Below are 57,671 nucleotides of genomic sequence, written 5' to 3' on the forward strand. Positions count from 1 at the left end.
GAAGCGCCGGGGGTTGAGGTTGGGTGGGAACGCAAAAAAGCCCCGGTTTCCCGGAGCTTGTTCACTGTCTGAGCTTTTCTTGGCTGGGGTACCAGGACTCGAACCTAGACTAAATGAACCAGAATCACTCGTGCTGCCAATTACACCATACCCCAAAAGTACCCCCGACCGGATTCGAACCGGCGCTACCGCCTTGAGAGGGCGGCGTGCTAGGCCGCTACACAACGGGGGCCCTAGCTCGAATGAGAGTACCCCCGACCGGATTCGAACCGGCGCTACCGCCTTGAGAGGGCGGCGTGCTAGGCCGCTACACAACGGGGGCTTGTCTCATTCATCTATGCAATTGTCAAGAATTGCGTACCCCCGACCGGATTCGAACCGGCGCTACCGCCTTGAGAGGGCGGCGTGCTAGGCCGCTACACAACGGGGGCTTTGCTGCACTTGCGTACTGCGCTGGGGTACCAGGACTCGAACCTAGACTAACTGAACCAGAATCAGTCGTGCTGCCAATTACACCATACCCCACCAGAGTTCAACCCCCTTGCGGGGATCTTCCTCGGTGTCTTGCGCCTCCCTGCCCGGGCGGCGCAGAAAGAACATTACCCGACGCCCCGCCCGGCTCCAAAATCGATAACCGCAGGCCGTCCGCCGGACACCTGTGGGCCAGGTCGGGGACCTGGCCCACAGGGGGGTCGGACGGGGCCTCAGGGGGCCGCTGGGGCCGTCAGGAGGCCGGGAGCAGGTCGAGGGCGGCGGTGAGGCGGCGGAGCGTCTCCTCGCGGCCCAGCAGCTCCATCGACTCGAACAGCGGCGGCGAGACCCGACGGCCGGTCACCGCCACCCGCAGCGGGGTGAAGGCGAACTTGGGCTTGATGCCCAGGCCGTCGACCAGGGCCTCGCGCAGCGCGGCCTGGATCGGGTCGGGGGTGAAGTCCGCCAGCTCGGTGAGCGCCTTGATCGAGGCGTCGAGGACCGGCCGGGCGTCGGCGGTGAGCACCTTCGCGGCGTCCTCGGGGTCGACCGCGAAGTCGGCGGGCGCGACGAACAGGAAGCCGGCCATGGTGACGATCTCGGAGAGGACGACCATCCGCTCCTGGGTGAGCGGCGCGACCTTGCCGAGCAGGTCGAGCTGCTCCGCGGTGGGCTCGGCGGGGAGCAGGTCGGCGGCCTGGAGGTAGGGCACCAGGCGCTTGACGAACTCCTCGGGGGCGAGCCGGCGGACGTGCTCGGCGTTGAGGTGCTCGGCCTTCTTGAGGTCGAAGCGGGCCGGGTTGCCGTTGACGTCGTCGATGTCGAACGCGGCGACCATCTCGTCGATGTCGAAGATGTCGCGGTCGTCGGAGAGCGACCAGCCCAGCAGCGCCAGGTAGTTGAGCAGGCCCTCGGGCAGGAAGCCGCGCTCGCGGTACAGGTTGAGGGAGGCCTGCGGGTCGCGCTTGGAGAGCTTCTTGTTGCCCTCGCCCATCACGTACGGCAGGTGGCCGAAGCGCGGGGTGGTGCCGTTGCCGACGCCGATGTCGGCGAGCGCGGCGTAGAGGGCGATCTGGCGGGGCGTCGAGGAGAGCAGGTCCTCGCCGCGCAGGACGTGGGTGATCTCCATCAGGGCGTCGTCGACCGGGTTGACCAGGGTGTACAGCGGGGCGCCGTTGGCCCGGACGATGCCGTAGTCGGGGACGTCCTTCGGGTCGAAGGAGATCGGGCCGCGCACCAGGTCGTCGAAGGTGAGGGTGGTGTCGGGCATCCGGAAGCGGAGGATCGACGCGCGGCCCTCCTGCTCGTAGACGGCGACCTGGTCGGCCGTCAGGTCGCGGCAGTGGCCGTCGTAGCCGGAGGGCTTGCCGGCGGCGCGGGCGGCCTCGCGGCGGGCGTCCAGCTCCTCGGTGGTGCAGTAGCAGCGGTAGGCGTGGCCGGCCTCGTGGAGGCGGTTGGCGACGTCCGCGTAGACGTCCATCCGCTGCGACTGGCGGTAGGGGGCGTGCGGGCCGCCGATCTCGGGGCCCTCGTCCCAGTCGAAGCCGAGCCAGCGCATCGCGTCGAGCAGCTGGTTGTAGGACTCCTCGGAGTCGCGGGCGGCGTCGGTGTCCTCGATGCGGAACACCAGGGTGCCGCCGTTGTGGCGGGCGTAGGCCCAGTTGAAGAGCGCCGTGCGGACCAGGCCGACGTGCGGGTTCCCGGTCGGGGACGGGCAGAAGCGGACCCGGACGTCGGGGTTCTTCACAGACACGGTTGCTGCATCCTTCATCGCTTGACGACCTTGTTGGCGAGGGTGCCGATGCCTTCGACGGAGACGGCGACCTCGTCGCCGATGTTCAGGGGGCCGACGCCCGCGGGGGTGCCGGTGAGGATGACGTCGCCCGGGAGCAGGGTCATCGCCTCGGAGATGTGCACGATCAGCTCGGCGACCGAGCGGGCCATCTGGGAGGTGCGGCCGGCTTGGCGGAGCTCGCCGTTGACGGTGCAGGTGACGGCGAGGTCGGCGGGGTCGAGGTCGGTCTCGATCCACGGGCCGAGCGGGCAGGAGGTGTCGAAGCCCTTGGCGCGGGCCCACTGGCCCTCGCGCTGCTGCACGTCGCGGGCGGTGACGTCGTTGGCGCAGGTGTAGCCGAAGATCACTTCGGGGACCCGGTCGAGCGGCACCTCGCGGCACATCCGGCCGATCACCACGGCGAGTTCGGCCTCGTACTGCACGTCCGAGGAGAACGGCGGGTAGGCGATGGACTCGGTGGGGCCGATGACGGCGGTGGAGGGCTTGAAGAAGGTCAGCGGGACCGGCGGGACCTCGTTGCCCAGTTCGGCGGCGTGGTCGGCGTAGTTGCGGCCGACCGCCACGATCTTGCTGGGCAGCATCGGGGCCAGCAGCCGGACGTCCTGCAGCCGGTGGGTCTCCCCGGTCGGCTGGGGGGTGCCGAAGGGGTGGCCGGCGAGGGTGTGCACCACCAGCGAGTCGGGTTGTGCGGCGTCCCCCTCGATGATTCCGAAGGAGACCGAGCCCGCCGCGGGGCTCCCTTCACGGACGGAGAACCTGGCGATACGCACAGCCCTGCAACCTCTCGGTTCGTCGGCCGCCCGGACGCTCCCGGGCGGTTGCCGAGCCCGCAGTACCGGGCCCGGCTGTGACACCAGGTTATCGGCGTGCCGGTCAGTCCTGCGGCAGGCGGGGGGCCGGGGCGGTCATCAGCACGGTGCGGCGCGGGTTGGCGGTCGCGGCGGGCAGCTCGGCGGCGTAGGCGCGGGCGGTGCGCTCGCCGAAGCCGGGCAGCTGGGAGAAGTCCGCGACGGAGGCCAGGGTGGTGCGGCGCGGGTTGGCCGTGGAACGGGTGGCCGTCGTGGTCGGCTCGGACATTTGCGTCAACACCTTGTTTCGCTCGAACGGACTTTTGCGCGGGTCTGCGGCTGGGCAGGCTCCGGTCAACCCTGCCAGGTTAGGGAGCCCATTCCACAGCGGCCGTGACCAAAGCTATACATCGGGCTGTGAGTTTGCTCACAATTACTGTCCCAAACTGCATGGAAGTGACGATTCCGGACCAATGGAAGAAAGCACCATTGGGGATATCCCGGACATTTGCCGCACAAACTGATCTTCCTCGTGCTTGACATGGCTGCGGCGAGTGTCCGAAAAGGACCGTATTCCGGGCGGGAAGCACCACGGAACGTGAGTCGCCGCACGCGGTGGGTAGCCCTGGACACCGTGTCGTAACGGCCCTTGTTGGACTTCCCACGCTGTGCTGGAATGCCACGGAAAAACTCGACACCGCCCTACTCTCCGCCCGGCGGGGAAGGGCGCCCGGTCCAGAGGTTGCGACGCCAGTGCAGGGACGTTTCAAGAGGGGCAACGGCGCCGCGGGTGAGCCGGAGGCGCGGGAGCCCGTGGCCGGCCCGCACCAGGCGGCACCGACGCCAGGCCAGGGCGAGCGACCGTTCGGCGCCCCCGCCGTGGCCGCGGCCGACAGCAGTGCCCCGGGCGCCGCGAGCGCGCCCAAGCAGGAGGACGGCAGCGCGCCGGCCGACAAGCAGAGCCGCCGCGCCAGACTGCGCGGCACGCTCAACCGCCGTCGCGCCACCGGCATGAGCCGCTTCGCCATGCGCAACTGGCGGATCCGGACCCGTCTGATCGCCCTGCTGTTCCTGCCCGTGGCAGTCTCGCTGGTGCTGGGCGGTCTGCGCGTGCAGACCTCCATGGAGAACTCCCGCCAGCTGTCCCAGATGAGCGACCTGGCCGAACTGGCCCGCAACGCCACCGCGTTGGCCAACGCCCTGCAGTACGAGCGGGACGTCTCGGCCGGCCCGCTGGCCGCCGGCGGCACCGCCGACAACGACCCCGAGATCGCCGACGCGTACAAGCAGACCAACACGCTGTCGAAGACCTTCAACGCCAGCGCGGACAAGTTCGACAACCTCGACCTGGCCGGTTCCAAGACCCTGCTGCTGCAGGTCCGCAAGGACCTCAACACGCTCCCCCGGGCCCGTACCGGCGCGTTCAAGAGCCCCGACAACATCCAGGCCACGATCACCAACTACGACGTGATCATCAAGGACCTGATCGGCGCCACCCAGGACATCGCGATCACCTCGAACTCCACCGAGCTGATCAAGACCACCCGTGCGCTGTTCCAGTTCTCGACGGCCAAGGAGTACACCTCGATGCAGCGCGCGCTGATCAGCGCCGCGCTCGCGAACCCGGGCGGCCCGTCGATGTCGGCCTCCGACGAGACCTTCGGCGTCCGCCTGATGAGCTCCGAGGACAACGCGCTCGCCAACTTCACCGCCATCTACGGCGAGGGCGAGGCCCGCTCGCTGCGGGCCGCGATGAGCTACAACCAGGTCGTCGCCGAGGCCGACCGGTTCTCCAAGGCGGCGCTGAACACCAACGGCATCAAGCAGACCGAGAACTCGTCCTACAAGGACTGGTTCGACAAGTCGACCGCCAAGGTCAACGCCGAGAAGACCATCGAGAACAACCTGCTCAACGTCCTCGACGGCAAGGCCCAGGCGCTGCAGTCCGACATCGACACCGAGTCGGTCATCAACGCCTCGCTGGTCGCCCTGGTGCTCGTCGTCGCCATCGCCGGCGCCGCCCTGGTGGCCCGCTCGATGGTGCGCTCGCTGACCCGACTGCAGTCCGCGGCCGAGGACGTCGCCGAGCGCCGCCTGCCCGAGCTGGTCAAGACGCTCTCCGAGAGCGACCCGCACGACGTCGACGTCACCGTCGAGCCGGTCGGCATCGACTCCGCCGACGAGATCGGCCACGTGGCGCACGCCTTCGACATGGTGCACCGCGAGGCGGTCCGACTGGCCGCCGAGCAGGCGCTGCTGCGAGGCAACATCAACGCGATGTTCACCAACCTGTCGCGCCGCAGCCAGGGCCTGATCCAGCGCCAGCTGTCGCTGATCTCCGAGCTGGAGAGCCGCGAGGCCGACCCGGACCAGCTGGCCTCGCTGTTCAAGCTCGACCACCTCGCGACCCGCATGCGCCGCAACGGCGAGAACCTCCTCGTCCTCGCGGGCGAGGACCCCGGCCGCCGCTGGACCCGCCCCGTCCCGCTGGTCGACGTGCTCCGTGCCGCCGCCTCCGAGGTGGAGCAGTACGAGCGCATCGAACTCGCCTCGGTGCCCACCGCCGAGGTCGCCGGACGCGTCGTCAACGACCTCGTCCACCTGCTCGCCGAGCTGCTGGAGAACGCCACCTCGTTCTCCTCCCCGCAGACCCGGGTCCGGGTCACCGGCCACGCCCTGCCGGACGGCCGGGTGCTGATCGAGATCCACGACACCGGCATCGGCCTGTCCCCCGACGACCTCGCCGACATCAACGAGCGCCTGGCCAACCCGCCGGTGGTGGACGTCTCGGTCTCCCGCCGCATGGGCCTGTTCGTGGTCGGCCGCCTGTCCCTGCGACACGGCATCCGGATCCAGCTCCGCCCGTCCGACTCGGGCGGCACCACCGCGCTCGTCATGCTGCCGGTGGACGTCACCAACTCCGCCGAGCGGCGCGGCAACCGGCCCGGCCAGGGCCCCGGGGCCGGCCAGGGCGGACGGCAGCAGCGCGGCGTCGCGCCGACGCCGCGTCAGCAGGGCCGCCCGGCGGGCGACCTGCCCGGTCAGCGCACCGCGCTCGGCCAGGCCCCCGCGGCCGGCGGCCAGGGCGGCGGCCGTCCGCAGCTCGGCCAGGGCCCGATGGGCGGCAGCCCCGACCTGTTCACCCCGGGCGGCGCGCCGTCCGGCCCGGCGGGCACCGGCAGCCGGCGCGGCCCCGCCGAGGCGCCCGCGCAGGGCGGCGGCTTCGGCCCCGGCGGCGCGTTCGGCACCGGCCCGGCCCAGGGCGGCCGTACCGGCGGCGGGCTGCCGACCCGTTCGGTCGGCCAGTCGCTGCGCGACAACCCGGCGCCGGGTGCGTCCGGTCCGGCGGCCCCGCCGGCCGGTCCGGGTGCGGGCGCCGGTGCGCCGGCCGGTGGCGGGCTGCCGCCGCGGCGGGTGCCGGGTGCGTCCGGTGCGCCGGGTCTGCAGGGCGGGCCGGGCGGGCTTCCGCCGCGCCGTCCGCAGGGCCCGCAGGGTGGTCCGCAGGGCCCGCAGGGTGGTCCGCAGGGCCCGCAGGGTGGTCCGCAGGGGCCGCAGGGCGGTCCGCGTCGTCCGCAGGGCGGTCCCCAGGGGCCGCAGGGCGGCCCCGAGCGCACCCGTCCGACGGAGGGCCAGGGCCGTCCGGCCCCGGAGATCCGTCCGGTGCCCGAGAACCGTCCGGGCGGGGAGCCGACCCAGCACGGCCGCGCCGAGCAGCAGCCGCAGCCGCCGGCCCGCCGTCCGCTGCCCCCGCAGCAGCCGGTCGCGCCGCTGGAGGCCGCGCCGGCCGACCAGCCGGGCGGCTTCGCCCGGCCGCGCTTCGAGGCGTCCGACATCGACCCGCGCGACCCGCTGGGCCTCGGCCTGGTGGAGCCGGTGCTGCCGGACCCGGTGGGCCAGGGCGGCATGCCGTCCGTGGCGCCGCAGGAGCGTCCGGCCCCGCAGCAGTTCGCGGAGCGGCCGCAGCCGATGGCGCTGCCGACCGCCGGCGAGTCGAGCGGCGCCCAGGCGCCGGCCCGTGAGCAGGTCCGTTCCCGGGGGTACCAGCCGCAGCGGCCCGGTACCAGTGCGCCCGGGTTCGCCCCGCAGCAGTCCCGGCCGGCCCCGCAGGCGCAGGCCCCGCAGGCTCCGCAGGCGGCGCGTCCGCAGCAGCAGCCGCAGGGCGAGCCGTTCCAGCAGGGCGACCCGTTCCAGCCGCAGCGGCCGCAGGGCATGCCGCAGCGGCCGGTGCCGGGCGGCCCGCAGGGTGCGCCGCAGCGCCCGGCCGCGGAGCGGCCCGCCGCGCCGCAGCAGCCGCAGCCCCAGCAGCAGCCCGTTCAGCAGTCCCCGGCCCAGCAGCCGCAGCAGCAGCCCGCCGGTCCCGGTCCGGACGCCCCGTGGCGCCCGTCCGCGAACGACGAGCGCTGGCGGCGGGCCGAGCAGATGCGCGAGCCGCAGACCGACGGCCTGACCACCTCGGGGCTGCCGCGCCGCACCCCGCAGGCCAACCTGGTCTCCGGCAGCGCCGAGGCCAGCCCGCTGACCGGCCCGCAGGTCTCGCGCAGCCCGGAGGAGGTGCGCGGCCGGCTGACCAACCTGCGCCGCGGCATCCAGCAGGGCCGCCAGGCCGGCGCGCAGCAGCCGGGCTCCGGCCGTCCCGCGTCGCAGCAGCGACCGGGCTTCGACTTCGGCGGCACGTCCGAGGGCCACCGGGGAGCCCAGTTCGACGCCGATGGCAACAACGGCTTCGGCCCCGAGCACCAGGAGCGTTGAGTTGAGTCAGATGATGAGCCAGGCCGCCCAGAACCTGAACTGGCTGATCACCAACTTCGTGGACAACACCCCCGGGGTGTCCCACACGGTGGTGGTCTCGGCCGACGGTCTGCTGCTGTGCATGTCCGAGGGCTTCCCCCGGGACCGCGCCGATCAACTGGCCGCGGTCGCCTCCGGGTTGACCTCGCTGACCTCCGGCGCCAGCCGCATCTTCGAGGGCGGCGAGGTCAACCAGACCGTCGTGGAGATGGAGCGCGGGTTCCTGTTCCTGATGGCGATCAGCGACGGCTCCGCGCTCGCGGTGCTCGCCTCGCCGGACTCCGACATCGGCCTGGTCGGCTACGAGATGGCGCTGCTGGTCGACCGGGCCGGCGCGGTGCTCACGCCGGCCCTGCGGGCGGAGCTCCAGGGCAGCCTGCTGCACTGACGGCCGGCCCCGTTCCTTCGGCTCCTCTGCACCACCCTCACCGTGCCGGATCCGCTGACCCCGGGTCCGGCACACCCACCCCCAAGTCTTCGCCGTTCGGTGGCTGACATCCGGTCAGCCGGCTGGCCCTCCGGGGCTCCGGCGGCGAACGACTGCAGCACAAGGAGGACGCATGCCCCCGACACCCGCCGGCAATTACGGCACCGGGTACGGAAACGGCTACGGCGGCCAGCAGTCGGACGGCTACGAGCAGCAGCCGCTGGTCCGCCCGTACGCCATGACCGGCGGACGTACCCGGCCGCGCTACCAGCTGGCCATAGAAGCGCTGATCTCGACCACGGGCACCAACCCGCCGGGCGCCCTGCTGCCCGAGCACGCCCGGATCGTGGCGCTGTGCCGTGAGGTCAAGTCGGTGGCGGAGATCTCCGCGCTGGCGGGAGTCCCGCTCGGGGTGGCCCGCATCCTCGTCGCAGACCTGGCGGAAGCCGGTCTGGTCGCCATCCACCAGCCCGCCGCGGCGGGCGAGTCGGGCGGTACGCCTGACGTCACGCTGCTCGAAAGGGTCCTCAGTGGACTTCGCAAGCTCTAACGCGGCCGCCCCCAGCCGCGCCACCACCTCCGCCAAGATCGTCGTCGCGGGCGGATTCGGCGTGGGCAAGACGACGCTCGTCGGCGCGGTCTCCGAGATCAACCCCCTGCGCACCGAAGCCGTCATGACCTCGGCCTCCGCCGGCATCGACGACCTCAGCCACGTCTCCGGCAAGACGACCACCACCGTCGCCATGGACTTCGGCCGCATCACCCTCGACGAAGACCTCATCCTCTACCTCTTCGGCACCCCCGGACAGGACCGCTTCTGGTTCATGTGGGACGACCTCGTCCGCGGCGCCATCGGCGCCGTCGTCCTCGTCGACACCCGCCGCCTCGCCGACTGCTTCCCCGCCCTCGACTACTTCGAGAACAGCGGACTCCCCTTCGTCGTCGCCCTCAACGGCTTCGACGGACACCAACCCCACACCGCCGACGAAGTCCGCGAAGCCCTGCAGTTGAACGCCGACATCCCCATCATCACCCTCGACGCCCGACGCCGGGACAGCGCCAAGAGCGCCCTCATCACCCTCGTCGAACACGCCCTCCTCGCCCGCCTGCGGTGAGGGGCGCGAGGCCCGACCGGGGGCGCGCGCCAAGGATGGTTCGCGTCCCCCGGTAACAGTTCGACAGACATTTGCCGGACCCTGCTGACAGCGTGTAGCCGATCGGCTCCGGTCCGCGCCAATGACTCCGGGCTTTGCGCGAGTTCAGCCGTAAATGTCCGCTTTCCGCCCCGGGCCTGCGGGGCGGAGGAGCCGTTTGTCCGCTTCTCCGGCTCGTGTTGGAATTCCAGCTACCCCGTAGTACCCGCAGCGGGCCGCGGCCCGTCGGGGGGTAGCCGCCGGATAGATCCATGGCCGCCAGTCGGTCGAGAGGTTGTTGTCGAGTGAGGCGTAAGCAGCCAGTCACCCCGCAGCGGCGCTCCGAGCCCCGCCAGCAGGAACCGGTAAGCGGCCAGACCACCGGTCAGTTCGCCGCGTTCACCGCGGCCGAGGACCGCGGCGAGCCGCAGCGCACCGCCCCCGCCGCAGCCGGCGACGGCGCCGACCGCCCCGGCGGCAGGCCCGAGGCCCCGCGCAAGGCCGGCCGGGCCGACTTCCTGTCGCCGCTGAACTGGCGGGTGCCGACCCGTCTGGTCGCCATCCTGGTCATCCCCGTGGTGATCGCGCTGGTCTTCGGCGGCCTGCGCGTCAACACCTCGCTGGACGAGTACAACAGCGCCGACCGCGCGGTGCGCGTCGCCAAGGTGGCGAGCGCCGCGACCAAGCTGGCCGACGCCCTCGAACAGGAGCGCGACGAGAGCCTGGTGCCGCTGCTCACCGGCCAGGGCGACCAGGGCGAGGTGAAGAAGCTCCGGGACCGGACGGACCAGGCGCTGACCGAGTACCGCGCCGCCTTCGCCAAGATCAAGGACGACCCGACGGTCGCCCGCCGCAACAGCCAGTTCGAGTCGATGGCGGTCTTCCTGCCGCACCTGCGGCAGAACGCCTACAAGCCGGAACTGTTCGCGACCGCGACCGTCAACGCGTACTCGCTGCTGTTCGCGCCGCTGCTGTCGATGGACAACTCGGTCGGCTTCGGCTCCTCCAACGTCACCTCCAAGGGCCGCGCCATCTACGCGATGTCGCTGGCCAAGGCGTCCGCCTCGACCCAGCGCGCGCTGATGCTGCACCTGCTGGTCGGCCTCGGCGTCGGCGGCGTGGACGGCCACGAGGGCCAGGACCTGATCCAGGGCCTGCTGGTCGCCAACAAGCTGGAGCAGACCGCGCGCGACGAGTTCAACACCGCCTCCAGCGAGGAGGAGGTGAAGGTCTACTCGGACGCCGAGGTCGCCCAGGCCACCGCCGACCAGCGCCTGCCGCTGCGCATGCCGGACGGCCACACCATGCCCAGCATGGGCGCGCTGCTGATGGTCGGCATGAGCTACGGCAACCAGCTGGCCACCTCCGCCTCCGACCGCGACGCCGCCGCCCGGATCATCAACGCGGCCGGCGCCGACGGCCTGACCCGCCCGCTGTGGGACCAGGCCACCAAGAGCCACATGAGCGCGCTGCGCGCGGCCGAGGGCGAGCTGCTCGACCAGGTCGTCGCCGACGCCCAGAGCATCAAGGACCGGGCGTTCACCGACTGGGTGCTCAACGCGCTGATCGTGATCGCCTCGCTGGTGCTGGCCGGTCTGCTCACCGGCTACATCGCCCGCTCGATGATCCTCGGCATGCGGACCCTGAACACCGCCGCGCTGGACATCGCCAACCACCGTCTGCCGGAGCTGGTCGACAAGCTCTCCAAGACCGACCCGGAGCGGGTCGACACGGCGGTCGCCCCGATCCCGCTGCACGGCAAGGACGAGATCGGCGAGGTCGCCCGCGCCTTCGACCAGGTCCACCAGCAGGCCGTCGCCCTGGCCGCCGAGCAGGCGCTGCTGCGGGGCAACGTCAACGCGATCTTCACCAACCTGTCGCGCCGCAGCCAGGGCCTGATCCAGCGCCAGCTGGCGCTGATCACCGACCTGGAGAACAACGAGGCCGACCCGGACCAGCTGGAGAACCTCTTCAAGCTGGACCACCTGGCCACCCGCATGCGCCGCAACGGCGAGAACCTCCTCGTCCTCGCGGGCGAGGAGCCCGGCCGCCGCTGGAACACGCCCGTCCCGCTGGTCGACGTGCTGCGTGCCGCCGCCTCCGAGGTGGAGCACTACGAGCGCATCGAACTGGCCGGCATCCCCGAGGCCGACGTGGTCGGCCCCGCCGTGACCGACCTCGTCCACCTGCTCGCCGAGCTGCTGGAGAACGCCACCTCGTTCTCCTCCCCGCAGACCCGGGTGCTGGTCAACGCCACCGGCCTGCCGGACGGGCGGGTGCTGATCGAGATCCACGACAAGGGCATCGGCCTGACCGCCGAGGACTTCGCCGAGATCAACGAGAAGCTCGCCGAGCCGCCCACGGTGGACGCCACCATCTCCCGCCGGATGGGCCTGTTCGTGGTCGGCCGGCTGTCCCAGCGGCACGACATCCGCGTGCAGCTGCGCCCGTCCGGCGAGTCGGCCGGCACCACCTCGCTGGTGATGCTCCCGCAGCAGCTCACCCAGCTGGTGCGGATGCCCGAGCCGCAGGGCGAGGAGTTCACGGTCTCGCGGATCTTCGAGCAGGAGCCCACTCCGGCCGAGTGGTCCTTCGAGGCCCCGGAGCGCACCGCCGCCGAGCTCGGCTTCGACGACCACCTGCCGACCCGCGGCGTGGCCGGCGGCAACGGCTTCTCCCCCGCGCTGGAGTCCATGCAGCGCTCCCAGCGCCTGGAGGAGCGCCGCCGGGCGGCCCTGGAGCTCGGCCCCGGCGCCTCCGCCGGCGCCGAGGAGCCGATGGAGGCGGAGATCCTGGAGTCGCCGTACGGCGCCCCCGAGGAGTACCCGGCGGACGGCGGCCACCCGGCCGAGAACGGCTACCAGGGCGAGAACGGCTACCAGGCCCCGTACGGCGACGAGTTCCGCCGTCCGGAGTCCGACCCCTTCACCGCCCCGTACGAGCCCCAGCAGGCCGCCCAGGACGACCCGTACGGCTACCAGGACGCCGGCTACGGCCGTGACCCGTACACGCCCGCCGAGCACTACCAGGACGACCCGTACGCGCCCGGGCAGTACCAGGCCCCGTACGCGCCGGCCGGCTACCAGGAGGACGCGTACCAGAACGGGCAGCAGTACGGCGAGGAGTACCAGCAGCCGTACGCCGCCGGGCAGTACGCCGACGACTACGCCCAGCAGGACTACCAGCAGCAGGAGTACGGCTACGAGGAGCCCGCCGGGCACCCGTACCCGGCCGAGGAGCCGCCGGCCCTGCCGCCGGCGCCCGAGACCACCAGCAGCGGCCTGCCGCAGCGCCGTCCCGGCCAGCAGCTGGCCGGCGCGGGCGGCGGGCAGAGCGCCGCGGAGACCCCGAACTGGTTCACCGGCGCGAAGGACAACTCCGCGCCCGTCGAGACGCGCGGCCACGACGTGTCGGCGCTCGGCGGCTACGGCCCGACCGGTCCGACCGCGGCGCCCAGCGAGTGGGAGTCGCCCAACGACGGCGACTGGCAGCGCGCGGAGAAGCTGCGCGAGCCCTCCAGCTCCGGCACGACCCCCTCGGGCCTGCCGCGCCGGGTGCCGCGGCAGAACCTCGTCCCGGGCAACGCCAAGCCCACCCCGCAGGAGGGACCGCAGGTCTCGCGCGACCCGAACGAGGTCCGCGGCCGCCTGACCAACCTGCGCCGGGGCGTCGAGCAGGGCCGCCAGGCCGGCGGCGACTCCGGAACCACCGGAACTTTCCGCATCGACCCCGACCAGGGGGCGTACGGTGATGGACCGCACAACAGCAGCACCGATCTCTTCGGCGGCTCGAACCAGCAGGAGCGTTGAGTTGACCCAGATGAGCCAGGCCGCACAGAACCTGAACTGGCTGATCACCAATTTCGTGGACAACACCCCCGGGGTGTCCCACACCGTGGTGGTCTCCGCCGACGGTCTGCTGCTGTGCATGTCGGAGGGCTTCCCCCGGGACCGCGCCGACCAGCTCGCCGCCGTCGCCTCCGGACTGACCTCGCTGACCTCCGGCGCCAGCCGCATCTTCGAGGGCGGCGACGTCACCCAGACCGTGGTCGAGATGGAGCGGGGCTTCCTGTTCCTGATGGCGATCAGCGACGGCTCCGCGCTCGCGGTGCTCGCCTCGCCGGACTCCGACATCGGCCTGGTCGGCTACGAGATGGCCCTCCTGGTGGACCGCGCGGGCGCGGTCCTGACGCCCGCTCTTCGGGCCGAACTCCAGGGCAGTCTCCTGCACTGACGGTTCGTCGGATACCGTCCTGGTATTCGAAAGACCTCATTGCCCGTCCCGAGGTCGCTTCGGCGGCCTCGGGACCGGGCGTTGTACGGCCTTCGCACCACCGGCCCCGGCGCTCCTCCGGCGACGCGGCCGCCTACGCACCGCCGCACCCTTTGAGGAGATGAACCGTGACACCGCCCGACCACAGTGGCCAGTTCGGCGTCCCGTACGCGGGCTCCGGCCACGACGCTTTCGGGACTCCCGGCGTCGGCCACGGTCAGCAGCAGCAGTACGCGCCGCAGTTCAACAACGGTGGCCAGTCGTACCTGCCCCCGCAGTCCGACCCGCGCTGGTTCCAGCAGCAGGACGGATACGGCCAGGCCTACCCCGGCCAGGAGGCGTACCCGCACGACCCCGCCGACCTGCCGCACCGCTACGAGGCGCCGCACACCGAACAGCCTTACGAGGACGACGGGTTCGACGACCACGAGGACTCCGGACCGCTGATCCGCCCGTTCGCCATGACCGGCGGACGTACCCGGCCGCGCTACGAACTGGCGCTGGAAGCCCTGGTTTCCGCGTCGGTCGACCCGGCCCGGCTCGCCACCCTGCTGCCCGAGCACCAGCAGATCTGCTCGCTGTGCGCCTCCGACGTCAAGTCGGTGGCAGAGATCTCCGCCCTGCTCGGCCTCCCCCTGGGGGTGGCCCGCATTCTCGTGGCGGACCTGGCCGAGGCCGGCCTGGTCGCCATCCACCAGCCCGCAGCCGGCGGTGAATCCGGCAACCAGCCCGACGTCACGCTGCTCGAAAGGGTCCTCAGTGGACTTCGCAAGCTCTAACGCGGCCGCCCCCAGCCGCGCCACCACCTCCGCCAAGATCGTCGTCGCGGGCGGATTCGGCGTGGGCAAGACGACGCTCGTCGGCGCGGTCTCCGAGATCAACCCCCTGCGCACCGAAGCCGTCATGACCTCGGCCTCCGCCGGCATCGACGACCTCAGCCACGTCTCCGGCAAGACGACCACCACCGTCGCCATGGACTTCGGCCGCATCACCCTCGACGAAGACCTCATCCTCTACCTCTTCGGCACCCCCGGACAGGACCGCTTCTGGTTCATGTGGGACGACCTCGTCCGCGGCGCCATCGGCGCCGTCGTCCTCGTCGACACCCGCCGCCTCGCCGACTGCTTCCCCGCCCTCGACTACTTCGAGAACAGCGGACTCCCCTTCGTCGTCGCCCTCAACGGCTTCGACGGACACCAACCCCACACCGCCGACGAAGTCCGCGAAGCCCTGCAGTTGAACGCCGACATCCCCATCATCACCCTCGACGCCCGACGCCGGGACAGCGCCAAGAGCGCCCTCATCACCCTCGTCGAACACGCCCTCCTCGCCCGCCTGCGCTGACAGACCCGGGCATGGCCACGCCAGAAGGGGGCGTGCGGAGCCTTCCGCACGCCCCCTGGGCACTTCTTCGCACCAGCCGCCGCTACGGCTGCTGATCGGCCCTCAGCAGGCCGTAGGTGTACGCGTCCTCCAGCGCCACCCAGGACGCCGCGATCACGTTGTCGGCGACCCCGACCGTCGACCAGGTCGCGGTGCCGTCGGTGGACTCGATCAGCACCCGGGTCTTCGAGCCGGTGCCGTGCTGGCCCTCCAGGATGCGGACCTTGTAGTCCACCAGCTCCAGCTTGGCCAGCGGCGGGTAGATCGGCTCCAGCGCCGCCCGCAGCGCCTTGTCCAGCGCGTCCACCGGGCCGTTGCCCTCGCCGGTGGCGACCTTCCGCTCGCCGCGCGCCCACAGCTTCACGGTGGCCTCGTTGCCCGCCCGGCCCTCCGGGCCCTGCTCGCTGATGCTCCGCCAGGACTCCAGCTCGAAGAACCGCCGCCGCTCGCCGCCGTTCACCTCGTCGCGCAGCAGCAGCTCGAAGGAGGCGTCCGCCGCCTCGTAGGTGTAGCCCAGGTTCTCCTGCGCCTTCACCCGGGCCACCACCCGGCCCGCCAGGTCGCGGTCGCCGTCCAGGTCGTAGCCCAGCTCCTTGCCCTTCAGCTCGATCGACGCCCGGCCGGCCATGTCGGACACCAGCATCCGCATGGTGTTGCCGACCAGCTCCGGGTCGATGTGCTGGTAGAGGTCCGGGTCCACCTTGATCGCGGAGGCGTGCAGGCCCGCCTTGTGCGCGAACGCCGAGAAGCCGACGTACGGCTGGTGGGTGGACGGGGTCAGGTTCACCACCTCGGCGATGGCGTGCGAGATCCGGGTCATCTCGCCGAGACTGCCGGCCGGCAGCACCCGGCGGTCGTACTTCAGCTCCAGCGCCGCCGTCACCGGGAACAGGTTGGCGTTGCCGACCCGCTCGCCGTAGCCGTTCGCGGTGCACTGCACGTGGGTGGCGCCCGCGTCCACCGCCGCCAGGGTGTTGGCGACCGCGCAGCCGGTGTCGTCCTGCGCGTGGATGCCGAGGCGGGCGCCGGTCTCCGCGAGCACGGTGGCGACGATCTCGCGCACCCCGGACGGCAGCATGCCCCCGTTGGTGTCGCACAGCACGACGACGTCCGCGCCGGCCTCGTGCGCGGCCCTGACCACCGCCAGCGCGTAGTCGGGGTTCGCCCGGTAGCCGTCGAAGAAGTGCTCGCAGTCGATGAACACCCGGCGGTCCTGGGAGCGCAGGAACTCCACGCTGTCCCGGACCATCTCCAGGTTCTCCTCCAGCGTGGTGCGCAGCGCCAGCTCCACGTGCCGGTCGTGGGACTTCGCCACCAGCGTCACCACCGGCGCGCCGGACGCCACCAGCGCCAGCAGCTGCGGGTCCTCGGCGGCCTTCCCGCCGGCCCGGCGGGTCGCCCCGAACGCCACCAACTGGGCCTTCCTCAGGTCGAGTTCGGCCTGCGCGCGGGCGAAGAACTCGGTGTCCCGGGGGTTGGCGCCGGGCCAGCCGCCCTCGATGAAACCGACACCGAACTCGTCCAGGTGGCGCGCGATGGCCAGCTTGTCCGCGACGGTGAGGTTGATCCCCTCGCGCTGGGCGCCGTCGCGGAGCGTGGTGTCGAAGACGTGGAAGCCGTCGTGCGGACGGCTGTTGGCCTCGGTCATGGCCCTGGGTTCTCCGTTCGGTGGAGTTTCTGCGTTTCTGCCGGGATCGTGATCCGGCTCCACTGTCCAGCATCCCGCGCGCACCCCCGGTGTCTCCGGCCCCCTCGTGAGGGCCCGGGCCGGTCCGGGACAAAACAAAAGACCCCTCGCGGGTGCGAGAGGTCTGCGCGCGGGTCTGGACGCTGGTGGTCGCTCCGCGGTCAGGGTGTTGCCACGGAAGCGGTCACTGCGGACCGGCGCGCCTGCTGCTAATAATCAGCGAAAGCGAGGACACCCTCGCAGTCTTGCACACACCATCTCCACCGGCGGAACCCGTCTCGCCATCCGGAACGGGTGCTCCCGAGCTGGGACGCACCCGTTCCCCGGTGGCGTCAGACGATCTTGTGGAGCCAGTGGTGGGTGTCCGGGCGGTGGCCGCCCTGGATGGCGAGGAGGGCCTCGCGGAGCTGCATGGTGATGGGGCCGGGCTCGCCGGTGCCGACGGTCCAGTCGGCGGTGGCGGACTTGACGTGGCCGACGGGGGTGATGACGGCGGCGGTGCCGCAGGCGAAGACCTCGGTGATGGTGCCGTCGGCGTTGCCCTGCTTCCACTCGTCGGTGGAGATCTTGCGCTCCTCGGAGCGATAGCCGAGGTCGTTCGCGAGGGCGAGCAGCGAGTCGCGGGTGATGCCGGGGAGGAGGGCGCCGGAGAGCTCGGGGGTGACGACGGTGGCGTTCTCGCCCTCGCCGACGACGAAGTACAGGTTCATGCCTCCCATCTCCTCGACCCACTTGTGCTCGGCCGCGTCCAGCCAGACCACCTGGTCGCAGCCCTTGGCGGCGGCCTCGGCCTGGGCGACCAGGGAGGCCGCGTAGTTGCCGGCGCACTTCGCCGCGCCGGTGCCGCCCGGCGCCGCGCGCACGTAGTCCTCGGACAGCCAGACCGAGACGGGCTTGACGCCGCCGGGGAAGTACGCGCCGGCCGGCGAGGCGATGATCATGAAGACGTAGGAGTTGGCGGGCCGCACACCCAGCCCGACCTCGGTGGCGAACATGAACGGCCGCAGGTAGAGGCTCTGCTCGGCCTGGTTCGGCACCCACGCCTGGTCCTGGGTGACCAGCAGTTCGACGGCCTCGACGAAGGCCTCGACGGGCAGCTCGGGCATCGCCAGTCGGCGCGCGGAGGCCTGGAAGCGCTCGGCGTTGGCCTCCGGGCGGAAGGTCGCGATCGAGCCGTCGGCCTGGCGGTAGGCCTTGAGGCCCTCGAAGATCGCCTGGCCGTAGTGCAGCGTCATGTTGGCCGGGTCGATCTCCAGCGGCGCGTACGGCGTCAGCTGCGCGTCGTGCCAGCCGCGACCCTCGGTCCACCGGATGGTCACCATGTGGTCGGTGAAGATCCGGCCGAAGCCGGGGTTGGCCAGTCGGGCCTCGCGCTCCGCGTCGGACAGCGGCTGCGCCGAGGGCTTGAGGTCGAACGTGATGGGCGCCTGGGTGGGCGTGCTCATGGCTGTCTGTCCTTCACCGTGGGTTTTGGCTGGGCCACCGCCGGGCGGAGGAACGCATGACGGCACGGCCCACTGTCGATACTCGCATCCAGAGGGCCGTGCCGAACAGCCGGGAGGCTGTACGTCTATGAACCGGCCCGTCGGCCGGAGTTGTTGTCCGGCCGGTCAGCCCGCTACTCGGGCGGCGAGCGCGTCGCCGACCTCGGAGGTGGACCGGGCGCCGGCCCGCTCGGTGAGGTCCGCGGCGACCGCGGCCTCGACCCGGGCGGCCTCGGCGGCGAAGCCGAGGTGCTCCAGCAGCATGGCGACCGAGAGCACGGTGGCGGTCGGGTCGGCCTTGCCCTGGCCGGCGATGTCCGGCGCGGAGCCGTGCACCGGCTCGAACATCGACGGGAACTCGCCGCTCGGGTTGATGTTGCCGGACGCGGCCAGGCCGATGCCGCCGGTGACGGCCGCGGCGAGGTCGGTCAGGATGTCGCCGAACAGGTTGTCGGTGACGATCACGTCGAACCGCTCGGGCTGCGTGACGAAGAAGATCGTCGCCGCGTCCACGTGCAGGTAGTCGGTGGTGACCTCGGGGAACTCCCGGCCGACCTGCTCGAAGATCCGGGTCCACAGGTGGCCGGCGTGCACCAGCACGTTGTTCTTGTGCACCAGCGTCAGCTTCTTGCGCGGACGGGCCTGGGCGCGGCGGTAGGCGTCCCGGACGACCCGCTCGATGCCGAACGCGGTGTTCAGCGAGACCTCGGTGGCGACCTCCTGCGGCGTACCGGTGCGCAGCGTGCCGCCGTTGCCGACGTACGGGCCCTCGGTGCCCTCGCGGACCACCACGAAGTCGATCTCCGGGGTGCCCGCCAGCGGCGACTTCACGCCCGGGAACAGCTTGCCGGGACGCAGGTTGATGTGGTGGTCGAAGGCGAACCGCAGCTTCAGCAGCAGCCCCCGTTCCAGCACCCCGGAGGGCACGCTCGGGTCGCCGATCGCGCCGAGCAGGATCGCGTCCTGCCCCTTCAGCTCCTCCAGCACCGCGTCCGGCAGCGTCTCCCCCGTGCGGTGGTACAGCCGGGCCCCGAGGTCGTACTCGGTGGTCTCCAGCTTCACCTCGGAGGGAAGGGCGGCACGAAGCACCTTGAGGCCCTCGGCCACGACCTCCTGGCCGATGCCGTCACCCGGGATCACTGCGAGACGAATGGTGCGAGACATGCCTGGGACAGTACAACCGTCCCAGGCCCTGAGCACGCGCCGTCCACCATCCGGACGGGACGTCAGTCCAGCTCGACCTCGACCGGGAACGGGACGTCGAGCTTGAGGACGCCGTGATGGATGCCCACGAGACCGTAGGCGCTGGTCGCCGGGTCCAGCTCGTAGACGTGGACGACTGTCCGGCCGTTGTCGTTCTCCACCCGCCAGAAGTGGCGGATGCCGGCGGCGGCGTACTTGCGGGGCTTGACCTCGCGGTCTCGTTCCACCGACTCCTCCGTGACCACCTCGACGGCGAGCAGGACGTCCTCCGCCCGGCAGAAGGTGGTCTTCGGTCCCCATCCCGGCCGCGAGTCGACCACCATCAGGTCGGGCTCCAGCCGATTGCGCGCGTCGAGCGTGACGGTCATCGAGCGCCAGATCTCCCAGGTCGGCGGGGCGGCGGCCACCAAGGGCCGCTCCAGCAGGCCCAGGGCCCGGATCTCCCATGTCGTGCGCCGGGCGGTGAAGATCAGCGACCCCGCGATCAGCTCGGTGCGCGGTGGGGCGTCCGGCAGGCGGTCGAGGTCGTCCGCCCGGTATCCCTCGACGGGCGGGCGGATCCACTCGGGGTACGGAGTGAGGTCGTCCACGTGGTCAGCGGCCTTTCGAAGTGAGGATCTGGACGCGGTGCCCGACCCGGTTCAGGTGGTGGAGCAGGAGGGCGTCCGGCAGCGGGGTGTGGAGGATCTCGCCGGGGCGGGCGGGGTGCAGGACGGGGGTCGGGCGGGTGAGGTCCACGGGGTAGGGGCCGAGGGGCTCGGCGGGGTCGAGTTCGAGGGTGTAGTGGAGGTCGGTGGCCGGCGGGAGGGCGGCGAGGCGGACGGGGAGCAGGAGGGTGTCGGAGTCGAGCATCGCGGTGTCGGTGTCGCCCCAGCGGCCGTTGAGCGGCTGGACGTCGAGCTCGGCGCCGGTGCGCGCGTCGAGGGTGCGGGCGATGAGGACGTCGCTGCCGGGGAGGCGGTCGGCGAGGACGGTCGCGTCGGGCTCGCCGTCGCCGTCGAGGTCGAGCGAGGCCCGGACGGGGTGCGCGCCGGCGGGGGTGGCGACGGGCGCGGGGCGGACGGCGGCCAGCCAGAGCATGCCCCGGTCGTCGACGGCGGCGGCCGCGTACCGCAGCTCGCCGGCGCCCTCGCCGCCGGGTTGCAGGACGGTGAGCAGGTCGGCCCCGGCGACGCCGAACGCGGCGGGGGTGCCCTGTGCGGCGGCGTCGGTCGCGTGTCGCGGCGCGGCGAACAGCGGGACGCGCAGGGCGGGCAGGTCGGCGTCGGCGGGGGTGAGGACGAGCCGCCCGGAGAGTTCGGACCGCCAGGTGCGGGCGTGCCCGCCCTGTTCCAGGTCGAGGGTCGGGTCGGGGGCGCGGCCGAGGGCGGGCGCGAGCCGCAGGGTGACGGTGACGGTCGCGGTGCCGTGCGGCGGCAGGACGACCCGGGCGGGTGACAGCGCGAAGGACGCGCCGGGCACCTCGGTGGATCCCGAGTACCCGACTGTGTAGGCGAGTTGGCGCTCGCCCAGGTTGCGGACCGCCACCTCCCGGGTGGCCGTGTGCGCGCCGACCGCCTCGACCGCCCCGAACGAGACCCCGACCGCGCCCTCCGCCTGGGTGCCGTACGCGAGCGCGGGCGTGCGGACGGCCTCGTCCACCCGGACCCGGCCGCTGCCGGCCCGTTCGGGGCCATAGGTCGGGCCGGTCCGGTCGTCGTGCGGGTAGGTGTCGGCGGCGGTGTTCATCAGCGCGGCCTTGATGTCGGCGGCGCTCCGGTCGGGGTGCGCGGCGCGGACCAGCGCGGCCAGGCCGGCCAGGTGCGGGGCGGCCATGGAGGTGCCGTCCGCGCGCTGGCCGGCGTTTCCGCTGCCGGCCTTCGCGGACCAGACGGTCTCGCCGGGCGCGGCCAGGTCGGGTTTGACGACGCCGTCGACGCCGATGCCCCGGGAGGTGAAGGAGGCGAGGGTGTCGGTGCGCCCGGGCTGGTCCTGCGGGACGGTGCCGTGCAGCGGGTTGCCGGGGGTGGCGAGCCGTACCGTCACCGGCCCGTCCCGCAGGGCGGTGAGCAGGCGTTCGGCGTCGGCGGGGGCCAGGATCGCGGCGGGGATGCGTTCGTCGCCGGCGATCTCGCCGAGGTTGTCGCTGTCGGCGGCGTACAGGGCGCCGATCGCCCCGGCGTCGGCGGCGTGGTCGGCGCGGGGTGCGGAGCCGCAGGCCCGGTCGGGGTCCTTGGTGGCCCAGCGCAGGACGGCGATCTTTCCGCGCAGCCGCTCCGCGTCGGCCACGTCGAACGCCGCGCAGCCGTCCGAGTCGCCTTCGGGCACGGCGAGTTCGCCACTGACCGAGGCCGTGTCCCACTGGGTGTACCGGCCGCTCCAGTGCGCGGGGACGGTCCCGGCGAGGGCGGCGGGGGCGAGCACGGTGATGCCGTCGGCGTCGCCGTGCGGGTCGACGGAGGCGGCGGCGGTGAGCACCCGGGCGGCGGTGCCGGGGCTGCCGCCGGCGCCGTACAGGTCGCCCTCGTTGCCGGACGCGGCGACCACCACGGCGCCGAGTGCGGCGAGCCGGTCGGCGGCGAGCGAGTCGGCGTCGTCGGGGGTGCCGAAGGGGCTGCCGAGGGAGAGGTTGACCACGTCGAGGCGGTCGGAGAGGTCGCCGTCGCCGTTCGGGTCGGCGGCGAGGTCGAGGGCGGCGGCGAGCTGGTCGGTGGAGCCGTGGCAGCCGAACACCTTGATGGCGTACAGCTGGGCGCCGGGGGCCGCGCCGGGGGCGACCTTGAAGGCGGCGGGGTCGAGCCCGGGCCGGTAGGGGCCGGTGTAGGGCCTGCCGTCGGCGGTGACGCCGAGGCCGGCGGCGGTGCCGGCGACGTGGGTGCCGTGGCCGTTGGCGGCGCAGTCGAGCGGGTTGTCGTCGGGGTGCGGGACGGGCTGGTGGTCCTCGGCGCCGGGGTCGGGGTCGTAGTCGTCGCCGACCAGGTCCTTGCCGCCGACCACCTTGCCGTTGGGGAACAGTGCGGCGGGCGCGGGCGCGGCGCCGTCCACGGCGCGGTAGGCCTCGGGGGTGCCGGGGCCGCCGAAGTCGGCGTGGGTGTAGTCGATGCCGGAGTCGACGATGCCGATCCGGACGCCTTCGCCGGTGTTTCCGGCGGGCCCGTCCCAGATCGCGGGGGCGCCGGTGAGCGGCACCGAGTGGCCGTTGGCGCGCTGCTTGAGGGTGACGGGGTGGACGGCCCGGACGCCGGGGAGGGCGGCCAGGCGCGGGAGTTGGCCGGCCGGCAGCCGCAGCGCGAGGGCGCTGACCAGGGTGCGGGTGCGGTACAGCGGGCGGGCGGCGGGGACGGCGCGCCGGAGCGCGGCGGTGAGCTCGTCCAGTGAGCGGTCGGCGGCCTCCCGGCCCGAGCGGCCGGCCGCGGCCGCGGCGCGCCTGGCCTGGTCGGGGGTGCGGCGTTCGGTGCGGGCCTCGTCCTGGGCGCGCCGCCAGGCGGTGGCGGCGGGTTCGGCGGCGAGTTCCACCAGTACGGCGGTGGTCGGCCCGGGTGGCGGGGCGGCCGTCGCGGGGGCGGTCGGGGCGAGCAGGGCGAGGGTGGCGAGGAGGCCGAGGGCGGTGCGCACCCGCCCCAACCTAGGAGTCGCCGCCGGTCGGGGCGCGGCCGTTCACCGCATGGGTGACGGTAAGTCACCCGATCGGTGCACCGGCCGCGTCGCGGCTCAGTGTTCGGCGGGCCCGCCGTTGTCGCGGCGGTCGAGGGCGCGCTGGAGGGCGGCGGCGGCCCGCGGGTCGGCCTGGGCGCGGCGGCGACGGCGCTGGACGGCGGCGACGGCGGCGGTGGCGGGAGTGCTGGGGGCGGTGGTGCGGTCTGCGACGAAAGGCATACCGGGCTCCTGGGAAGGGGGGCGCAGCAGCGCGCGAGGGTGGAGGTGAACGGGTACGCCTGGCAGGGGTCGCCTGCCGCACCGCGTACGTGCACACGGGCCACGCGCCCCGGCGTTGCGGGGGTGGCGCACCGTATGACTACTCCACAGTACGACGGGTCGGCCGGACTGTCGCGAAATTACTTGGATTTCCTAGTATCTGAGACGGCGACGACCCTCGGGTATGCGAACGGCCCTTCCGCCTCAAGGTCGGAAGGGCCGTTCGGGGGTACTGAGGGGGTGTCAGCCGAGGTTCACCGAGCGGGCGAAGCGGGCGCCGATGGCGCCGGCGATGTCGGTGAGGACGTCCTGGGAGACCTCGGTGTCGACGGTGATCGAGGCGAGCGCGTTGTCGCCGTCGCGGGCGACCTGCATGCCGGCGATGTTGATGCCCGCGTCGCCGAGGATCCGGCCGAGGGTGCCGACCACGCCGGGGCGGTCCTCGTAGTGGAAGAACGCCATGTGGTCGGTGAGCGCGACGTCCACGTCGAAGCCGTCCACGCCGACGATCTTCTGGGTCTGCTTCGGGCCGGAGAGGGTGCCGGAGATCGACACCTCCCCGCCGTCCGCCAGGGTGCCGCGGACGGTGATCACGTTGCGGTGCTCGGGCGACTCGCTGGAGGTGGTGAGGCGGACCTCGACGCCGCGCTCCTGCGCGAACAGCGGGGCGTTGACGTAGGACACCGTCTCGGCCACCACGTCCTCGAACACGCCCTTCAGCGCGGAGAGTTCGAGCACCTTCACGTCGTGCTGGGTGATCTCGCCGCGGACCTCGACGTCGAGGCGGACGGCGACCTCGCCGGCCAGCGCGGTGAAGATCCGGCCGAGCTTCTCGGCGAGCGGCAGGCCCGGGCGCACGTCCTCGGCGATCACGCCGCCCTGGACGTTGACCGCGTCCGGCACGAGCTCGCCGGCCAGCGCGAGGCGCACCGACTTGGCGACCGCGATGCCGGCCTTCTCCTGCGCCTCGTCGGTGGAGGCGCCCAGGTGCGGGGTGGCGACCACGTTGTCGAGGGCGAACAGCGGCGAGTCGGTGCACGGCTCCTTGGCGTACACGTCGAGGCCGGCGCCGGCCACCCGGCCCTCCTGCAGGGCGCGCAGCAGGGCGTCCTCGTCGACGATGCCGCCGCGGGCGGCGTTGACGATCCGCACGCTCGGCTTGACCTTGTGCAGGGCCTCGTCGCCGATCAGGCCGATGGTCTCGGGGGTCTTCGGCAGGTGGACGGTGATGAAGTCGGAGACCTCCAGCAGCTCTTCGAGGGAGAGCAGCTTGACGCCCATCTGGGCCGCGCGGGCGGCCTGGATGTAGGGGTCGTAGGCGACGATCTTCATGCCGAACGCGGACATCCGCTGCGCGACCAGGACGCCGATCCGGCCGAGGCCGACCACGCCGAGGGTCTTCTCGCTGAGCTCGACGCCGGTGTACTTGTTGCGCTTCCACTCGCCGCCCTTGAGCGCGGCGTTGGCGGGCGCGATGTTGCGGGCGACGGAGATCAGCAGGCCGCAGGCGAGTTCGGCGGCGGTGACGATGTTGGAGGTCGGCGCGTTGACGACCATCACGCCGGCCTTGGTGGAGGCGGCGACGTCGACGTTGTCCAGGCCGACGCCGGCGCGGGCGACGACCTTCAGCTTCTTGGCGGCGGCCAGCGCCTCGGCGTCCACCTTGGTGGCGGAGCGGATCAGGATGGCGTCCACGTCGGCGATGGCGGCGAGCAGCTCGGCGCGGTCGGCGCCGTTGCAGTGCCGGATCTCGAAGTCGGGGCCCAGCGCGTCGACCGTGGCCGGCGAGAGCTCTTCAGCGATCAGTACGACAGCGCTTTTAGGTGTCACAGTGCTCACGACAGTGTGTCCTTAACTGTCCGGTTCACCCCGCCGCGTGGAGGGCACGTGAGGTGGCGTGCACAGGGCGGGGGAAGGTGGCATGTCGCGTAGCTAGACGCACGACGCTGTGGGCCTGACGCGTATCGGGGAGTCTATCGGCGGGGTCCTGGGGGGACTGCTCCCGTCCGGCGAAATCACCCGGACGGGAACAGCCTTGTTGTACAACGGGGATGAGGCCGATCAGGCGCTCTCGTCCACCCAGGACATCAGCTTGCGCAGCTTCTTGCCGGTGGTCTCCAGCAGGTGGTCGGCGTCCGCGTTCTTGTACTCGTTGTACTTCGGCAGGCCGGCCTTGTACTCGGCGATCCAGGTGTTGGCGAAGGTGCCGTCCTGGATCTCGGCGAGGACCTTCCTCATCTCGGCCTTGGTGTCGGCGGTGATGATGCGGGGGCCGGTGACGTAGTCGCCCCACTCGGCGGTCTCGGAGACCGACCAGCGCATCTTCTCCAGGCCGCCCTCGTACATCAGGTCGACGATCAGCTTCAGCTCGTGGAGGCACTCGAAGTAGGCGATCTCGGGCTGGTAGCCCGCCTCGACCAGGGTCTCGAAGCCGGCCTTGACCAGGGCGGCGGTGCCGCCGCACAGGACGGCCTGCTCGCCGAACAGGTCGGTCTCGGTCTCCTCGGTGAAGGTGGTCTTGATGACGCCGGCCTTGGTGCCGCCGATGCCCTTGGCGTAGGACAGCGCCAGGTCGAAGGCCTTGCCGGTGGCGTCCTGCTCGACGGCCACGATGCACGGGACGCCGCGGCCCTCCTGGTACTGGCGGCGGACCAGGTGGCCCGGGCCCTTCGGGGCGACCATGCAGACGTCGACGTCGGCCGGCGGCTGGATGAAGCCGAAGCGGATGTTCAGGCCGTGGCCGAAGAACAGGGCGTCGCCCGCCTTCAGGTTCGGCTCGACGGCCTCCTTGTAGACGTCGGCCTGGATCGGGTCCGGCACCAGGATCATGATGACGTCGGCCTCGGCCGCGGCCTCGGACGGGGTGACCACGCGCAGGCCGGCCTCGGCGGCGGCGGCACGCGACTTGGAGCCCTCCAGCAGGCCGACCCGGACGTCCACGCCCGAGTCGCGCAGCGACAGCGCGTGGGCGTGGCCCTGGCTGCCGTAGCCGATGACCGCGACCTTGCGGCCCTGGATGATGGACAGGTCGGCGTCGTCTTCGTAGAACAGCTCGGCCACGGGGGCACATCTCCTTGCGTGGTGGTGTTGCCGGGTGCTCCTACCGTAGGCGCACCCGGCGGGGGTTCGGTGGTGGTGCTCAGGGTGTAAGACGGGCCTCAGGCGCTGCGGTCGAGCGCGCGCAGCGAGCGGTCGGTGATGGAGCGGGCGCCGCGGCCGATCGCGACCAGGCCGGACTGCACCAACTCCTTGATGCCGTAGGGCTCCAGCATCCGCAGCATCGCCTCCAGCTTGTCCGAGGAGCCGGTCGCCTCGACGGTCACCGCGTCGGGCGACACGTCGACGGTCTTGGCGCGGAACAGCTGGACGATCTCGGTGACCTGGGAGCGGGTCTCGGCGTCGGCGCGGACCTTCACCAGGACCAGTTCGCGCTGGACGGCCTGGGCCTGGTCCAGCTCGACGATCTTGATCACGTTGACCAGCTTGTTGAGCTGCTTGGTGACCTGCTCCAGCGGCAGCTCCTCGACGTTGACCACGATGGTCATCCGGGAGACGTCGGGGTGCTCGGTCGGGCCGACCGCCAGCGAGTCGATGTTGAAACCGCGGCGGGAGAACAGCGCGGCGATCCGGGCGAGCACGCCGGGCTTGTTCTCGACCAGGACGGACAGGGTGTGCTTGGACATGGGGGTCATCGCTTTCTGACTCGTCAGTCCTGGTCGTCGCCGAAGTCGGGGCGGACGTCCCGGGCGAACAGGATCTCGTCGTTGGAGGTGCCGGCGGCGACCATCGGCCAGACCATCGCGTCCTGGTGGACGATGAAGTCGATGACCACGGGGCGGTCGTTGATCTCCATGGCCTGCTTGATGACGGCGTCGAGGTCCTCGGGGCGCTCGCAGCGCAGGCCGACGCAGCCCATCGCCTCGGACAGCAGCACGAAGTCCGGGATCCGGGTGCCCTGGGCGGGCGGCTCGATGCCGTCGTGGCCCGGGCCGGAGTGCAGGACGGTGTTGGAGTAGCGCTGGTTGTAGAACAGCGTCTGCCACTGCCGGACCATGCCCAGCGAGCCGTTGTTGATGACCGCGACCTTGATCGGCAGGTTGTTCAGGGTGCAGGTGGTCAGTTCCTGGTTGGTCATCTGGAAGCAGCCGTCGCCGTCGATCGCCCACACCGGGGTGTCGGGCTTCCCGGCCTTGGCGCCCATCGCGGCGGGGACGGCGTAGCCCATGGTGCCCGCGCCACCGGAGTTCAGCCAGGTCGCGGGCTTCTCGAACTGGATGAACTGGCTGGCCCACATCTGGTGCTGGCCGACGCCCGCGGCGTAGATCGCGTCCGGGCCGACCAGTTGGCCGATCCGCTCGATCACCTGCTGCGGCGACAGCATGCCGTTCGGGGCGGGCTCGTAGCCGATCGGGTAGGTCTTCTTCCAGTGGTCGAGCTTGGTCCACCAGTCCGCGTAGTCGCCGCGGCGGCCGGCGTCGAACTCGGCCTGGACGGCGACGATCAGGTCGGCCAGCACCTCGCGGGCGTCGCCGACGATCGGGACGTCCGCCGGGCGGTTCTTGCCGATCTCGGCGGGGTCGATGTCGGCGTGCACGACCTTGGCGTTCGGCGCGAAGGAGTCCAGCTTGCCGGTGACCCGGTCGTCGAAGCGGGCGCCCAGGGCGAACAGCAGGTCGGACTTCTGCAGCGCGGTGACGGCGGGGACCGAGCCGTGCATGCCGGGCATGCCCAGGTGCTGCGGGTGGCTGTCCGGGAAGACGCCGATCGCCATCAGGGTGGTGACCACCGGCGCGCCGGTCAGCTCGGCCAGGATGCGCAGCTCGGTGCCGGCGTTGGCCTTCAGCACGCCGCCGCCGACGTACAGCACCGGGCGCTTGGAGCCCACCAGCAGCTTGGCGGCCTCGCGGATCTGCTTGGCGTGCGGCTTGGTGACGGGGCGGTAGCCGGGCAGCGCGGGCTCGACCGGCCAGCGGAAGGTGGTGGTGGCCTGCAGGGCGTCCTTGGCGATGTCGACCAGGACCGGGCCGGGGCGGCCGGTGGCGGCGATGTGGAAGGCCTCGGCGATCACCCGGGGGATCTCGGCGGGGTCGGTCACCAGGTAGTTGTGCTTGGTGATCGGCATGGTGATGCCGCAGATGTCCGCCTCCTGGAAGGCGTCCGTGCCGATCGCCTTGGAGGCGACCTGGCCGGTGATCGCGACCATCGGCACCGAGTCCATGTAGGCGTCGGCGATCGGGGTGACCAGGTTGGTGGCGCCGGGGCCCGAGGTGGCCATGCAGACGCCGACCCGGCCGGTGGCCTGCGCGTAGCCGGTCGCGGCGTGACCGGCGCCCTGCTCGTGGCGGACCAGGATGTGGCGGACCTTGGTGGAGTCCATCAGCGGGTCGTACGCGGGGAGGATCGCGCCGCCCGGAATGCCGAAGACCGTGTCCGCCCCGACGGCTTCGAGCGAGCGGATGAGCGACTGCGCGCCGGTCATGGTCTCGATGGTCTGCTGACCCGGAGCGTGGGCGGCCGGGTGGTCCCCGCGGCGGGGGGTTGCGGCGTGCTCAGTCATCTGCCTGTCTCTTCTCGGGTTCTGCTCGGGGTAGGCGCCGGCCCGGTGGCGGTGGCTCCCGGGGCGGTCTCCGGCGGTGCCTCGATCGTCCGGATTTCGGGGGATTGAGGCCAGGGTTCCTGCAGTGGCCGACCCGGATTCGTGCAACAAAAAACCCCTCGTGCCAAGGGCATGCGAGGGGGAGGCGCGTCAGGCTGTCTGTCAGCCGACGCGCCCGCCAAGTACGAGAATTCGGGTGGTCATGGCACCGACCTTCCTCCCACGCGGCGGTGGGTGTCAAGCTGGTGGGACTGTCGTCTCACCATGCGGGCTGCCGCTCGGACCCCCGACGGGGTGCCGTTGCGGCAGCTCAAGGCCGCTGTGGAGGTGCCCGGAACGGCCCGCCGAGGCCTCCGCGAGGCCACCCGTGCGGGGCTCCGGAGTGAGCAGCCGACGGCCGGCATGACCCTGGCCGGGGCGGGTGGCGGGGTAGCCGCGGCGCAGCAGGGCGCGGCGCAGGCGCAGTTCGTCGAGCGGGCGGTCGAAGGCCAGGCCCTGGCCGCGCCGGCAGCCGAGCTCCTGGAGCACGGCGACCTGCCGGGGGTGGTCGACGCCGTCCGCGCCGGTGACCAGGCCGAGGTCGCGGCCGAGGCGCAGCGCGTGCCCGGCGAGGGCCCGGGTGAGGGTGGAGTCGGCGATGTCCTGGACCAGGCTGCGGTCGAGCTTCAACGCGTCGAACGGCATCCGGGCGAGCACGCCGAGCGATCCGCCGCCGGCCCCGAACCCGGCGAGCGCGGTGGACACCCCGAGCCGGCGGAACGCGGCGAGCCGGCGGCCGAGTTCGTCGGCGAGCGCGTCGGGGCCCATCCGGGAGACCTCCAGGACGAGCAGGTCGGGCGGCAGTTCGGTGTCCCGCAGGGCGCCGGCCAGGGTCTCGTACATGCCGGGGGCGCAGAGCCGCTCGGCGGCCAGCCGGACGGTGACCGGGACGGGCGGGGCGGCGGGGCCGTCGGCGCGGCGGCGGGCGGCGGCGGCGACCGCCTCGGTGACCAGCCAGCGGGCGAACCGGGTGGCGCCGTCGCCGGTGTCGGCGGTGCGCAGGAACTCGGCGGGGGTGAGCAGCATGCCTTCGGCGGAGCGCCAGCGGGCCTGTGCCTCGACGCCGGTGAGCCGGCCGCCGGCGAGTTCCACCACGGGCTGGTGGAGCAGCGCGAAGGAGCCTTCGCGGACGGCGGCGCGCAGCCGTTCCTCCAGTTCGCCGCGCCGGTCGAGTTCGGCGCGCATGGCGGGGCTGTAGAGCACCACCCGGCCCTTGCCGCGGGACTTGGCCTGGTACATCGCGAGGTCGGCGTTGCGCAGCAGTTCGTCGGCGGCGCTCGCGGCGGCGGCCTCGGCGCTGCGGGCGCGGGCGTCCTCGTCCTCGCCGGGGAGCGGGTCGGGGACGGGCAGCGGGGTGTCGGGGCCGAAGGCGATGCCGATCGAGGCGGCGACGCCGAGTTCGGCGCCGGCGATCCAGTACGGCTCGGAGAGTGCGCCGCGGATGCGTTCGGCGAGGTCGCGGACCTGCGGGTGGCCGATCCGGCCGCGCACCAGGACGGCGAACTCGTCGCCGCCGAACCGGGCGACGGTGTCCTCGGTGCGGACGGCGGTCTGGAGCCGGCGGGCGGCCTGGATGAGCAGTTCGTCGCCGACCTGGTGTCCGGCGGTGTCGTTGACGGCCTTGAAGCCGTCCAGGTCGAGGAAGAGCACGGCGACGGCGGTGCCGGCCGGGCCCTGCGCGGTGAGCGCGGCGCACACGCGGTGCGCGAACAGCGCGCGGTTGGGCAGGTCGGTGAGCGGGTCGTGGAACGCGTTGTGCTGCAACTGGGCCTGCAGGCGCACCCGTTCGGTGATGTCGCGGCTGTTCAGGATCAGCCCGTCGCGGTACGGGTTGACGGTGGACTCGACGTGCAGCCACTCCCCCTCGCCGGAGCGGATCCGGCACTCCACCCGGGCGGAGGGCTCGCCGTTGTGGAGGCGGGCGCCGCGGGCGCGGGCCAGGATGCGGCGCACCTCGGCGAGCACCCGGTCGACGTCCTCGGGGTGGACCAGGTTGAGCAGGTTGCCGCCGACCAGGTCCTCCGGGTCGCGGTTGTAGACCCGCAGCGCGGCGGGGCTGACGTAGGACAGCGCGCCGGACGGCCCGGCGATCATGATGACGTCGCTGGAGCCCTGCACCAGGGAGCGGAAGTGGGCTTCCTTGGTGGCGAGTTCCTGCGCCAGCGACAGGTTGTCGAGCAGCATGACGCCCTGCCGGATGATCAGGGCCAGGCCGACGGTGCTGGCGGCGGCGAGCATCACCCGGTCCAGCGGGCGGCCGCCGAGGGCGTTGTACAGGATGCCGGCGGTGCAGACCGCGGCGGCCGCGTACGGGGTGAGCGCGCTGAAGGTGGAGGCGACCCGGCGGCGCGGCGATCCCTGGGTGGAGGGGTGCTGGCGGCTGGGGCGGCGGGTGTGCGACCAGGGGGCCCAGGCGAGCAGCAGGGAGCCGGCGAACCAGCCGGCGTCCAGCAGTTCACCGGAGTGGTAGTCGCTGTGGAACTGCGGGGTGGTGAACAGCGCGTCGCACACCACGGTGACGGCGAGGCCGATCATCGCGGTGTGCACGGCGGCCCGATTGCGGTCCCTGCCGCGGACGTTGAGGCCGACGACCAGGCTGACCAGCAGGATGTCCAGGACGGGGTAGCCGAGGCCGAGGGCGAGTTTCAGCGGGGCGTCGCCGTCGCCGGCGGCGACCCGGCCGAGCGCCAGGCTCCAGCTGAGGGTGAACAGCGATCCGGCCACCAGCCAGGCGTCCAGCACCAGGCAGAGCCAGCCGGCCGGGTTGCGCGGGCGCTGGGCGAGCACCAGCAGGCCGGTGATGGCGAGCGGGGCGAACAGCAGGAACGGGTAGTCGGCGGCGGAGTCCGGCGGCAGCGGGCGGCCGAGCACCACCTCGTACCAGCCCCAGACGCCGTTGCCGAACGCCACCACCGCCGAGGAGAGGCCGAACAGCAGCCAGGCGGGCCGGGTGTGGCCGCCCACCGCGATGCCGTGCGCGAGGCAGGACAGGGCGGCCGCGAGGGCCGCCGCCGCGAGGCCGAAGTCGCCCATGACCAGGGCGACTTCGCAGGAGCCCCAGCCGATTCCGGCGCCCACCGCGTACCCGGCGCAGAGCACCGCGAGCAGCGCGGCCGTCAGCCGGCGCAGGGTGGGGCGGGCAGGCAGCACCGATTCGGTGGAGTTCAATCGACATCTCCCCCTCACGGCCCGAGGCCGTACCGGCTTTCCCGTCCCGGACCCTACACCAATCCGGTCACACACCGGCACGCATCCTCAACTCAGCGTAATGATTGCCAGGTGGGGCGGGGGCCGTTCGCGGCAGTGTCGCCCGTTCGGCCCACCCGGGCCGCTGGCCGGACCCCTTCCGGAACGACCTGACGTACCGTCAACTCCCGTGCGCGGCAGCGCGTTCCTCGGCGGCCTTCCACCAGTCCGGATTGTCCCGGTACCAGTCGACGGTCTCCGCCAGGCCGCGGGCGAACGGGATCCGCGGCCGGAAGCCGAGCTCCGCGCGGAGCTTGCTCCCGTCCAGCGCGTAGCGCAGGTCGTGGCCCTTGCGGTCGGCGACCCGGCGCACCGCGCTCCGGTCGGCGCCGAGCCGCTCCAGCAGCAGCTCGGTGATCTCCCGGTTGGTGCGCTCCTCGCCGCCGCCGACGTTGTAGACCTCGCCGGCCCGCCCGCCCTCCAGCACCAGCTGCACCGCCCGGCAGTGGTCGTCCACGTGCAGCCACTCGCGGACGTTGGCGCCGTCGCCGTACAGCGGGACGGGCAGGCCCCGGAGCAGGTTGGTGGTGAAGCGCGGGACGAGCTTCTCGGGGTGCTGGTACGGGCCGTAGTTGTTGGAGCAGCGGGTGATCGACACGTGCAGCCCGTGGCTGCGCCAGTAGGCGCGGGCCAGCAGGTCGGCGCCGGCCTTGGAGGCGGCGTACGGGGAGTTGGGCAGCAGTGGCTGCTCCTCCGTCCAGGCGCCCTCGTCGATGCTGCCGTACACCTCGTCGGTGGAGACGTGCACGACCCGCTCGACGCCCGAACGCAGCGCGGCCTCAAGGACGTTGTGGGTGCCGCCGATGTTGGTGCGGACGAACTCGGCGGCGGACTCCAGCGAGCGGTCCACGTGCGATTCGGCGGCGAAGTGCACCACCGCGTCGTGGCCGGGCGTCAGCCGGCGCAGCAGGTCGGGGTCGCAGACGTCGCCGTGCACGAAGTCCAGCCGGGGGTGGGCGGCGGGCAGGTTGTCCCGGCTGCCCGCGTACGTCAGCCGGTCGAGGACGGTGACCCGGGCGCCGCGCGCGCCGGGGTAGCCGTCCGCCAGCAGCGTGCGGACGTAGTGCGAGCCGATGAAGCCGGCGCCGCCGGTGACCAGGATCCTCATGTGGTTCTCTCCGTAAAAAAGGCGGTGCCCGCCCCCGGCCTCGGGAACGGGCACCGCCAAGACCCGGAAACTCAGGCGAGCTTCTCCAGGATCAGGTCCTTCACCTTCGCCGCGTCGGCCTGGCCGCGGGTGGCCTTCATGACCGCGCCGACCAGCGCGCCGACCGCCTGCACCTTGCCGTCGCGGATCTTCGCGGCGACGTCGGGGTTGTCGGCGATCGCCTGGTCGACGGCCGCGCCGAGCGCCGAGTCGTCGGAGACCACGGCGAGGCCGCGCTTCTCGACGACCTGGTCCGGCTCGCCCTCGCCGGCCAGCACGCCCTCGATGACCTGGCGGGCCAGCTTGTCGTTCAGCTTGCCCTCGGCGACCAGCGCGCAGACCCGGGCCACCTGGGCCGGGGTGATCGGCTGCTCGGACAACTCGGTGCCGGTCTCGTTGGCGCGCCGCGCCAGCTCGCCCATCCACCACTTGCGGGCCTGGTCGGCGGGGGCGCCGGCCGCGATGGTCTCGGTGATCGGCTCGACCGCGCCGGCGTTGAGCACCGACTGCATGTCCTGGTCGTTGAGGCCCCACTCGGCCTGCAGCCGGGCCCGGCGGACCCGCGGCAGCTCGGGCAGGCCGGCCCGCAGCTCCTCGACCCACTCACGGGCCGGGGCGACGGGGACCAGGTCGGGCTCCGGGAAGTACCGGTAGTCCTCGGCGTTGTCCTTGATCCGGCCGGAGGTGGTGGAGCCGTCCTCCTCGTGGAAGTGCCGGGTCTCCTGGACGATCGTGCCGCCGTCGGTCAGCACGGTGGCGTGCCGCTGGATCTCGAACCGGGCGGCCCGCTCGACGCTGCGCAGCGAGTTGACGTTCTTGGTCTCGCTGCGGGTGCCGAACGTCGAGGTGCCGTTGGGGCGCAGCGACAGGTTGACGTCGCAGCGCATCTGGCCCTTGTCCATCCGGGCCTCGGAGACGCCCAGCGCCTTGATCAGCTCGCGCAGCTCGGCGACGTACGCCTTGGCGACCTCGGGGGCCCGGTGGCCCGCGCCCTCGATCGGCTTGGTGACGATCTCGATCAGCGGGATGCCGGCCCGGTTGTAGTCGAGCAGCGAGTACTCGGCGCCGTGGATGCGGCCGGTGGCGCCGCCGACGTGGGTGGACTTGCCGGTGTCCTCCTCCATGTGGGCGCGCTCGATCTCCACCCGGAAGACCTCGCCGTCCTCCAGCTGCACGTCGAGGTAGCCGTTGAAGGCGATCGGCTCGTCGTACTGGCTGGTCTGGAAGTTCTTCGGCATATCCGGGTAGAAGTAGTTCTTCCGGGCGAACCGGCACCACTCGGCGATCTCGCAGTTCAGCGCGAGGCCGATCCGGATGGCGGACTCCACGCCGACCGCGTTGACCACCGGCAGCGAGCCGGGCAGGCCGAGGCAGGTCGGGCAGGTCTGCGAGTTCGGTTCCGCGCCCAGCTCGGTGGAGCAGCCGCAGAACATCTTGGTCTTGGTACCCAGCTCGACGTGGACCTCAAGGCCCATCACCGGGTCGTACGAGGCGAGTGCCTCCTCGTAGGAGACCAGGCTCATGACGCTCACAGCGTCCCTTCTTCAGTCATGGGAGGTTCAGCCGAGCAGGACGTCGTCGTCGCCGAGCCGCTTGAGCTCGCGGACGAGGAGCGCGGTGCCGGTGACCAGGGCGGCGGCGCCGACCAGGGCGTTGATCAGCTTGAGGGTGTCGTTGTCCGCGCGGGCGCCGCGGATGTCCTTGGCGATGGAGATCGCCCCGAACGCGCTGGTGCCGATGGACAGCCACAGGCCGGGCTTCGAGTGCTTCCAGCCCTTGGCCTTCTCGATCTTGCTCACAGTGCCGGTGCCTCCTCCAGCAGGGTGTGACCCCACTTGTCGTTGAGCGCGGCCTCGACGGCGCCGCCCACGCGGTAGAGGCGGTCGTCCGCCATCGCGGGGGCGATGATCTGCAGGCCGACCGGGAGATTGTCCTCCGGGGCCAGCCCGCAGGGCAGCGACATGGCCGCGTTGCCCGCCAGGTTCGAGGGAATGGTGCACAGGTCGGCGAGGTACATCGCCATCGGGTCGTCCGCCCGCTCGCCGATCGGGAACGCGGTGGTCGGCGTGGTCGGCGAGATCAGCACGTCCACACCGGCGAACGCGGCGTCGAAGTCGCGCGAGATCAGGGTGCGGACCTTCTGCGCCGAGCCGTAGTAGGCGTCGTAGTAGCCCGAGGACAGCGCGTAGGTGCCGAGGATGATGCGGCGCTTGACCTCGTCGCCGAAGCCGGCCTCGCGGGTCAGCGCGGTGACCTGCTCGGCGGAGCGGGTGCCGTCGTCGCCGACCCGCAGGCCGTAGCGCATCGCGTCGAACCGGGCCAGGTTCGAGGAGCACTCGGACGGCGCGATCAGGTAGTACGCGGGCAGCGCCAGCGTGAACGACGGGCAGGACACCTCGACGACCTCGGCGCCCAGTTCGCGCAGCAGCTCCACCGACTCGTCGAAGCGCTGCATGACGCCGGCCTGGTAGCCCTCGCCGGCGAACTCCTTGACGATGCCGATCCGCATGCCGCGGATGTCGCGCATCTTCGCGGCCTCGACCACGGCCGGGACCGGCGCGTCGATCGAGGTGGAGTCCAGCGGGTCGTGGCCGGCGATCGCCTCGTGCAGCAGCGCCGCGTCCAGCACGGTGCGGGCGCACGGGCCGCCCTGGTCCAGCGAGGACGAGAAGGCGACCAGGCCGTAGCGGGACACCGAGCCGTAGGTCGGCTTGACGCCGACGGTGCCGGTGACGGCGCCGGGCTGGCGGATCGAGCCGCCGGTGTCGGTGCCGATGGCCAGCGGGGCCTCGAACGCGGCGAGCGCCGCCGCGGAGCCGCCGCCGGAGCCGCCGGGGATCCGGGTGAGGTCCCACGGGTTGCCGGTCGGGCCGTACGCCGAGTTCTCGGTGGAGGAGCCCATCGCGAACTCGTCCATGTTGGTCTTGCCGAGGATGACGACGTCCGCGTCCTTCAGACGCCGCGTCAGGGTGGCGTCGTAGGGCGGGATCCAGCCTTCGAGCATCTTCGAACCGCAGGTGGTCGGGATGCCCTTGGTGGTGAAGACGTCCTTCAGTGCCAGCGGCACACCGGCCAGCGGGCTGAGCTGCTCGCCCTTGGCGCGCTTCTCGTCGACCGTGCGGGCGGCGGCCAGCGCGCCCTCGCTGTCGACGTGCAGGAAGGCGTTGACCTTCTTGTCGACGGCGTTGATCCGGTCCAGGTGGGCCTGGGCGACCTCGACGGCCGAGACCTCGCCCTTGGCGATCGCGGAGGCCGTCTCGGCCGCCGTGTACTTGATCAGGTCGGTCATCTCGGTCAGTCCTCCCCGAGGATCTGCGGCACGCGGAAACGCTGGTCCTCACTCGCCGGGGCGCCGGACAGCGCCTGCTCCGGGGTCAGCGACTGTCGCACCTCGTCCGCCCGCATGACGTTGCTCAGCGGGAGCGGGTGGGAGGTCGGCGGGACGTCCTGCCCCGCGACCTCGGAAACGCGGGCGACCGCGCCGATGATCACGTCGAGCTGCTCGGCGAAGTGGTCCAGCTCCTCCGCCTGCAACTCCAGACGCGACAGCCGGGCGAGGTGGGCGACCTCCTCGCGCGTGATGCCAGGCATGCAGCGATCCTCAAGGGTGAGTTCCGGTGGACCGGGCGGCCCTGGGCACACCCGTCCTTTTTGGTCTTGAGGGTCCATCCTATGTGCCCCGTCAGGGGCGCGGGGAACTGCGCGGGCGACCGGGCGGGCGCGGAGAGGTCCGCCCGGGGGCGGAACTCCCCTCCCCGGACGGACCCCTCGGACGAAGAACTATCGCGGCAGCGACGAGACCGGCGCCGCCCCCGTCCGCCGCACCTGCAGCCACGCCGTCGCCTGGTCGGCGGGCAGCGCGGCCGACACCAGCCACCCCTGCACCGCGTCGACCCCCATGTCGTGCAGGCGCTCCCACGTCTCGTCGTCCTCGACGCCCTCCGCCACCACCGTCAGCCCCAGCGAGTGCGCGAGTTCGACGGAGCAGCGCACCACCGCCGCGTCGTGGTCGTCGGCGACCATCCGGGAGACGAAGGAGCGGTCGATCTTGAGTTCGCCGACCGGCAGGCTGCGCAGCCGCACCAGCGAGGAGTGCCCGGTGCCGAAGTCGTCCAGCGACATCCGCACGCCGTAGCGGCGCAGCTCGGCGAGGGTGTCGGCGGCGCGCCGGCTGTCGTCGAGCAGCAGCCGTTCGGTGATCTCCAGTTGGAGCGCCTCGGCGGGGACCTGGTGCCGGGTGAGGTGTCCGGCGACCCGGGCGGCGAAGCCGGGGTTGAGGACGTCGCGGGGCGAGACGTTGACGGCGACGGGCACCATCAGGCCCTGGTGGCGCCAGCGGGCGATCTGGCCGACGGCGCTCTCCAGGACGTAGTCGGTGAGCCGGGGCATCAGTCCGGACGATTCGGCGAGGCTGATGAACTCGTCGGGGGGCACCCGCCCCTGCCCGGGCCGCTCCCAGCGGACCAGGGCCTCCAGGCCGACCACCCGGCCGTCGAAGGCGACCTTCGGCTGGTAGTGCAGCGCGACCTCGTTCATCTCCAGCGCCCGCCGCAGGTCGCCGAGCAGGCCGATCCGGTACGGGGTGTCCAAGTCCCGTGCCTCGTCGTACAGTTCGACGCCGCTGCGGCTGTGCTGGGCGTGGCCCATGGCGACGTCGGCCCGGCGCAGAAGCGATTCTGCGTCCTGGGCGTGCGTCGGGTGCACGCAGACACCGGCACTCGCCTCCAGCACCAGCAGCAGCCCGTCCAGCCGGATCGGGGCGGCGAGTTCGGCGATCAGGCCCTTCGCGATCCGCTCCAGCAGTTCGGGGCTGCCGACGCCGGGCAGCAGCACCGCGAACTCGTCGCCGCCCATCCGGGCCACCACGGGGCGTTCGCCGCGGCGGCGGACCAGCGGGGGCAGCACGGCGGCGTCCTGACACTGCGCGAAGCCGGTGCCGGAGCGCAGGGCGCGGTGCAGGCGGCGGGCGATGTGCACCAGCAGCCGGTCGCCGGCGGTGTGCCCGAGCGCGTCGTTCAGCGATCGGAAGCGGTCCAGGTCGAGCAGGATCAGGCCGACGCTGTAGCCGGCCTCGCCCTCGTGGGCGGCCAGCGCCTCCTGGGTGGCGATCAACAGGGCCTGCCGGTTGGGCAGGTCGGTCAGCGGGTCGGTGAGCTGGTCCCTGGCCCGGTCCCGGGCGATCCGCCAGGCGGCGACCAGCACGGCCAGCGGAACCGCGAACAGCGGGAGCAGTTCGGGTTCGTAGCGGTACACCAGGACGGCCAACGGGATCAGCGGTGCGGCGCCTGCCAGCAGGACGCCGAACAGCAGCACCGCCCCCGCCATCCCCTGCGGCGGGCGCGTGGGCGCGCCGCCGGTCGAACGATCCATAAGCCCAGTCCTCCGTCGGGCCCGCCCCCGCTGGGCCGCCTCACGGTGAGGCACCCCTCTCCTCGGGATGCCGGTGGACGTCAGACGAGGGCGTGTCCCCGGGGCTCCGGCAGGACCGGTGCCACACACTCCTGCTGACAGTTCGTAGCGCCCAGGGTAAGCCGGGGTCCGCCGCGCGGGCGCACTTTCCGGTCACCTCCGAGCGCGACGTCATATCCGCGCGCTGCTCGATGACACAATGCCCGATTTCGCTCTCGAACACCCGACTGACGCAGCATCAGGACGATAACGACCTGTCAGGAAACATCCTCCTCCGGTACTTCTCCGGCATTTTCCCCGCCGTCCGGGACGGCCGGGCCGTTCGAGGCGTCCCCTCCGCCCTCGCCGGCCGCGTCGCTCCCGACCTCCAGCCCGAGGTGTCGGCGGGCGGCGTCCGCGCCGTCCGCGAGCAGCACCTCGAAGCCGGCGTCGTCCAGCACCGGGACGCCGAGCTGCACCGCCTTGTCGTACTTGCCGCCGGGGTTGTCGCCGACCACCACGAAGTGCGTCTTCTTCGACACCGAGCCGGTCACCTTCGCGCCGCGCGAGGTCAGCGCCTCCTTCGCGCCGTCCCGGGTGTGCCCGGCGAGGGTGCCGGTGACCACCACCGTCAGCCCCTCCAGCGGGCGTTCGCCCTGCTCCTCGCCGGCCTCCTCGGTGAACCGCACGCCCGCGTCGCGCCACTTGCGGAGGATCTCCCGGTGCCACTCCTCGGCGTGCCACTCCTTGATGGAGCGCGCGATGGTCGGCCCGACGCCCTCGACGGCGGCGAGCTCGGTCTCGTCGGCGTCGAAGATCCGGTCCAGGTCGCGGAACTCGCGGGCCAGCTCCTGGGCGGCCACCGGGCCGACGTGCCGGATCGACAGGCCGTTCAGGAAGCGCCACAGCGGGCGGTCCTTGGCGGCGCGCAGGTTGTCCAGCAGGACGCCGGTGTTCTTCTTCGGGGCGCCGGCGGTGGTGGCGAAGAAGGAGACCTGCTTCTCCTTGCCGGTCTTGTCGTCCGGCTTGGGCATGCCGGTCTTCGGGTCGCGCACCAGCACCTTGATCGGCAGCAGCTGCTCCTCGGTCAGGCCGAAGATGTCGCCCTCGTCCTTGACCGGCGGGTCGGCGGGCTCCAGCGGCTGGGTGAGCGCCGTCGCCGCGACGTAGCCCAGGCCCTCGACGTCCAGGCACTGGCGGCCGCCGAGGAACGCGATCCGCTCGCGGATCTGCGCCGGGCAGTGCTGGGCGTTCGGGCAGCGCAGGTCGATGTCGCCCTCGGACATCGGGCGCAGCTCGGCGCCGCACTCCGGGCAGTGGGTGGGCATCTCGAACGCCCGCTCGGTGCCGTCGCGCAGGTCGTAGACCGGGCCGAGGATCTCCGGGATCACGTCGCCGGCCTTGCGCAGCACGACGGTGTCGCCGAGCAGCACGTCCTTGGCCTTGACGATCTGCTGGTTGTGCAGCGTCGCGTACTGCACCATCGACCCGGCGACCTTCACCGGCTCGGCCAGCACCGCGTACGGGGTGGCCCGGCCGGTGCGGCCGATGCCGATCTTGATCTCGGCGAGCCTGCCGGTGACCTCCTCCGGCGGGTACTTCCAGGCGATCGCCCAGCGCGGCGACTTGGAGGTCGAGCCGAGCCGGCCCTGCAGGGCGATCTCGTCGACCTTGACCACCACGCCGTCGATCTCGTGCTCGACGGAGTGCCGCTGCTCGCCGAAGTGCTTGATGAACGCCCGGACCTCGTCCAGCGTCCCGACGACCTTGTTGTGCCGGGCGGTCGGCAGGCCCCAGTCGTGCAGCAGCCGGTAGGCGTGCGACTGGCAGTCGATGTCGAAGCCGACCCGGGCGCCGATGCCGTGCACCACCATCCGCAGCGGGCGGGCGGCGGTGACCAGCGGGTCCTTCTGGCGGAGCGAACCGGCGGCGGCGTTGCGCGGGTTCATGAACAGCCGGATCATCGCCCGCGGCCGCCTGCCCTCCTTGGCGCGCTCCTCGTTCTCCTGCCGGCGGCGCTCGTTCTCCTCGGCGAAGGAGGCGTTCAGGGCGTCGAACTCCTCGGTGGGGAAGTACACCTCGCCGCGGATCTCCACCAGCGCCGGGATGTGCTCGCCCTTGAGGCGGTGCGGGATCTCCTTGATGGTGCGGACGTTGGCGGTGATGTCCTCGCCGACCCGGCCGTCGCCGCGGGTGGCGGCCTGCACCAGCACGCCGTTCTCGTACGTCAGGTTGACGGCCAGGCCGTCCACCTTCAGCTCGCACAGGTAGTGGTAGTCGATGCCGGACAGCTCGGTGGCGACCCGCTCGGCCCAGGCGGCGAGTTCGTCGCCGTCCATCGCGTTGTCCAGGCTGAGCAGCCGCTCGCGGTGCTCGACCGGGGCGAACAGCACGGTCGGCGCGCCGCCGACCTTCTGGGTGGGCGAGTCGGGCGTCACCAGGGCCGGGTGCTCGGCCTCCAGTGCCTCCAACTCGCGCATCAGCCGGTCGAATTCGGCGTCGCTGATGGTCGGCGCGTCCAGCTCGTAGTACCGGGACCGGTGCTCCTCGATCTCGGTCGCCAGTTCGGCGTGCCTGGTCCGCACCTCCGCCGGGATGTCCTCCCAGCCCTCCACCGCAGCCGCCACCGGGCCCTCCTCGTCCGTCACTCCGGGTTGTCCACCAGGCTCCGCGCCGCCTTCACGGTCTGTGCCAACGCCCGCCGGGCGTACGCCGGGGACGCCCCCGCGAGCCCGCACGTCGGCGTCACCACCACCCGGCGGCCCAGGAGCTCGGGGGCCAGCCCCAGCCTGCGCCACAACGTCCTGACACCCTGGACACTACCGGCCGGGTCTGACACCGCTTTTGATTGAACCGCAGCGACGTCGGTGGACGGCACCACACCGGCGAGGATCAGCGTCCCGCCCTCGACCGCCTCGCCGAGGTCGTCGTCGTCACGCTCCGTCAGGAACGAGAAGTCCAGGCTGATGCCGGCCACTCCGGCCCGGCGCAGCAACGGGATCGGCACCTTCGGCGCACAACTGTGCACCAGGACGGGCGTGTCCACGCCGCGGATCACGTCCCGCAGGGCCTGCTCGGCGAGTTGGCGGTCGATCGCGCGCAGCCGCTGGAAGCCGCTGGCGGTCTTCACCGAACCGGCCAGCACGGCGGGCAGCAGCGGCTCGTCGAGCTGGAGCACCACGGTCGCGCCCGGCACCCGGCGGCGGACGTCCGCCAGGTGGCGGCGCAGCCCCTCGGTCAGCGACTCGGCGACGTCCCGGCAGGCGCCCGGGTCGCTGAGCGCCTTCTCGCCGTGCTTCAGCTCGATCGATCCGGCCAGCGTCCACGGCCCGACCGCCTGCACCTTCAGCAGCCCCTGGTAGCCCTGGGTGTACTCCTCCAGCGCGTCCAGGTCCTCGCCCAGCCAGGACCGGGCCCGCTTGGTGTCCCGCCCCGGGTGGTCGGTGAACCGCCAGCCGCTCGGCTCGGTCTGCACGAACAGTTCGGTCAGCAGCCCCGCGCCGCGCCCGATCATGTCGGCCCCGGGCCCGCGCCCGGGCAGCTCGGGCAGGAACGGCAGCTGCTCCAGCTCCGCCGTCACGCCGCGGGCCATCTCCCGCACGTCGCCGCCGGGCATCGACCCGATCCCGGTGGCGGCCCCGATCAGCTCTCCGAAAACGTCCACGTCAGTCACGGGAGAGAAGCCTACGCAGCGTGGCGCTCAGGCCGCATCGAGGAAGCCGGTCAGGCTGCGCAGGTACTCCTCGGGGTGCGAGACGTGCGGGACGTGGCCGGCGTCCACCAGCACCTGGACCTCGGCCCGGGGCAGCGCCTCGCCGAGCCGGGCGACGATGGCCGCGAACCACGGCGGGCTCTCGGTGCCGTGGGTCAGCAGGGCGGGGCCGAGGTAGCCGGAGAGACCGGCGAGGTCGAGGAACTGCCAGTCCGGGTCGGCCAGTTCGTCGAGGAAGGTGGGGGCGTTGGCGACCAGCGTGTCGCGGAGCCAGTCCGGCAGCTGCGCCCAGTTCCCCGGCCCGAGGGCGACCTCCTCGACGAACTGCTCGGCGCCCGCGCGGTCCTCGCCCGCGCGCAGCCGCGCGCGGACGGAGTCGAGCTTCTCCCCCAGGGTCCGCATCAGCGGTCGGAGTTCCGGGTCGTCGGCCACGATCCCCATCAGCGGGGGCTCGTGCGCCGCAAGGCTCCGGAACAGCTCGGGGCGCCGGGCTGCCAGGCCCAGCGCCGTCGAGGCCCCGAAGGAGTTGCCGGCCACGTGGGCGGGCGCCAGGTCGAACGTCTCGATCAGCGCGGCGAGGTCCTGCTCGTCCTCGGCCCGCGAGCCCTGCCCGGCGGGGCGTTCGCTCCGGCTGTGCCCCCGCCGGTCGTAGGCGAGTACGCGGTACCGCTCGGCGAGGGCGGGCGCCACCGCGCCCCAGGTGACGTGGTCGGTCCAGGACCCGTGGACCAGCACCAGCGGATCACCGTCCCCCGCCAGCTCGTAGTGGAGACCGACACCGTTCACCCGGGCCAGAGGCATGCGACCGCTCCTCACCTGCCGGGGCCGCGAGGGCGGCCCCCCGTCCCTCCAGTGGACCGCAGGCGCGGGCCCCCGGCTACTGGCCGGGGCGGACGGTGATCTCGGTGATCTCCGCGTCGCGGGGCAGGTCGAGCGCGGCGAGGACCGCGGTGGCGACCGACTCCGGGGCGATCCACTTCGCCGGGTCGTACTCCTTGCCCTCCTGCTGGTGCACCTTGACCTGCATCGCGGTGGCCGTCCGCCCGGGGTAGACGGACGTCACCCGGACCCCGTGGGCGTGCTCCTCCTGCCGCAGCGCGTCGGCGAGGGCGCGGGTGGCGAACTTGCTCGCGGCGTAGGAGCCCCAGGTCGGGTCGGCGCGCAGGCCCGCGCCGGAGTTGACGAACACCACGTGGCCGCGCGCCAGGCGCAGGGACGGCAGCAGCAGGCGGGTGATCTCGGCGGGGGCGACGGTGTTGACGTTCAGCTGCTGCTGCCACGCCTTGACGGGGGTCTCGGCGACGGTGCCGAGTTCGACCACGCCGGCGATGTGCAGCAGCGAGTCGAGTTCGACGGGCAGCGCCTGGTGGCCGAACGCCCAGGACAGCTTGCCGGGGTCGTCGAGGTCGCCGACCAGGGTCCGCGCCTCGGGGTAGCGCTCGCGCAGCTGCGCGGCCCGGCGGGCGTCGCGGGCGAGCAGCCAGACCTCCTCGCCGCGGGCGGTGAGCTTGTCGGCGACGGCGGAGCCGATGCCGGAGCCGGCGCCGGTGATCAGGTGGACACCCATGGGTTCCTCAGTTCTGCTGGTCGGTCAGGCGGGCGAGGGCCTCGGCGGGAGTCTGCGCGAAGCTCACCAGCTCGGCGAGCGGACGCGGCAGGAAGCCGTCGCGCTCCATCCGTTCGAGCTGGGTGCGCATGCCGTCGTAGAAGCCCTCGGTGTCGAGGAACACGATCGGCTTGTCGTGGTGGCCGTGCTTCTTCAGCTCCAGCACCTCGGTGACTTCGTCCAGCGTCCCGATCCCGCCGACCAGCACCGCCACCGCGTCCCCGCGGGCCAGCAGCCCGGCCTTCCTGGCGGCCAGGTCGGGCGTCACCACCAGCTCGTCCGCGCCCTCGTACGCCTTGTACCGCAGGAACTCCACCGAGATCCCGACCAGCCGCCCGCCGGCCTGCTGCACCTCGTCGGCCAGCAGCCCCATCAGCCCGGTGTGCGACCCGCCCCACACCAGCGTGTGCCCGGCCGCCCCGAGCAGCCGCGCGAACTCCGCCGCCGGGGCGGTGTACTTGGCATCGAGCAGGTTCGCCGAACAGAAGACCGTGATGTTCATAGTGCAACCAGTCCTATCACCGGCCGGCCCGCCCGGGTCAACCCGATAACCCGTCGACCCGGGACGCCGACCGGTGCGGGCGGCTCAGGAGCGGGCGTCGGGTATCCAGGAGCCGTGGATGCCCGCGGTGACGCGCCGGGGCAGGTGCACGGCGGCGACGCGGTCGAGGGTGTCGGCGCTCAGGACGAGCAGTTGGGAGGCGTCCTGCTTGAGGTCGGAGACGACGGTGAGCAGGTAGCCGTCGTCCTCGCGGGCGGCCCCGGCGGCCGGGACGAAGACGGCCTCGGAGGGGAGACGGGCGTCGCCGGCCTGGCGGATGCGGCGTTCGCCGGTGCTGCGGTCGTACTTGACCACGCCGTAGCCGCCGAAGCCGTTCCGGTCGGGGAAGGAGATCGCGTACTGGTAGCGGTTCTCCACGCCGAGGAAGTCCTCGTTGAGGGTGGGGAACTCGATGGCCAGGTCGTCGACCACCCGCTCGTCGACCCGCCCGGTGGCCGGGTCGATGGTCCAACGCCGGTTGTAGGAGCAGGCGTTGGGCTCACTGCCGCGACCGGGGGCGCCGACCCACCAGTTCCAGGAGAGCCGGAAGCCCTCGCGGTCCACAGTGGGGCCTTCGAGCACGATGCGGCCCAGCACGTCCTCGTAGGCGTTGGCGACGTGCAGCATGCTGCCCGGTTCGACGGGGAACCAGCGGATCGCGTCGGCGCCCTGCGGCCCGCGCGGCATGACGCCGATCCGGGCGGGCCGGTCGTCCTGCCAGGAGTACGGGATGCCGGAGTGCTCGGCGGGGTCGAAGGCGACGGTGCCCTCGACGAACACCACGTGGTGGCGGGTGAGCGCGAAGTCGTGCTTCAACGCGGCGGTGGCGCCGGGGATCTCGGCGCTGTGGACGAGCCGGCCGTCCGCGTCGGCGACGTGGTGGGTCAGGTACGGCGGGAAGGGCGAGGAGCCGAAGAAGTGCAGCTCGCCGGTGACCGGGTCGCTCTTGGGGTGGGCGGTCATCACGCCGCGCAGCTTGCCGTCGAAGTCGTAGGGGCCGACGGTGTCGAGCTCGTCCGTGAGCTCGAAGGGCAGGTTGGCCTCGCACAGGGCGAGCAGGCGGCCGGCGTGCTCGATCACGTGGGTGGCGGCCGGCGAGGCGGTCAGGTCGGGGCCGTGCTCGGTCAGGTAGGGCGCGCCGTCCAGGGCGGGTGTGCGCACCCAGCGGTTGCGGTACCACTCGGCGCGGCCCTCGCGCAGCCGGATGCCGTGGACCATGCCGCTGCCCTTGAACCAGTGGGTGGGGGTGATGCCGGGCTTGGGGTTGTGGCTGTTGCGGACCAGGCGGCCGGTCAGCTCCGGGGGCAGGGTTCCCTCGACGGTGAGCTCGGTGGCGGTCAGTTCGTCGACGGCGGGCGCGTAGTGGCCGGTCAGGTAGGGCTTGGCGGTCATGGTGTTCCTTCGGGAGGTCGGTGCGGGGTGTTCAACCGCGCTTCTCGGCGCGGTTCCGGAGGCAGTCGAGCCAGTTCTCCAGGGAGGCGCGCAGCGCGGCTTCGAGCCGGTCGGCGTCGGCCTCGACGGGCGCGCCGCTCCAGGACTCCTCGGTGCGGACGAGCACCCTGCCGCCGCTGCGCTCGAAGGTCCAGACGTGGATGCCCTCGATGCCGCCCGCCGGGCCGCCCCAGGCGATCCGGGCGCCGGGCACCAGCTCGCGGACGGTCGAGGTGATGTCCAGCCCGTGGGTGCGCCAGCTGAACGACGCGCCCTCGGCGAGCGGGCCGTCCAGGCGGGCCCGGTCGATGTCGGTGTTCCAGACCGGCCAGTCGTCGATGGCGGTGTGCAGGGCCCAGACGGTCTCCAGCGGGGCGTCGATCTCGGTGGACAGGCGGACGATCACGGGTGCGGTCCCGTCGACGGCGGTCATGGCTGCGGTTCCTTTCGGTGGAGGGGTGTGGAGGGCAGCTGGTGGCGGCGGGCCGTGAGCAGCGCCGCCGGCAGGGCGGTGGCGGCCAGCACGGCGGCGGACAGGCCGAACGCGGTGCGGTAGCCGGCGGTCAGTGCTTCCGGCGGCGGCCGGTCGCCGCCGGCGTGTGCGGTGACGGTGGCGGCGACGGTGGCCAGGACGGCCAGCCCGACGGCGCCGCCGACCTGGCGGGTGGCGTTGACCAGCCCGCCCGCCAGGCCCGCGTCCGGCCCGGCGACGCCCGCCACCGACACCGCGGTCAGCTGCACGAACGCCGCGCCCAGGCCGAGGCCGACCAGGACGCTCGGGCCGAGGACGTCGACCGGGAAGGTGCCGTCGGCGCCGATCCGGGACAGCCACAGCATCCCGGCCGCCTCGGTCAACAGCGCCCCGACCAGCGCGGCCCGGCCGCCGACCCGGCGGGCCAGGGCGGGGGCCAGCAGCGCGCCGGTCATGTTGGCTCCGGCGAGCGGGAGTTGACCGAGGCCGGTGGTCAGCGCGTCCTCGCCGAGGACCTGCTGCTGGTAGAGCGGCAGGAAGAAGAACAGCGCGATCCACACCGAGCCGAACAGCGCCGTCAGCAGGTTGCCGGCGGCCACCGCCGTGCCGGTGAACAGCCGCGGCGGCACCAGCGGGGCCGGGGCGCGGCGCTCGATCCTCAGGAACAGCGCCGCGAGCACGGCGGCGGCGGCGAGCGCGGCCGGCACCCGGGTGTCGCTCCAGCCGAGGCTGCGGGCCGAGGTGGAGCCCCACACCAGGGCGGTCAGCGCCAGGGCGCCCGTCGCGGTCCCGGCGAGGTCGAACCCGGCCGCCCGGGTCCGGGCGGCGGGCGGGACGCAGGCGACGGTCGCCGCCAGCACGGCGGCCGCCCCGATCGCCACCGTGTAAAAGATCCACGGCCAGCCCCAGGCCCGGACCAGCAGCCCGCCCAGCACCACCCCCGCCGCGCCGCCCGCGCCGGACACCGCACCCCACACGGCCAGCGCCCGGGCCCGGCCGGGGCCCGCCGGGTACCGGCCCAGCGCCAGCGCGAGGGCGGCCGGGGCGACGGCCGCCGCCCCGGCGCCCTGCACGGCCCGGGCGGCGATCAGCACCCCGGCCGAGGGGGCCAGCCCGGCCACGGCGGAGGCCGCCGCGAACACCCCCAGACCGGCCGTCAGGACCGCGCGCCGGCCCAGCAGGTCGGCGGCCCGGCCACCGGGCAGCAGCAGCGCGCCGAAGGCCAGGCCGTACGCGTTGACCACCCAGGTGGGGGCGGTGCCGGTGAGCCCGACGCCGTCCCGGATCTGCGGCAGTGCGACGTTCACGACCGAGGTGGCCAGCATGACGGTGAACTGGGCGGCGGCCAGCACCGCGAGGACGGCCCCGGGGGCCCGCTGCTGCTTCAGCACGTGGCACGCTCGGCAGCGGTCTTGAGGTGCCGCAGCCACTGGCGCAGCGACCGGTCGAGGGTCTTCCCGACCCCGACCGGATCGTCCCGCACCGGCGCGCCGTCCCAGGACTGCTCGGTGGCGCAGAGCGTCGCTCCGGCGGCGGGTGCGAGCGTCCACCGGTGGATCGCCGTGATCCCCAGCACCGCGCCGCCCACCACCGGCGCGGCCCGGTCGATGCCCGAGGGGGTGTCGTTCATGCCCCCGAGTCTGGCCGCGCCGGCCGGGCACGCTCATCGGCGAAAGTCGCCTAATCGGGCTGCCTAGGCGGCAAGGACGGTCCGCCGTTTCTCGTCCGATGTCCGCGGACGGTTCTGCGACGGGGAGACCACTGGAGTCCTAGCCCGCGGCTCCCCAGGTGCCGGTGTCCCAGAGCGGTCGGCCGTCCTGGCGGCGGACGACGAAGTTGCCGTCGTCCTGGAGCACGGCGTAGGCGCCCGGATTGCCCCAGGTGCCGGTGGCCCAGAGCGCGGCATCGTTCTGGGAGTGCATCACCAAGTTGCCGTCGTCCTGCATGTTCAGCACCCAGGGGTTCTTGTTCCAGGTGCCGCTGGACCAGATCGGAGCGTTGTCCCGCTTGCGGTAGATGACCAGGTTGCCGTCCGGCTGCATGATCAGCCAGACGCCGGCCGACTGGGCCCAGCTGCCGGCGTACAGCTCGCCCTGGTGGTACGGCCGGCTCGCGCCCGGGTTGCAGAAGGAGGCCGCCACCCGGGCGGTGTGGCTCTCCCACAGGGCCTTCGGGCCGTTGACGACGTACACGTACAGGTTGCCGAACCCGCTGAAGTAGGCCTTGGCCCCCGGCGAACCCCAACTCCGGGTGGACCACAGCGCGGTACCGCCCTGGCCGTAGACCACCAGGTTGCCGTCGGTCTGCATCACGGCGTAGGCGCCGGGATTACCCCACGTCCCGCTCGCCCACATCACGTGGTCGGGCCCCCCGGTCGAGTTCACCAGCGACAGCACCAGGTTGCCGTCCGGCTGCATCTGCAGCGCGGTCGAGTCCGTGTGGTCCGTGCGGGTCTCGCCGGACGTCATCCGCTCGCCCGAGTCCAGCGCGACCCTGATGTCGGATACGTCCATCGGGTCCTGTTGGCAGGTCGGCGTGCTCGCCGCGCCGGCGTGCGGCGCCGAGACGACGCCCGCCAGGGCGGCCGCAGCCACCAGCGAGACGGCTGCTCTGCGGATTTGATGGTGCGTCATATGTGGTTCCCCCTTTTGTCGTGCGGTCAGGCATCTTCTTACACCCCGGGGGCGCGGCGCTGCCGACCGGGTGCAGCCGCCCCGGCGGGCGCCCAGGCCCGGGAGGAGGCGAGTTCCCCCGGCGGGAGTTCGAGGTGACGGCCGGCGGGCGCGTGCGCTGCCTCGTCGAGGCGCGTCGACCACCGCTCCGCCCAGGCGTACCGACCCGGTCGGGGCTCAGGCCGGGCGGGCGAGGGCGGCGGGGAGTTGGCGGCGGGAGGTGATGTCGAGTTTGCGGAAGACGCTGCGCAGGTGGGCGTCGATGGTGCGGGGGCTGAGGAACAGGCGGTCGGCGACTTCGCGGGAGGTGGCGCCGGTGGCCACCAGGCGGGCGATGTTCAGTTCCTGGCCGGTCAGCAGGTCCACCGTGCCGGGGGCGGCCGGGCCGGCCTGTTCGCCGGCGGCGGCGAGTTCCACCCGGGCGCGTTCGGCGAAGCCCTCCGCGCCGGTCGCGGTGAACAGCTCGTGGGCGGCACGCAGGGCGTCCCGCGCTTCGCGGCGGCGGCCCTCGCGGCGCAGCCAGGCGCCGTGGTGCAGCAGGGCCCGGCCGTGCCAGATCCGTGTGTCGGGGGCGTCCAGTCTGGTCACCGCCTCGGCGTGCAGCGTCTCCGGGTCGTCCGCGAGCAGGGCGGCGAGGGCCGCGCGCACGCCCAGTGCCCGGTCGGTGCCGGCGGCCGTGGCGTGGGCCGACAGCCGGGCGAACTCCTCGCGGGCGAGGGCGGGTTCGCCGCACCGGACGGCCGCCTCGACCAGTTCGGGCCGGGCCAGGGCGGCCATCCCGAGGTCGCCGTCGGCGAGCGCCTGCCGGGCCGATTCCAGGGCGGCCCGGTGGTCGGCGACGCCGTTGGCGTGGAGCGCGGCGGCCGCGTGCACGGTCGCCGTCAGCAGGCCCTTGCGGCGGTCGTTCGCCTCGGCCAGCACCCGGGCGAACAGGGGCCGCGCCTCGGCGGGCCGGCCGCGCAGCGCGGCGGCGTGCAGGCGGCCGTACCAGTGCGGCGGGACGCCGGTCACCTCCGCTATGCCGTCCGCCTCACTGCCCAGCGCGGCGGCCCCGAGCAGGTCGCCGCGCTGGGCGGCGGCCATCGCCTGCATCCAGAGCCCGACGGGGAGCATCATCAGCGCCCCGCCGGCCCGCGCGGCGTCGACGGCGCGGGTGGCGAGGCGTTCCTCCAGCGCGGTGTCCCACAGCTCGACGGCCAGCAGGGCGGCGAGCGACAGCCGGCGCGCCCACAGCGGGTCGTCGACGTCCGACAGGAGGGTCAGCAGGTGGGGCACCGCGGCGAGGTCGCCGTCGAGGTAGCCGACCAGGGCGTCCAGCAGGGCGTCGGCGCGGGAGGGCTCGCCCACCGGGGCGGGCGCCCGGCGGGCCGCTCGGAGTGCGGTGCGCGCGGCGGGCGAGGCGCGGCCCACCACGAGTCCGGCCTGCAGGGCGTCCAGCAGGTGGAGCCGGGCCCGGCCGGGGTCGAGGTCGGCGGCCCGGACCAGGTGGCCGACCGCGTCGGCCGCGCCGGCGCGGAAGAACGCGGCCTGGCCGCGCACGAGTTCGGCCTCCACCCGGCCCGGCCCGTCGAGCGGGCCGCTCTCGGCGGCCTCGACCAGGGTGACGGCCTTCTCGAAGGAGCCGGCCTCCAGGGCGGCCCGCGCCGCGGCGAGCCCGCGCTCGGCCCGCAGTCGGGCATCGGCCGTGAGGGCGGCGGCCTGCTCCAGGAACGCCGCCTCGGCGGCCGCCCCGCCCCGCCGCCGGGCGCGCTCCGCGCAGCGCAGCAGCTCCGCCGCCACCTCCTCGTCGGGGCGGGGCGCCGCCTGCGCCCGGTGCCAGGCCCGCCGGTCGGGCGCGGTGGACGGGTCGGTGGCCTCGGCGAGCGCGCCGTGCACGCGTCGGCGCTCGGCGGGCGACGCGGAGGTGTACACCGCCGACCGCACCAGCGGGTGCCGGAACCGGGCCTGCCCGCCGAGCTCGATCAGGTCCGTCGCCTCGACCTCGGCGGCGGCCTCCGGCGCCACGGCCAGCAGGTCGGCGGCCCGCCAGAGCAGTCCCGGGTCGCCGAGCGGTTCGGCGGCCGCGACGAGCAGCAGCGTCCGGGCGTCCGGGGAGAGTCGGGACGCCCGTTCCTGGAAGCTCTGCTCGGTGCGGCCGGCCGGCGACACCGGGGTCGGCAGCCCGAAGCCGCCGGCCAGCCCGGTGGGGCCGAGGCGGCGCGGCAGTTCCAGCAGCGCGAGCGGGTTGCCCCGGGCCTCGGCGAGGATCCGTTCCCGCACCCGTTCGTCCAGCGGCCCGGGGAAGCCGGCCGCGAGCAGCGCCCGCGCCGCCCGGTCGGGCAGCCGGCTCAGCGTCAGCGTCGGCAGCTCCTCCAGTTCCGGGACGGTGTGCGGGTCGCGGAGGCCGAACACCATCGCGATCGGCTCGTCCGCGATCCGCCTGGCCACGAAGGCGAGGGCCTGTGCCGACGCCCGGTCCAGCCACTGCGCGTCGTCCACCACGCACAGCACCGGCGCCTCGGCCGCCGCGTCGGCGAGCAGCCCCAGCAGTGCGAGGCCGACGGCGAAGCGGCCGGGCGTCCCGCCCTCCCGGAGCCCCAGGGCGACCGCCAGGTCGTCCCGGTGCGCGGCGGGCAGCCGTCCGATCCGCTCGTGCAGCGGGCGGGTGAGCCGGTGTACCGCGGCGTACGCGAAGTCCGCCTCGAACTCGGCCCCGTCCACCCGCAACAGCCGTGCGCCGTCCGGCTGTTCGGTGACGTGGCGGAGCAGCGCGGTCTTGCCGATGCCCGCCTCGCCGCGGACCACCGCCGCCCCGCCCCGCCCGGTCCGGGCGGCGGCGAACAGCTCGGTCAGCGCGGCGCGCTCGGCCGGCGGGACGTACGCGGAAGCGGTCGCGGGAGCCACGCCGGAATCATGCCACGGCCCCTGACGTGGCCTTTCCCCCGGGCCGGTCAGACCCCGACGGCCCGTTCGGTGCCGGCGATGGTGGCGGAGCCGACCACCCGGGTGCCGTCGTAGAGGACGACGGCCTGGCCGGGGGCGATGCCGCGGGCGGGGGTGTCGAGGCGGACGTGGAGCTGGTCGTCCGTCAGGGTCGCCGTCACCGGGACCTCCTCGCCGTGGGCGCGCAGCTGCGCGGTGTAGCGGCCCTCGCCGGCGGCGGGGGTGCCGCACCAGCGGGGGCGGATGGCGGTGAGGGCGTGCACGTCGAGGCCGCTGGCGGGGCCGACGGTGACGGTGTTGTTCACCGGGGAGATGTCGAGGACGTAGCGGGGCTTGCCGTCGGCCGCGGGCCGGCCCAGCCGCAGGCCCTTGCGCTGGCCGATGGTGAAGCCGTACGCGCCGTCGTGCTCGCCGAGCTTGGTGCCGTCGGTGTCGAGGATGTCGCCGGGGGCGGTGCCGAGGCGTTCGGCGAGGAAGCCCTGGGTGTCGCCGTCGGTGATGAAGCAGATGTCGTGGCTGTCGGGCTTCTTGGCGACGGCGAGGCCGCGCCGGTCGGCCTCCTCGCGGATGACGTCCTTGGTGGTGTCGCCGAGCGGGAACAGCGAGTGGGCGAGCTGGTCGGCGTCGAGGACGCCGAGCACGTACGACTGGTCCTTCGCGCCGTCGACCGCGCGGTGCAGTTCGCGGGTGCCGTCGGGCAGGTCGACGATCCGGGCGTAGTGGCCAGTGCAGACGGCGTCGAAGCCGAGCGCGATCGCCTTGTCGAGCAGCGCCGCGAACTTGATCTTCTCGTTGCAGCGCAGGCACGGGTTGGGGGTGCGCCCGGCGGCGTACTCGGCGACGAAGTCCTCGATCACGTCCTCGCGGAAGCGTTCCGCCAAGTCCCAGACGTAGAACGGGATGCCGATGACGTCGGCGGCGCGCCGGGCGTCCCGGGAGTCCTCCAGGGTGCAGCAGCCGCGCGCGCCGGTGCGGAAGGACTGCGGGTTGCTGGCGAGCGCCAGGTGGACGCCGGTCACCTCGTGGCCGGCCTCGACGGCCCGGGCGGCGGCGACGGCGGAGTCGACGCCGCCGGACATCGCGGCGAGCACGCGCAGACGGCCGGTGGACGGGGTGGTCGGGGCGCCGGGGAAGTCAGTCATAAGGAGTCCAGCGTAACGGGGGCCGGGCGGTCGGTCCGGCCCCCGTCCGGCCCCCGGCGGTCAGCTCGCCACCAGGACGGACGGCTCGGCGGCGCGGCCGGCCGCCGCTGCCCGCGCGGGCAGCGCGGTGGCCAGCAGGAACGCCGCGAGCAGCAGCGCCGCGCCGACCCCGAAGGCCAGCCGGAAGCCCTCGACGGGGGTGTCGGCGCCGCCGGCCAGCGCGGTGAGGACGGCGACGCCGAGCGCCGCGCCGACCTGCTGGGTGGTGTTGAGCACGCCGGAGAGCAGCCCCGCGTCCTCGGGCCGGGCGTCGGCCATGCCGAGGGCGGTGAGCGCGGTGGCGGCGAGGCCGAAGCCCGCGCCGAGCAGCATGGTGGGCAGCAGGTCGGCGGCGTAGTCCAGGCGTCCGGCGGGCAGCCGCACCAGCAGGCCGACGCCGACGGTGAGCAGCGCGAGGCCGAGCAGCAGGGTGCGCCGTTCGCCGAACCGGTGGATCGCGGGGGCGGCGAGCAGCAGCGAGACCACGCCGATGGCGAGCGCGGCGGGCAGCATGGCCAGTCCGGTGCCGAGCGCGCCGTAGTGCTGGACGTTCTGCAGGTAGAGCGCCACCAGCACCTGGAAGCCGAACATCGCGGCCAGCATCAGGACCTGCGCCAGGTTGGCGACGGCGGTGGTGCGCCGGGCGAGCAGCCGCAGCGGCAGCAGCGGGGTGGCGGCGCGGGCCTGCCGCAGCACGAACGCGGCGAGCAGCAGCAGCGCGCCGGCCGCCAGGGCCCAGGCGTGCGGGCCGCCCTCGACGATGGTGTACACGCCGAGCATCAGGCCGCCGGTGACCAGCGCCGCGCTGGGGACGTCCACGCCGCCCCGGGCGCCGCCCGCCGCGTCGCGGGGCAGCAGGCGCAGGCCGGCCAGCAGGGCGGCGGCGCCGATCGGCAGGTTGATGAAGAAGATCCAGTGCCAGCCGAGGCCTTCGGTGAGCACGCCGCCGAGCACCTGGCCGAGCGAGGCGCCGGCCGAGCCGGTGAAGCCGACGGCGCCGAACGCCTTGGCCCGGTCGGCGGGGTCGGGGAACAGCCCGACCACCATGCCGAGGCCGACGGCGGAGGCCATCGCCCCGCCGACGCCCTGCAGGAAGCGGGCGCCGATCAGCAGTTCGGGGGTGGTGGCGAGGCCGCACAGCACGGACGCGGCGGTGAAGACGGCGAGGCCGGCCAGGTAGATCCGGCGGCGGCCGAGCAGGTCGCCGAGGCGTCCGGCGAGCAGCAGCAGGCCGCCGAAGGCGATCACGTAGGCGTCCACCACCCAGGCCAGTCCGGCGGAGCCGATGTGCAGGTCGCCCTGGATGGCGGGCAGCGCGACGGTGGTGATCGAGCCGTCCAGGACCACCATCAGCATGCCGGCGCAGACCACGGCGAGGGCCGGCCAGCCGGCGCGTGACGGGTTTTCGGACATGGGTGTCTCCCTCCCCCGGGGTGCGCGAAGGTGCGCCCCCTCAACAAGAGAGACCGTAGCAGATGGTTTTGTAATAGACGTTTTAAACGGCTACTGCCGGGGCCGCCGCGGCCGCCGCACCGCCTTCTCGGCCGGCCCGCACGCCTCGGCGCCGTCCGGCAACCGCTGGAGCTTGACCAGCGCGTCCACCAGCACCTGCCGCTCCCCCGGCGACAGCTCCTCCAGCGCCTCGGCGTGCACCCGGTCCACGATCACCGTGCCGCGCCGCACCAGCTCCTCGCCGGCCGGGGTGACGCGGATGACCCGGGCCCGCCGGTCGGTGGCCGACGGGCGGCGTTCGGCGAGGCCGTCGCGCTCCAACTCGTCGGCGGTGACCACCATGGTGGTCTTGTCCAGCCCGGCGAGCGCGGCCAGCTGCGACTGGGTGCGCTCGGCCTCCATGGCGTGCACCAGCACGCAGTGCTTGCGCGGGGAGCTGCCGATCTCCGCCAGCGCCAGCGACAGGCGGGTGTTCATGGCATGGCCGGTCTGCACCAGCAGTCCGGTGAGGTCGCGGACGGTCCGCTCCGGGACGGGTGAGTTCATCCCTCCAGAATAACGTCCGACGCCAGATCGTTCCGTTGCAGAACAAATCCGGTCAGCGGGCGGAGCGCACCAGCCCGGCCCGGCGGGCCCGCTCCACGGCACCGGGCAGCGCGGCGGCCAGCGCGTCCACGTCCGCCCGGGTCGAGGTGTGGCCGAGCGAGAACCGCAGCGAGGCGCGGGCCAGCGCCGGGTCGACGCCCATCGCCAGCAGCACGTGGCTGGGCTGCGGGACGCCCGCCGAGCAGGCCGAGCCGGTGGAGCACTCCACGCCGGCCGCGTCCAGCAGCATCAGCAGCGCGTCGCCCTCGCAGCCGGGGAAGGAGAAGTGCGCGTTGGCGGGCAGCCGGCCCGCCGGGTCGGCGTCCCCGTTCAGCAGCGCGTCCGGCGCGGCCGCCCGGACCACCGCGATCAACTCGTCCCGCAGCACGCCGACCCCGGCCGCGTACGCGGGCTGCCGCTCGACGGCCAGCGCCGCCGCCGCCGCGAACCCGGCCGCACCGGGCACGTCCAGCGTCCCGGAGCGGACGTCCCGCTCCTGGCCGCCGCCGTGCAGCAGCGGGACGGGCGTGGCGGAGCGCGACAGCAGCAGCGCGCCGACCCCGTACGGGCCGCCGACCTTGTGGCCGGTGACGGTCATCGCCGTCAGCCCGGAGTCGGCGAAGGACACCGGGACCTGGCCCAGCGCCTGCACCGCGTCGGAGTGCATCGGAATGCCGAACTCGGCAGCCACCGCGGCGAGTTCACGGATCGGCTGGACGGTGCCGACCTCGTTGTTGGCCCACATCACGGTGACCAGCGCGACCGTCTCCGGCGCCCGCCCGATCGCCTCCCGCAGCGCCTGCGGCCGCACCCGGCCGACCTCGTCCACCGGCAGGTACTCGACCTCGGCGCCCTCGTGCTCGGCCAGCCAGTGCACCGCGTCCAGCACCGCGTGGTGCTCGACCGGGCTGCTCAGCACCCGGCGGCGGGCCGGGTCGGCGGCCACCCGGGCCCAGTACAGGCCCTTGACCGCCAGGTTGTCGGACTCGGTGCCGCCCGCGGTGAGCACGATCTCGCTGGGCCGCGCGCCCAGCGACTCGCCCAGCGACTCCCGGGACTCCTCGATCACCCGGCGGGCCCGCCGCCCGGCGGCGTGCAGCGAGGAAGCGTTGCCGACGGCCCCGAACTGCGCCGTCATCGCGGCGATCGCCTCGGGCAGCATCGGGGTGGTGGCGGCGTGGTCGAGGTAAGCCATAGCGGGTCCAGTGTAGGCGGCCCGCAGGTCACGATTTGGCCATTGCACCCTCTGCAACGCGCCGTTAGCGTTCCGGCCACGCCGCTGTGAGAGGGGGAAGGGCCGTGTCCCAGACGGTCGACCGCGCGCTGACCATCCTGGCCTCGCTCGGCGAGGGCCCGGCCTCGCTGGAACAGGCCGCGTCCCGGATCGGGGTGCACAAGTCCACCGCCCTCCGGCTGCTGCGCACCCTCCAGGAACACGGCTTCGTCACCCGCCAGTCCGACCACCGCTACCGGCTCGGCGGCCGGCTGTTCGCGCTCGCCCACCAGGCGCTGGAGGGCATCGACATCCGCCAGGTCGCCGCCCCCTACCTGGCCGTGCTGAACGAGCGGTACGGGCACACCGTCCACCTGTCCGTCCTGGAGGGGGACGAGGTCCTCTACCTCGACCAGGTCGACGCCCGCTACCCGGACACCGGTCGCGGCCGGCTCGGCGAGGGCGTCCGGATCGGGCGCCGCACCCCCGCCGTGGCCACCGCCGCCGGCAAGGTGCTGCTGGCCGACCTGCCCGCGGACCGAATCGCCGCCTTCCTCGCCGAAGCCGAACTCCCGGCCCGCTCCCCGCAGTCGGCCCCCGACCCGGAGGAGCTGCGGGCGGAGCTGGCCGAGGTGCAGCGGCTCGGCTGGGCCGCCGAACAGGCCGACCACCACGAGGCGGTGAACTGCATCGCCGCCCCGATCGCCGGCACCGAGGGCACCGCCATCGCCGCCTGCTCGATCTCCGCCCCCGACCGGGTCGCCTCCGTCGTCGAACTCAGCAAACTGCTGCCGGAACTGCTCTGCACCGTCGAGGCGATCTCGCTGGCGTACGGCGGCTCCCCCACCCCGCGCTGGTGCGAGAACCGCTGCGGCGCGAAGCACGCGGTCCGCGCCGACCGCCGCTGAGCCGCTACTCCTCGCCGTCCCGCGAACCGATCCGGTGCCAGGCCCGCGGCGCCCGCCAGCCGTACCTGAGCGCCAGCATCCGCACCGTGAACGCGGCCACCGCCGCCAGCGCGGCGCTGAGCGGCGTGAGCTGCCCGACGCCGATCAGCACCGCCGTGATCGCCGCGCCGATCAGCGCCGGCACCGCGTAGATCTCCCGGTCCCAGCGCAGCAGCGACGGCGGCTCCATCGCCAG

Annotated in this window: 45 protein-coding genes and 5 tRNA genes (1 of these 50 only partly in view); 9 read left to right on the forward strand and 41 right to left on the reverse strand. The window is 73.2% G+C overall.

Going from position 1 to position 57,671, the window contains the following annotated elements; translation table 11 throughout:
* Window positions 1-80: 80 nt before the first annotated feature.
* The 8 genes from ACWEMJ_RS07340 to ACWEMJ_RS07375 all read right to left on the reverse strand — a co-directional run bounded on the left by ACWEMJ_RS07340 (window position 81) and on the right by ACWEMJ_RS07375 (window position 3,343).
* Window positions 81-155 (reverse strand) — tRNA-Gln (locus ACWEMJ_RS07340).
* A gap of 4 nt (window positions 156-159) precedes the next feature.
* Window positions 160-232: transfer RNA gene (locus ACWEMJ_RS07345), tRNA-Glu, on the reverse strand.
* A gap of 17 nt (window positions 233-249) precedes the next feature.
* Window positions 250-322, reverse strand: a tRNA-Glu gene (locus tag ACWEMJ_RS07350).
* A gap of 36 nt (window positions 323-358) precedes the next feature.
* Window positions 359-431, reverse strand: a tRNA-Glu gene (locus ACWEMJ_RS07355).
* A gap of 22 nt (window positions 432-453) precedes the next feature.
* Window positions 454-525: transfer RNA gene (locus ACWEMJ_RS07360), tRNA-Gln, on the reverse strand.
* Between the two features lie 199 nt (window positions 526-724).
* Window positions 725-2,242: a glutamate--tRNA ligase gene (gltX, locus tag ACWEMJ_RS07365; RefSeq protein ID WP_452135993.1), complete on the reverse strand. Its 1,518-nt coding sequence runs from the start codon at window positions 2,240-2,242 to the stop codon at window positions 725-727.
* Window positions 2,239-3,036 carry a fumarylacetoacetate hydrolase family protein gene (locus ACWEMJ_RS07370; protein ID WP_452135994.1) on the reverse strand — a complete coding sequence of 266 codons (798 nt, stop codon included), beginning with the start codon at window positions 3,034-3,036 and terminating at the stop codon, window positions 2,239-2,241. Before ACWEMJ_RS07370 ends, gltX begins: the two co-directional genes overlap by 4 nt.
* Before the next feature lie 103 nt (window positions 3,037-3,139).
* Entirely contained in the window at window positions 3,140-3,343 is a 204-nt protein-coding gene (locus ACWEMJ_RS07375; RefSeq protein WP_452135995.1) for a hypothetical protein, read from the reverse strand.
* A gap of 590 nt (window positions 3,344-3,933) precedes the next feature.
* On the opposite strand from ACWEMJ_RS07375, the gene ACWEMJ_RS07380 reads away from it, so the two are divergent.
* The 8 genes from ACWEMJ_RS07380 to ACWEMJ_RS07415 all read left to right on the forward strand — a co-directional run bounded on the left by ACWEMJ_RS07380 (window position 3,934) and on the right by ACWEMJ_RS07415 (window position 15,018).
* The gene (locus tag ACWEMJ_RS07380) at window positions 3,934-7,803 is read left to right on the forward strand and encodes a nitrate- and nitrite sensing domain-containing protein (RefSeq protein WP_452135996.1); all 3,870 of its coding nucleotides are present in this window, start codon (window positions 3,934-3,936) and stop codon (window positions 7,801-7,803) included.
* A 13-nt stretch (window positions 7,804-7,816) separates the two neighbouring features.
* A complete protein-coding gene (locus ACWEMJ_RS07385; RefSeq protein ID WP_097236138.1) occupies window positions 7,817-8,230 on the forward strand; it encodes a roadblock/LC7 domain-containing protein in 414 nt (137 codons plus the stop codon).
* Between the two features lie 172 nt (window positions 8,231-8,402).
* Window positions 8,403-8,819: a DUF742 domain-containing protein gene (locus ACWEMJ_RS07390; RefSeq protein ID WP_452135997.1), complete on the forward strand. Its 417-nt coding sequence runs from the start codon at window positions 8,403-8,405 to the stop codon at window positions 8,817-8,819.
* Entirely contained in the window at window positions 8,800-9,384 is a 585-nt protein-coding gene (locus tag ACWEMJ_RS07395; protein ID WP_035866431.1) for a GTP-binding protein, read from the forward strand. Before ACWEMJ_RS07390 ends, ACWEMJ_RS07395 begins: the two co-directional genes overlap by 20 nt.
* 323 nt (window positions 9,385-9,707) lie before the next feature.
* Entirely contained in the window at window positions 9,708-13,211 is a 3,504-nt protein-coding gene (locus tag ACWEMJ_RS07400; RefSeq protein WP_452135998.1) for a nitrate- and nitrite sensing domain-containing protein, read from the forward strand.
* Between the two features lie 10 nt (window positions 13,212-13,221).
* Window positions 13,222-13,635, forward strand: coding sequence for a roadblock/LC7 domain-containing protein (locus ACWEMJ_RS07405; RefSeq protein ID WP_035873526.1), 414 nt, complete (start codon window positions 13,222-13,224; stop codon window positions 13,633-13,635).
* A gap of 167 nt (window positions 13,636-13,802) precedes the next feature.
* The gene (locus ACWEMJ_RS07410) at window positions 13,803-14,453 is read left to right on the forward strand and encodes a DUF742 domain-containing protein (RefSeq protein ID WP_452135999.1); all 651 of its coding nucleotides are present in this window, start codon (window positions 13,803-13,805) and stop codon (window positions 14,451-14,453) included.
* Window positions 14,434-15,018: a GTP-binding protein gene (locus ACWEMJ_RS07415; RefSeq protein ID WP_035866431.1), complete on the forward strand. Its 585-nt coding sequence runs from the start codon at window positions 14,434-14,436 to the stop codon at window positions 15,016-15,018. The genes ACWEMJ_RS07410 and ACWEMJ_RS07415 overlap by 20 nt, the downstream gene beginning before the upstream one ends.
* An 82-nt stretch (window positions 15,019-15,100) precedes the next feature.
* On the opposite strand, the gene cimA is transcribed toward ACWEMJ_RS07415, so the two are convergent.
* From cimA to ACWEMJ_RS07575, 32 genes are all read right to left on the reverse strand, one after another.
* The gene (gene cimA / locus ACWEMJ_RS07420; RefSeq protein WP_452136000.1) at window positions 15,101-16,705 is read right to left on the reverse strand and encodes a citramalate synthase; all 1,605 of its coding nucleotides are present in this window, start codon (window positions 16,703-16,705) and stop codon (window positions 15,101-15,103) included.
* A 371-nt stretch (window positions 16,706-17,076) separates the two neighbouring features.
* On the reverse strand, window positions 17,077-18,189 hold the full coding sequence (locus ACWEMJ_RS07425; protein WP_452136001.1) for a branched-chain amino acid aminotransferase: 1,113 nt from the start codon (window positions 18,187-18,189) through the stop codon (window positions 17,077-17,079).
* A 165-nt stretch (window positions 18,190-18,354) separates the two neighbouring features.
* Window positions 18,355-19,392, reverse strand: a complete 1,038-nt coding sequence (locus tag ACWEMJ_RS07430; RefSeq protein ID WP_452136002.1) for a 3-isopropylmalate dehydrogenase — start codon at window positions 19,390-19,392, stop codon at window positions 18,355-18,357.
* A gap of 62 nt (window positions 19,393-19,454) precedes the next feature.
* Window positions 19,455-20,021 (reverse strand): Uma2 family endonuclease, encoded by a 567-nt coding sequence (locus ACWEMJ_RS07435; RefSeq protein WP_452136003.1) that lies wholly within the window; start codon window positions 20,019-20,021, stop codon window positions 19,455-19,457.
* 4 nt (window positions 20,022-20,025) lie between these two features.
* Window positions 20,026-23,025 carry a S8 family serine peptidase gene (locus ACWEMJ_RS07440; RefSeq protein ID WP_452136004.1) on the reverse strand — a complete coding sequence of 1,000 codons (3,000 nt, stop codon included), beginning with the start codon at window positions 23,023-23,025 and terminating at the stop codon, window positions 20,026-20,028.
* Window positions 23,026-23,121: 96 nt separating this feature from the next.
* Window positions 23,122-23,286, reverse strand: a complete 165-nt coding sequence (locus tag ACWEMJ_RS07445) for a hypothetical protein (protein WP_452136005.1) — start codon at window positions 23,284-23,286, stop codon at window positions 23,122-23,124.
* 282 nt (window positions 23,287-23,568) lie between these two features.
* Entirely contained in the window at window positions 23,569-25,155 is a 1,587-nt protein-coding gene (gene serA / locus ACWEMJ_RS07450) for a phosphoglycerate dehydrogenase (protein WP_452136037.1), read from the reverse strand.
* A 231-nt stretch (window positions 25,156-25,386) separates the two neighbouring features.
* The gene (gene ilvC, locus ACWEMJ_RS07455) at window positions 25,387-26,385 is read right to left on the reverse strand and encodes a ketol-acid reductoisomerase (protein ID WP_452136006.1); all 999 of its coding nucleotides are present in this window, start codon (window positions 26,383-26,385) and stop codon (window positions 25,387-25,389) included.
* Between the two features lie 98 nt (window positions 26,386-26,483).
* On the reverse strand, window positions 26,484-27,008 hold the full coding sequence (gene ilvN / locus ACWEMJ_RS07460; RefSeq protein ID WP_452136007.1) for an acetolactate synthase small subunit: 525 nt from the start codon (window positions 27,006-27,008) through the stop codon (window positions 26,484-26,486).
* Window positions 27,009-27,031: 23 nt separating this feature from the next.
* Entirely contained in the window at window positions 27,032-28,882 is a 1,851-nt protein-coding gene (locus ACWEMJ_RS07465; RefSeq protein WP_452136008.1) for an acetolactate synthase large subunit, read from the reverse strand.
* Between the two features lie 276 nt (window positions 28,883-29,158).
* Window positions 29,159-32,128, reverse strand: coding sequence for a putative bifunctional diguanylate cyclase/phosphodiesterase (locus ACWEMJ_RS07470; RefSeq protein ID WP_452136009.1), 2,970 nt, complete (start codon window positions 32,126-32,128; stop codon window positions 29,159-29,161).
* A 199-nt stretch (window positions 32,129-32,327) separates the two neighbouring features.
* Window positions 32,328-33,314 (reverse strand): dTDP-glucose 4,6-dehydratase, encoded by a 987-nt coding sequence (rfbB, locus tag ACWEMJ_RS07475; protein WP_452136010.1) that lies wholly within the window; start codon window positions 33,312-33,314, stop codon window positions 32,328-32,330.
* Between the two features lie 71 nt (window positions 33,315-33,385).
* A complete protein-coding gene (gene gatB, locus ACWEMJ_RS07480) occupies window positions 33,386-34,885 on the reverse strand; it encodes an Asp-tRNA(Asn)/Glu-tRNA(Gln) amidotransferase subunit GatB (RefSeq protein ID WP_452136011.1) in 1,500 nt (499 codons plus the stop codon).
* Between the two features lie 27 nt (window positions 34,886-34,912).
* A complete protein-coding gene (locus ACWEMJ_RS07485) occupies window positions 34,913-35,152 on the reverse strand; it encodes a hypothetical protein (protein ID WP_452136012.1) in 240 nt (79 codons plus the stop codon).
* The gene (gatA, locus tag ACWEMJ_RS07490) at window positions 35,149-36,642 is read right to left on the reverse strand and encodes an Asp-tRNA(Asn)/Glu-tRNA(Gln) amidotransferase subunit GatA (RefSeq protein WP_452136013.1); all 1,494 of its coding nucleotides are present in this window, start codon (window positions 36,640-36,642) and stop codon (window positions 35,149-35,151) included. The genes ACWEMJ_RS07485 and gatA overlap by 4 nt, the downstream gene beginning before the upstream one ends.
* Before the next feature lie 5 nt (window positions 36,643-36,647).
* Entirely contained in the window at window positions 36,648-36,944 is a 297-nt protein-coding gene (gene gatC / locus ACWEMJ_RS07495) for an Asp-tRNA(Asn)/Glu-tRNA(Gln) amidotransferase subunit GatC (protein ID WP_035866399.1), read from the reverse strand.
* A 189-nt stretch (window positions 36,945-37,133) separates the two neighbouring features.
* On the reverse strand, window positions 37,134-38,723 hold the full coding sequence (locus tag ACWEMJ_RS07500; protein ID WP_452136014.1) for a putative bifunctional diguanylate cyclase/phosphodiesterase: 1,590 nt from the start codon (window positions 38,721-38,723) through the stop codon (window positions 37,134-37,136).
* 296 nt (window positions 38,724-39,019) lie between these two features.
* A complete protein-coding gene (gene ligA / locus ACWEMJ_RS07505; protein ID WP_452136015.1) occupies window positions 39,020-41,368 on the reverse strand; it encodes an NAD-dependent DNA ligase LigA in 2,349 nt (782 codons plus the stop codon).
* A 17-nt stretch (window positions 41,369-41,385) separates the two neighbouring features.
* Window positions 41,386-42,357, reverse strand: coding sequence for a methionine synthase (locus tag ACWEMJ_RS07510; RefSeq protein WP_452136038.1), 972 nt, complete (start codon window positions 42,355-42,357; stop codon window positions 41,386-41,388).
* Window positions 42,358-42,441: 84 nt separating this feature from the next.
* On the reverse strand, window positions 42,442-43,254 hold the full coding sequence (locus ACWEMJ_RS07515) for an alpha/beta fold hydrolase (protein WP_452136016.1): 813 nt from the start codon (window positions 43,252-43,254) through the stop codon (window positions 42,442-42,444).
* Between the two features lie 76 nt (window positions 43,255-43,330).
* Window positions 43,331-44,020 (reverse strand): SDR family oxidoreductase, encoded by a 690-nt coding sequence (locus tag ACWEMJ_RS07520; RefSeq protein WP_452136017.1) that lies wholly within the window; start codon window positions 44,018-44,020, stop codon window positions 43,331-43,333.
* Window positions 44,021-44,027: 7 nt separating this feature from the next.
* On the reverse strand, window positions 44,028-44,561 hold the full coding sequence (locus ACWEMJ_RS07525) for an LOG family protein (RefSeq protein ID WP_452136018.1): 534 nt from the start codon (window positions 44,559-44,561) through the stop codon (window positions 44,028-44,030).
* A gap of 84 nt (window positions 44,562-44,645) precedes the next feature.
* Window positions 44,646-45,992 carry a carotenoid oxygenase family protein gene (locus ACWEMJ_RS07530; RefSeq protein ID WP_452136019.1) on the reverse strand — a complete coding sequence of 449 codons (1,347 nt, stop codon included), beginning with the start codon at window positions 45,990-45,992 and terminating at the stop codon, window positions 44,646-44,648.
* 31 nt (window positions 45,993-46,023) lie between these two features.
* A complete protein-coding gene (locus tag ACWEMJ_RS07535; RefSeq protein ID WP_452136020.1) occupies window positions 46,024-46,464 on the reverse strand; it encodes an SRPBCC family protein in 441 nt (146 codons plus the stop codon).
* Entirely contained in the window at window positions 46,461-47,894 is a 1,434-nt protein-coding gene (locus ACWEMJ_RS07540; RefSeq protein WP_452136021.1) for an MFS transporter, read from the reverse strand. Before ACWEMJ_RS07540 ends, ACWEMJ_RS07535 begins: the two co-directional genes overlap by 4 nt.
* Window positions 47,888-48,133, reverse strand: a complete 246-nt coding sequence (locus ACWEMJ_RS07545; protein ID WP_452136022.1) for a hypothetical protein — start codon at window positions 48,131-48,133, stop codon at window positions 47,888-47,890. The genes ACWEMJ_RS07540 and ACWEMJ_RS07545 overlap by 7 nt, the downstream gene beginning before the upstream one ends.
* 139 nt (window positions 48,134-48,272) lie before the next feature.
* Window positions 48,273-49,136 (reverse strand): hypothetical protein, encoded by an 864-nt coding sequence (locus tag ACWEMJ_RS07550; protein WP_452136023.1) that lies wholly within the window; start codon window positions 49,134-49,136, stop codon window positions 48,273-48,275.
* 216 nt (window positions 49,137-49,352) lie between these two features.
* Window positions 49,353-52,058 (reverse strand): AAA family ATPase, encoded by a 2,706-nt coding sequence (locus tag ACWEMJ_RS07555; protein ID WP_452136024.1) that lies wholly within the window; start codon window positions 52,056-52,058, stop codon window positions 49,353-49,355.
* 47 nt (window positions 52,059-52,105) lie between these two features.
* A complete protein-coding gene (gene mnmA, locus ACWEMJ_RS07560) occupies window positions 52,106-53,239 on the reverse strand; it encodes a tRNA 2-thiouridine(34) synthase MnmA (RefSeq protein ID WP_452136025.1) in 1,134 nt (377 codons plus the stop codon).
* Window positions 53,240-53,299: 60 nt separating this feature from the next.
* The gene (locus tag ACWEMJ_RS07565) at window positions 53,300-54,691 is read right to left on the reverse strand and encodes an MFS transporter (protein ID WP_452136026.1); all 1,392 of its coding nucleotides are present in this window, start codon (window positions 54,689-54,691) and stop codon (window positions 53,300-53,302) included.
* Window positions 54,692-54,781: 90 nt separating this feature from the next.
* Entirely contained in the window at window positions 54,782-55,276 is a 495-nt protein-coding gene (locus ACWEMJ_RS07570; protein WP_452136027.1) for a MarR family winged helix-turn-helix transcriptional regulator, read from the reverse strand.
* A gap of 52 nt (window positions 55,277-55,328) precedes the next feature.
* On the reverse strand, window positions 55,329-56,510 hold the full coding sequence (locus tag ACWEMJ_RS07575; RefSeq protein WP_452136028.1) for a cysteine desulfurase family protein: 1,182 nt from the start codon (window positions 56,508-56,510) through the stop codon (window positions 55,329-55,331).
* A gap of 104 nt (window positions 56,511-56,614) precedes the next feature.
* Between ACWEMJ_RS07575 and ACWEMJ_RS07580 the strand changes: the two genes are divergently transcribed.
* Window positions 56,615-57,436 carry an IclR family transcriptional regulator gene (locus tag ACWEMJ_RS07580; RefSeq protein WP_452136029.1) on the forward strand — a complete coding sequence of 274 codons (822 nt, stop codon included), beginning with the start codon at window positions 56,615-56,617 and terminating at the stop codon, window positions 57,434-57,436.
* Window positions 57,437-57,440: 4 nt separating this feature from the next.
* On the opposite strand, the gene ACWEMJ_RS07585 is transcribed toward ACWEMJ_RS07580, so the two are convergent.
* Window positions 57,441-57,671, reverse strand: partial view of a trimeric intracellular cation channel family protein gene (locus ACWEMJ_RS07585; protein WP_452136030.1) — the 3' end only. 429 nt of this gene lie beyond the right edge of the window; 231 of the gene's 660 nt are visible here — the last part of the coding sequence; the start codon falls outside the window, past its right edge; its stop codon occupies window positions 57,441-57,443.

The sequence above is a fragment of the Kitasatospora sp. NPDC004531 genome, from assembly GCF_053602195.1.

Bases quoted from the DNA above. Each gene is read 5' to 3' on its own strand.
- gatC (WP_035866399.1), bottom strand. From the start codon at position 36,944: ATGCCTGGCATCACGCGCGAGGAGGTCGCCCACCTCGCCCGGCTGTCG.
- ACWEMJ_RS07545 (WP_452136022.1), bottom strand. From the start codon at position 48,133: ATGAACGACACCCCCTCGGGCATCGACCGGGCCGCGCCGGTGGTGGGC.
- gatA (WP_452136013.1), bottom strand. From the start codon at position 36,642: ATGACCGACCTGATCAAGTACACGGCGGCCGAGACGGCCTCCGCGATC.
- mnmA (WP_452136025.1), bottom strand. From the start codon at position 53,239: ATGACTGACTTCCCCGGCGCCCCGACCACCCCGTCCACCGGCCGTCTG.
- ACWEMJ_RS07385 (WP_097236138.1), top strand. From the start codon at position 7,817: ATGAGCCAGGCCGCCCAGAACCTGAACTGGCTGATCACCAACTTCGTG.
- ACWEMJ_RS07520 (WP_452136017.1), bottom strand. From the start codon at position 44,020: ATGGGTGTCCACCTGATCACCGGCGCCGGCTCCGGCATCGGCTCCGCC.
- ACWEMJ_RS07405 (WP_035873526.1), top strand. From the start codon at position 13,222: ATGAGCCAGGCCGCACAGAACCTGAACTGGCTGATCACCAATTTCGTG.
- ACWEMJ_RS07535 (WP_452136020.1), bottom strand. From the start codon at position 46,464: ATGACCGCCGTCGACGGGACCGCACCCGTGATCGTCCGCCTGTCCACC.
- ACWEMJ_RS07375 (WP_452135995.1), bottom strand. From the start codon at position 3,343: ATGTCCGAGCCGACCACGACGGCCACCCGTTCCACGGCCAACCCGCGC.
- ACWEMJ_RS07425 (WP_452136001.1), bottom strand. From the start codon at position 18,189: ATGAGCACGCCCACCCAGGCGCCCATCACGTTCGACCTCAAGCCCTCG.
- rfbB (WP_452136010.1), bottom strand. From the start codon at position 33,314: ATGAGGATCCTGGTCACCGGCGGCGCCGGCTTCATCGGCTCGCACTAC.
- ACWEMJ_RS07445 (WP_452136005.1), bottom strand. From the start codon at position 23,286: ATGCCTTTCGTCGCAGACCGCACCACCGCCCCCAGCACTCCCGCCACC.
- ACWEMJ_RS07500 (WP_452136014.1), bottom strand. From the start codon at position 38,723: ATGGATCGTTCGACCGGCGGCGCGCCCACGCGCCCGCCGCAGGGGATG.
- ACWEMJ_RS07510 (WP_452136038.1), bottom strand. From the start codon at position 42,357: ATGCCCGGCGGCGACGTGCGGGAGATGGCCCGCGGCGTGACGGCGGAG.
- ACWEMJ_RS07565 (WP_452136026.1), bottom strand. From the start codon at position 54,691: ATGTCCGAAAACCCGTCACGCGCCGGCTGGCCGGCCCTCGCCGTGGTC.
- ilvN (WP_452136007.1), bottom strand. From the start codon at position 27,008: ATGTCCAAGCACACCCTGTCCGTCCTGGTCGAGAACAAGCCCGGCGTG.
- cimA (WP_452136000.1), bottom strand. From the start codon at position 16,705: ATGACCGAGGCCAACAGCCGTCCGCACGACGGCTTCCACGTCTTCGAC.
- ACWEMJ_RS07575 (WP_452136028.1), bottom strand. From the start codon at position 56,510: ATGGCTTACCTCGACCACGCCGCCACCACCCCGATGCTGCCCGAGGCG.
- gltX (WP_452135993.1), bottom strand. From the start codon at position 2,242: ATGAAGGATGCAGCAACCGTGTCTGTGAAGAACCCCGACGTCCGGGTC.
- ACWEMJ_RS07390 (WP_452135997.1), top strand. From the start codon at position 8,403: ATGCCCCCGACACCCGCCGGCAATTACGGCACCGGGTACGGAAACGGC.
- ACWEMJ_RS07530 (WP_452136019.1), bottom strand. From the start codon at position 45,992: ATGACCGCCAAGCCCTACCTGACCGGCCACTACGCGCCCGCCGTCGAC.
- ACWEMJ_RS07570 (WP_452136027.1), bottom strand. From the start codon at position 55,276: ATGAACTCACCCGTCCCGGAGCGGACCGTCCGCGACCTCACCGGACTG.
- ACWEMJ_RS07515 (WP_452136016.1), bottom strand. From the start codon at position 43,254: ATGCCTCTGGCCCGGGTGAACGGTGTCGGTCTCCACTACGAGCTGGCG.
- ACWEMJ_RS07465 (WP_452136008.1), bottom strand. From the start codon at position 28,882: ATGACTGAGCACGCCGCAACCCCCCGCCGCGGGGACCACCCGGCCGCC.
- ACWEMJ_RS07550 (WP_452136023.1), bottom strand. From the start codon at position 49,136: ATGACGCACCATCAAATCCGCAGAGCAGCCGTCTCGCTGGTGGCTGCG.
- ACWEMJ_RS07525 (WP_452136018.1), bottom strand. From the start codon at position 44,561: ATGAACATCACGGTCTTCTGTTCGGCGAACCTGCTCGATGCCAAGTAC.
- ACWEMJ_RS07430 (WP_452136002.1), bottom strand. From the start codon at position 19,392: ATGTCTCGCACCATTCGTCTCGCAGTGATCCCGGGTGACGGCATCGGC.